A 41,164-nucleotide genomic window follows, 5' to 3' on the forward strand; every position below is an offset into this window, starting at 1 on the left:
GCCAGCCGCAAGGGCTACGCCATGGGCCTGACCGACCTGACCACGGCCTTGCAGGCCGAGCAGTCCTGGCGTGGAGCCCGCACGGCCCTGACCGGGGCCCAGACCCAGGCGCTGCAGCGCGCCGTCCAGACCTACAAGGCGCTCGGCGGCGGCTGGTCGCCCGCGTCCATTCCCAGCAAGCCTTCCGCCCAATGAGACCCGCCCCGATGACGACCCGCTCTCCGATCGCCACCGCCCTGGTCTGCGGCGCCCTCCTTGTCGCGGGAACCGGCCTCACCGCCTGTGGCGGCAAGAAGGACAAGGAAGCCTCCGCCAAGACCGCCGCCGCCGCCCAGGCCCGCACGGTCAGCATCGGCAGCGTCGAGACCCGGCCGCTGGGCGGCGGGGTCGAGGCCTCGGGCCTGCTGGTCTCGCGCGAGGAAGCCGCCGTCGGCTCGGAGCTGACCGGCTACCGCGTCGCGCGGCTCTATGCCGACGAGGGCGACTGGGTCCGGGCCGGCCAGCCTCTGGTCCAGCTGGACGACACCCTGCTGCGGGCCCAGGTCGAGCAGCAGGCGGCCGTCACCGCCCAGGCCCAGGCCGAAGCGGCCCGTGTCTCCGGCCTCGACGGCCAGGGCATCCTGTCCCAGGAGCAGATCGAGACCCGCCGCTACCAGGCCAAGGCCCAGGAGGCGGCGCTGAAAGAGCTGCGCACCCGCGCCGCGCGCATGACCATCACCTCGCCGGTCAGCGGCCGGGTGCTGTCGCGCGGCGTGCAGCCGGGCCAGATCGCCGGCGGCGGGACGACCCCGTGGTTCACCATCGCCCGCGACGGCCTGGTCGAGCTGGACGCCGAGGTCAATGAAGCCGACCTGGCCGGCATCCGCGAGGGCCAGGCGGCTCAAGTGTCCCTGCCCGGCGGCCAGTCGATCTCGGGCGTCGTGCGTCTGATCAGCCCGCGCGTCGATAGCGGGAGCCGCCTGGGCAAGGTTCGCGTGCGCCTGCCCGTGCGTCCGGACCTGCGTCCCGGCGGCTTCGGCCGCGCCACCTTCGGGGCCTCGGGCGCGGCGGTGACCGCCATCCCGGAATCCGCCATCCGCTATGAGGCCGACGGCCTGTTCGTGATGACGGTCGACGGCGACAACCGCGCCCACATGGTCGGCGTGAAGGTCGGCCGGAAGGGCGGCGGCTGGGCTCAGCTGGTCCAGGGGCCGCCCGCCGGCACGCGCATCGTCCTGGGCGGCGCGTCCTTCGTCACCGACGGCGACGTGGTGCGCCCCGCCCCCGCTTCGGCCCAGCAGGCGGCCCGCTGATGGCCGCTGAACAAAAGCCCGGACACAAGACCGGCGAACTGAAGATCTCGGCCTGGGCGATCCGCAACCCGATCCCGGTCGCGGTGCTGTTTATCGCCCTGATGATCGCCGGCATCGGCTGCTATCTGGGCCTGCCGATCAAGCAGTTCCCCAACGTCGAATTCCCGGCCGTGACCGTGACGGTCACCCAGAGCGGCGCCGCGCCCGGCGAGATGGAGACCCAGGTCACCCGCCCCATCGAGGACGCGGTGGCCAGCATCTCCAACGTCAAGACCATCCGCTCGTCGGTGGTCCAGGGCGCCTCGACCACCACGATCGAATTCAATCTCGGCGAGGACCTGCAGAAGGTCACCGACGAGGTGCGCTCCAAGGTCGACCAGACCCGTTCGCTGCTGCCCCGCGAGGTGGACGAGCCGATCGTCCAGCGGCTGGAGATCACCAGCGCCCCGATCATCACCTACGCCGTCTCGGCCCCGAACATGAGTTCGACCGAGCTGTCGTGGTTCATCGATGACACGGTCACCCGCGCCCTGCAGGGCGAAAAGGGCGTGGCCCAGGTGGCCCGCGTCGGCGGCGTCGATCGCGAGATCAATGTCATCCTCGACCCGGACCGCATGGCCTCGTTCGGGGTCACCGCCCCGCAGCTGAACCAGGCCCTGGCCAGCTTCAGCGTCGACGCCCCCGGCGGCCGCGCCAATGTCGGCGGTCGCGAGCAGACCCTGCGCGTGCTGGGCGCGGCGACCACCGTCGAGCAGCTGCGCCAGATCACCATCCCGATCGCCGGCGGCCGCTACGTCAAGCTTACCGACGTGGCCCAGGTGGGCGAAGGCTCGGAAGAACAGCGTGGCTTCGCCCGCCTGGACGGCCGGCCGGTCGTCGCCTTCCAGGTGATGAAGACCCGCGACTCCAGCGACGTCGCCGTCGAGGACAACGTCAAGCAAGCTATCGATAAGTTGGCCCAAAAGCAGGCCGGCGTGTCGTTCGTGAAGATCTTCTCGACCGTCGACGAGACCCGCGCCAGCTTCGCGGCCACCGAGCACACCCTGCTTGAAGGCATGCTGCTGGCCTCGCTGGTGGTGTTCCTGTTCCTGCGCGAGTGGCGCGCCACCCTGATCACCGCCATCGCCATGCCGGTGTCGCTGGTGCCCACCTTCGCCTTCATGGCGATCATGGGCTTCTCGCTGAACGTCGTGACCCTTCTGGCCCTGACCCTGGTCATCGGCATCCTGGTCGACGACGCCGTGGTCGAGATCGAGAACATCGAGAAACGCGTGGCGCGCGGACAACGTCCGTTCCAGGCGGCGATCGACGGCGCCGACGCCATCGGCCTGGCGGTCGTGGCCACCACCTTCACCATCGTGGCGGTGTTCGTGCCGGTATCCTACATGCCCGGCACGCCCGGCCAGTTCTTCAAGGAATTCGGCCTGACGGTGGCCGTGGCCGTGCTGTTCTCGCTGGTCGTGGCCCGCCTGCTGACCCCGCTGCTGGCCGCCTATTTCCTCAAGCCCGCCAAGACCCCGCACCCGCGCAAGGACTTCAAGGGCTTCTATCGCGGCGTGCTGGACTGGTCGCTGGATCACCGAATCCTGGCCTGCGCCATCGGCGGCCTGATCTTCATCGGCTCGATCATGCTGGCGGGCCTGTTGCCCACCGCCTTCCAGCCGGCGGCCAACAACAACTACTACTATCTGAAGGTCCAGGGTCCGCCCGGCGCCACCGTCGCCGACATGGAGCGCACGGTTCAATCGGTGACGACCATGTTCCGCAAGCGCCCGGAAGTGGCCCACGTCTTCGCCCAGGTCGGTTCGAACATCGGCAGCGGCTGGGGCGGCCAGAGCGGCGCCGACATCCGTGACGCCACCATCACCATCGTGCTGAACGGCGATCGCAAGCAGACGGTCACCGAGATCAAGCAGGAGGTCCGCAACGGCCTGCACGACATTCCCGACGCCCGGGTGAACCTGCTGGGCGACTGGGGGACGTCGGAGGTCCAGACCATCCTGATCTCCGAAGACGGCCCACTGCTGGAACGCACGGCCGCCCAGATCGAGCGCGAGATGCAGAAGCTCTCCACCGTCGCCGATCCGCGTCCGTCATCCCCGCCCAGCGGCCCGGAGATCCTGATCCGCCCCAAGGCCGACGAGGCCGCGCGCCTCGGCGTCAACTCGGCCGATATCGCCGCCATCGCCCGCGTGGCCACGGTCGGCGACATCGACGCCAACGTCGCCAAGATGACCCAAGGCGAGCGACGGATCCCGATCCGCGTGCGCCTGCCGGCCGACAGCCGCCGCGACCTGGACGCCCTGGGCGCCCTGCGCGTGCCGACCGCCAGCGGCGGTACAACGCGATTGGATAATGTGGCCGACCTGTCGTTCCAGGCCGGCCCGGCCAAGATCGACCGCTTCGCCCGCAAGCGGCAGGTGACCATCGAGGCCGACCTCAACAACGGCGCCCAGCTGGGCCAGGCGATGACGGACGTCGCCAAGCTGCCGACCATGACGAAGCTGCCCGAGGGTGTCGGCCCGGCCTCGGCCGGCGACCAGGAGGCCTTCGTGGAGCTGTTCACCGGCTTCGCGGTGGCGCTGCTGTCGGCGGTGGGCCTGGTGTTCGGCGTGCTGGTGCTGCTGTTCCGCAGCTTCTTCAAGCCGATCACCATCCTGTCGGCCCTGCCGCTGGCGATCGGCGGCGCGTTCTTCGCCCTGCTGGTCACCGGCCAGTCGCTGTCGATGCCGTCGCTGATCGGCTTCCTGATGCTGATGGGCCTGGCGGCCAAGAACTCGATCCTGCTGGTCGAGTACGCCATCGAGCAGGAGCGCGACGGCATGAGCCAGCGCGAGGCCATTCTCGACGCCTGCCACGAGCGGGCCCGGCCGATCGTCATGACCACCCTGGCCATGATGGCCGGCATGCTGCCGACCGCCATGGGCATCGGCACCGGCTCGGAGTTCCGCCAGCCCATGGCCGTGGCCGTGATCGGCGGCCTGATCACCTCGACCGTGCTGTCGCTGGTGTTGGTGCCGGTGGTCTACGAGATCGTCGACGACATCGAGATGTGGCTGAGGCCAAAGCTGTCCCGCATGATCACGCCGCGGGAGGCTGCGGAGGGCCAGGCGGCTCGGGCGGATCGGCTGTGATTCTCCCTTCCCCCTCGATGGGGGAAGGGTTGGGGATGGGGGTGACCTGCTGAATTGGCGGCCTCGCGCTGCATCTGACGCAGCATCACCCCCACCCTACCCTCCCCCATCAAGGGGGAGGGAACCCTACTCCGCCCTTGGCGCGTAGCTCAGCCGGCACACGGTCCACGCCCCCTCGCGCGCCATCTCGAACTTGCCGTTCAGCTGCTGGGCCATGGCGCGGACGATGCGCAGGCCGAGACTCCTGGAGTTGGCCGGATCGAAGCCGTCGGGCGGGCCGGCCCCGTCGTCGCGGACCGTCAGGACGTGAGTGTCGCCGGACTGGTCGAGATCGACACGCACCTGTCCCGAGCGGGCTTCCCCGAAGCCGTGCTCCAGCGCGTTGTTGAAGCTCTCCAGCATGACCAGGGTGACCGGCGTGGCCTGGTCGGGGTGCAGCGGCCGGTCGCCGCCCTCGATGGTCAGGACGACCTTCGCGCCGGCCGCCTGCGAGGCCTCGTTCAGGACGACCTCGGCGAAGGCGCGGAAGGGCGCGGGCTCGCCGACGGCGTTGTGCAACTCTCGCTGGATGCTGGCGATCAAGGCGATCCGGCCGCCGGCCTCGTTCAGGGCGTGGCGGGCGTCCTCGTCGGCCATGCCGGCGGCCTGCAGCCGCAGCAGCGAGCCCACGACCTGGATGTTGTTGCTGACCCGATGGTGCAGCTCGCGATACAGCAGGTCCCGGCTCTCGGCCAAGGCGGCGTAGCGCGCGCGCTCCTCCTCCAGCTGACGCAGCGCCCGGCGCATGCCGTCGATGAAGAAGATGTCGATCACCACCACGAAGGCGTAGAACGCCAGGGCCACGCTGGTCGAAAAGTTGATGTGGAACGTGCGGTACGGCGGGATGAAATAGTACCAGGCCGCCACGCCGGACAGGACCGCGCACAGGATCGCCGGCCGCAGACCCGCGAAATAGGCGGTGATGACCACGGCCGGAAAGAAGGTCAGATAGGGAAAGCCGGGCGGGAACCAGTCGTTCAGCGCCAGGCGCAGCGCCCAGGCCGCCAGGGCCGCGAGCACCGCGAACCCGTAGCCCGCCGGCTTGCCGCGAATGAACGCTCCCATCGCCAAGCCCCCTGCTGACGGACCCCGATGCGGCAAAGCTCGCGGCGCGTCAAGCAAACGACCCGACACAGGGGCCTCATCGCCCACCGGCCCAAGCAAAAGGCCCCGGAGATCGCTCTCCGGGGCCTTCGCTTAGATCAGTTCAGCGCGTGCTGAAGAAGGTCGATTACTCGACGATTTTCGCGACCACGCCGGCGCCGACCGTGCGGCCGCCTTCGCGGATGGCGAAGCGCAGGCCTTGGTCCATGGCGATCGGGGTGATCAGCTCGACGTCCAGCTCGGCGTTGTCGCCCGGCATGATCATTTCCACGCCTTCCTTCAGCTTGATGATGCCGGTGACATCGGTCGTGCGGAAGTAGAACTGCGGACGGTAGTTGGTGAAGAACGGGGTGTGACGGCCGCCTTCTTCCTTGTTCAGGATGTAGGCCTCGGCCACGAACTTGGTGTGCGGGGTGATCGAGCCCGGCTTGCAGAGAACCTGGCCGCGCTCGACGTCTTCACGCTTGGTGCCGCGCAGCAGCACGCCCACGTTGTCGCCGGCTTGACCTTGGTCCAGCAGCTTGCGGAACATTTCGACGCCCGTGCAGGTCGTCTTCTGGACCGGACGGATGCCGACGATTTCGACTTCCTCGCCGACCTTCACGACGCCCTTTTCGATACGACCCGTGACCACGGTGCCGCGGCCCGAGATCGAGAACACGTCTTCGACCGGCATCAGGAACGGCAGGTCAACGGGGCGTTCCGGCTGCGGGATGTAGGCGTCGACCTGGGTCATCAGTTCGTTGATGCGGTCTTCGCCGATGGCCGGATCACGGCCTTCGACGGCGGCCAGGGCCGAACCCTTGACGATCGGGATATCGTCGCCCGGGAACTGGTACGAGCTCAGCAGCTCGCGCACTTCCATTTCGACGAGCTCCAGCAGCTCTTCGTCGTCGACCATGTCGACCTTGTTCATGAACACCACCAGAGCCGGCACGCCGACCTGACGGGCCAGCAGGATGTGCTCGCGGGTCTGCGGCATCGGGCCGTCGGCGGCCGACACGACCAGGATCGCGCCGTCCATCTGGGCCGCGCCCGTGATCATGTTCTTCACGTAGTCGGCGTGGCCGGGGCAGTCGACGTGCGCGTAGTGACGGTTGGCCGTCTCGTACTCGACGTGCGCGGTGTTGATCGTGATGCCGCGGGCCTTTTCTTCCGGCGCGGCGTCGATGTCGGCGTAGTTCTTGGCGGTCGCGCCGCCCGTCTTCGCCAGCGTGATCGTGATCGCCGCCGTCAGCGTCGTCTTGCCATGGTCAACGTGACCAATCGTGCCGATGTTGCAGTGCGGCTTAGTGCGTTCGAACTTTTCCTTGGCCATCTTCTTAGCTCCAGGACCCCAGAGGGGCCTTCAAAATAGGTGGGACTTCTGGGGTGTTGGCGAGAGGGTTCCAAGGAACCCTCTCGATCTCTAACCCACGCTTTTCGTTGAGAAAAGCTTAGGCGTACTTCTTGATCACTTCGTCGGCGACGTGTTGCGGCACCGGATCGTAGTGGTCGTAGACCATGCTGAACTGGGCGCGGCCTTGCGACATGCCCCGCAGGGTGTTTACGTAGCCGAACATGTTGGCCAGCGGCACGTAGGCGTTCACGACAGTCGCGTTACCGCGCATGTCCTGACCCTGGATCATGCCACGGCGGCTGTTCAGGTCGCCGATGACCGAGCCCAGGTATTCTTCCGGCGTCACGACCTCGACCTTCATGATCGGCTCGAGCAGCTTCGGAGCGCCCTTTTCGCGCAGCTCCTTGAAGGCGGCGCGCGAGGCGATTTCGAAGGCCAGGACCGACGAGTCGACGTCGTGGAACTTGCCGTCCGTCAGGGTCGCCTTGAAGTCGATCAGCGGGAAGCCGGCCAGCAGGCCGTTGTCCTTGACCGATTCCAGGCCCTTTTGGACGCCGGGGATGTATTCCTTCGGCACGGCGCCGCCGACGATCGCGTTTTCGAACACGAAGCCCGAACCCGGCTCGCCCGGTTCGAAGGTGATCATGACGCGGGCGAACTGGCCCGTACCACCGGTCTGCTTCTTGTGCGTGTAGTCGATGTCGACCTTGCGGCCCAGCGATTCACGATAGGCCACCTGCGGCGCGCCGATGTTGGCTTCCACCTTGTAGGTGCGCTTCAGGATGTCGATCTTGATGTCGAGGTGCAGCTCGCCCATGCCCTTCAGGATCGTCTGGCCCGACTCGAAGTCGGTCGAGACGGTGAAGGACGGATCCTCGGCGGCCAGCTTCTGCAGGGCGACGCCCAGCTTCTCCTGGTCGGCCTTCGACTTGGGCTCGACTGCGATCTCGATGACCGGGGCCGGGAATTCCATGCGCTCGAGGATGACCGGCGACTTCAGCGGATCGCACAGGGTGTCACCCGTGCGGGTTTCCTTCAGGCCAGCCAGGGCGACGATGTCGCCGGCGAAGGCTTCCTTGATGTCTTCACGGTTGTTCGAGTGCATGAGCAGCATGCGGCCGACGCGCTCGCGCTTGTCGCGCGTGGCGTTCAGCAGCGACATGCCGGTTTCCAGCTTGCCCGAATAGATGCGGCAGAAGGTCAGCGAACCGACGAAGGGGTCGTCCATGATCTTGAACGCCAGAACCGAAAGCGGCTCTTCGTCCGAGGCGTGACGCACGATCTCTTCTTCGGTCTTGAAGTCGATGCCCTTGGTCGGCGGGATGTCCAGCGGCGACGGCAGGTAGTCGACGACGGCGTCCAGCAGCGTCTGCACGCCCTTGTTCTTGAAGGCCGAGCCGCAGAGGATCGGATAGAAGGCGCCGGTCAGAACGGCCTTGCGCAGGCACTTCTTGATGACTTCTTCCGAGGGCTCTTCGCCGCCGAGATAGGCTTCCATCGCTTCGTCGTCGAGTTCGACGGCGTTCTCGACCAGATAGGCGCGGGCTTCGATCGCCTTGTCCATCAGGTCGGCGGGGATTTCCTCGTCGCGGAAGTTCGCGCCCAGGGCGTCGTTGTCCCAGACCACGGCCTTCATGCGGACCAGGTCCACGAGGCCCTTCAGGTTCGTTTCCGAACCGATCGGGAATTGGATCGGCACGGCCTTGGCGCCCAGACGGTCACGGATCGATTCCACCGACTTGTCGAAGTCGGCGCCGATCTTGTCCATCTTGTTGACGAAGACGATACGCGGAACCTTGTACTTGTCGGCCTGGCGCCAGACGGTTTCCGTCTGCGGCTCGACGCCGGCGTTGCCGTCCAGCACCGTCACGGCGCCGTCGAGCACGCGCAGCGAGCGTTCGACTTCGATGGTGAAGTCGACGTGCCCGGGGGTGTCGATGATGTTCAGACGCTTGCCGTTCCAGAAAGCGGTCGTCGCGGCCGACGTGATCGTGATGCCGCGTTCCTGCTCCTGCTCCATCCAGTCCATGGTGGCCGCGCCATCGTGGACTTCGCCGATCTTGTGCGACTTACCCGTGTAATACAGGATCCGCTCGGTCGTCGTGGTCTTACCGGCGTCGATGTGCGCCATGATGCCGAAGTTACGGTAATCTTCGATTTTATGCTGGCGGGCCATGATGAAGCTCTGCGTAGCGCTGCGGTGAGGCAGGGACATTTAAACGTGCGGCGCGGGCGGTTTATCGCAAACCACCCGCGCCTGAAAGAGTGCTGGTCGCGAAAAGCTTACCAGCGATAGTGCGAGAACGCCCGGTTGGCTTCAGCCATCTTGTGGGTGTCTTCGCGCTTCTTCACGGCGGTGCCGCGGTTGTTCGAAGCGTCGAGCAGCTCACCAGCCAGCTTTTCGGTCATGGTGTTTTCACCGCGCTTGCGAGCGGCGGTCACCAGCCAACGGATGGCCAGGGCGCGGCGACGGTCCGGACGGACTTCAACCGGCACTTGGTAGGTGGCGCCGCCAACGCGGCGCGACCGGACTTCGATCGCCGGGGCGACGTTGTCCAGAGCGGAGTGGAAGGTCTCAAGCGGACCTTGGTCCTTGCGCTTGTTTTCCAGGATGTCGAAAGCACCATAGATGATGTTTTCGGCGACGGCTTTTTTGCCCTCGTACATCACGTAGTTCATGAACTTCGTGACGATCAGGTCCCCAAACTTGGGATCCGGCAGGACTTGGCGTTTCTCGGCGCGACGGCGGCGGGACATCTTCTTCTATTCCTTACTTCGGACGCTTGGCGCCGTAGAGCGAACGACGCTGCTTACGATCCTTGACACCTTGGGTGTCGAGGACGCCGCGCAGGATGTGATAACGGACGCCGGGCAAATCCTTGACGCGGCCGCCGCGGATGAGCACCACCGAGTGCTCCTGCAGGTTGTGACCTTCGCCCGGGATGTAGCACACGGCTTCGATGCCGGTGGTCAGACGGACCTTGGCGACCTTACGCAGAGCCGAGTTCGGCTTCTTCGGGGTCGTGGTGTAGACGCGCGTGCAAACGCCGCGACGTTGGGGGCAGCCCTTCAGGGCGGGCACCTTGTTCCGGACCGGCTTCGGGGAGCGCGGCTTACGGATGAGCTGGTTAATGGTAGGCATTAAGTCTCTGCTCTGATGGAAGCGTGTGCCTTTCGGCCGGGGCGCTTCAGGTCCTTGTCTTTGTTGTTCTTGGTTCAAGGCTCCGCTTGGAGACCCGATAAACACGAAACTCGCCGGGGCGCGGGAAGCACACCGGCGGGTTCTCCGCCCGCGAGGACGGAAGCTCATCGGAACGGACGCGAACGACCGCCTCGAAAAAGAGCGCGGTATTTACTCGCGAAGGGGCTCAACGTCAACCGCCTGTTCCCGCGCCGGTTAACGCCGCCTTAAGCCGCCCGCCAAGGCCAAGATTTCGCCACCGCAAGCTGTGCAGGCTCGCGTCCGGATGGAGCGCCTTGTCTCGCCGGCCTCGCACACCACGTGGGGAGGGCGGAGGCAAGGCTGGGGAGGCCGGGTGAGGGTCAGCGTGAGGCGCAGCAGGGACAATCAACGCCGGGCGACGATTCTCGCCGGATCGTTGCTGCTGCACGTGGCGCTGCTGGCCTGGCTGGCGATTCCCGCGCGGCCTCTGCTGGAAAACATGGTCGCCGACGACCTGTCGGTGATGACGCTGGACCTGCAGCGTCCCGTTCCCGAGACACGTCCGGAGCCCCGCCCCGCGCCAGCCTCGGCGGCGACCGCGGCGCCCTCGCCCGCCCTGCCTTTCCAGGTGCGCGCGCCGGCGCGGACCGCCCCGGCCGGCGTTCCGGTCCTGTCGGTTCCCGCCACGGGAATCGCCCGACCTGGGACCGCGATCCGTCCCGCGCCGCTGCCGGGCGAAGGCGCCGGCGACCTGCGCACGGCCCTGCGGGGCAGCCCCACGGGCTGCGTCAGCGCCGACGCCGTCGGCCTGAACCGCCGCGAGCGCGAGAAGTGCGACGAGCGCTTCGGCGCCGCCCCGCCGCGCGGGACCTATGCCGGCCCGATGAACGCGGCCAAGGCGCGCGAATTCGAGGCCCAATCGATCATGCAGGAGCTGGCCCGCAAGTTCGACGAAGCGCCGATGGGTCCCGGCGTCGACCATCGCAGCAAGGACCAGCCCGGGACGATGAAGGAGATCCCCTTCGTGCTCGGCGCCGAGCAGGACGGCCTGGGCCGCACCCGCAACGCTCAGCAGCAGCGCCTCAAGCAGCTGCGCGACTACGACAAGGCCGACGCCCGCGAGAAGCAGCGCTCGCGCGACAACGACCAGCGCTGAAAGAGGGGGGCGCTGAGAAAGAGGGCGCTAAAAAGGGGTTTCCTCCGTACGCCCCCGGAATACCCTCACCGCCAGGTTGGCGCGCGGGCTCAAGGGGCGCGCCTTGGTTGTGAGGGGACGTCATGCGTTTTTCGGCTTCACTGTGCGCCGCGCTGATCCTGGCCACGTCGACGGCTCCGTCGGCGGTTCTGGCCCAGGACTATTCGCAGTTTTCCGACGCCGCGCTCGACAAGGAGCTGGCCGCCAAGGCCGACGTGCAGCTGTACGTCATGGCGCCGATGCGCGACGGGGTGCGGCTGGCGACCCACGTCTATCGCCCCAAGGGCGCGACCGGGCCGCTGCCGACCATCCTGATCAAGACGCCCTATAACGAGATGCCCTACAAGGCGGGGACCACGCGTAACGCGCTGGACGCCATCAAGCACGGCTACGCCCTGGTGCTGCAGAACGAGCGCGGCCGCTACTACTCCGAAGGCGAGTGGGAGATCCTCGGCCATCCGCAGACCGACGGCTACGACACCCTGACCTGGATCGCCAAGCAGAGCTGGTCGAACGGCAAGGTCGGCACGCGCGGCTGCTCGTCGACGGCCGAATGGCAGCTGGCCCTGGCCGGCCAGAACCACCCGGCCCACGCCGCCATGGTCCCGCAATCCTCGGGCGCCGGCATCGGCAAGGTCGGCGAGTTCCAGGAGCAGGGCAACTGGTACACCGGCGGCGTGCCGCGCAACCTGTTCTTCGTGTGGCTGTACGGCGTCGACAATCCGCTGCGCGCTCAGCCGCCCAAGGGCCTGGACTCCAAGACCATCGCCCGCCTGGCCAAATACAATGACCTGGAGGCCAAGAAGCCCGAGGTGAACTGGCCCAGCCAGATCCGCCACCTGCCGGTCAACGAGATGCTGCAGGACCTGGGCGAGCCCAAGGGCACGTTCGAGGAGCTGATCAACCGCGACGGCCCGGCCGACCCGGCCTGGCGCAAGGGCGGCCTCTATCACGACGACAAGGGCTGGGGCGTGCCGGCCCTGTGGTTCAATTCCTGGTACGACGTGTCGATCGGCCCGAACATGGCCCTGTTCAACCACGCCCGCGCGGTGAACTCGGACAAGGAAGCCAGCGACAACCAGTACGCCATCGTCACGCCCAGCAACCACTGCGGCTTCAACGCCCGCACGCTGCAGGTCCCCTACAAGTCGGGCGACCGCGACATGGGCACGGTGAACTTCGACGCCGACAAGGAGGTCTACGCCTTCTTCGACCGCTGGCTGAAGGGCGACGTCAACGCCTTCCCGAAGTCGACGCCGCCGGTTCGCTACTATTCGATGGGCGCCAACAGCTGGAAGCAGTCGGCCCAGTGGCCGCCGGAGGGCTCGGCCCCGATGCGCCTCTATCTGCGCTCCAGCGGCCGCGCCAACAGCCTCGCCGGCGACGGCAAGCTGACGGCCGCCGCGCCGGGGGCCGGAGAGCAGGCCGACCGCTACGCCTATGATCCGGCCAATCCGGTCCAGACCGTGGGCGGCGGCGACTGCTGCAACGGCGGCCTGGTCATCGCCGGCGCCTTCGACCAGCGCGGGGTGGAGTCCCGCCAGGACGTACTGGTCTACACCAGCGAGCCGCTGACCGAGCCGCTGGAAGTCTCGGGCTTCGTCCGCGCGGTCCTGAAGGTCTCGTCGGACGCCAAGGACACCGACTTCGCCGTCAAGCTGGTCGACGTCGGGCCGGACGGCACGGCCTACATCCTGGGCGACACCATCATGCGGGCCCGCTATCGCGACAGCTACGAGAAGCCGGCGATGATGACGGCCGGCCAGACCTATGCGGTCAAGCCGACGCCGATCACCACCAGCAACACCTTCCTGCCCGGCCACCGCATCCGGGTGGAGGTCACCTCGTCCAACTTCCCGAAGTTCGTCCGCAACCTGAACACCGGCGGCGACAACGAGAAGGAAAGCAAGTTCGTGGTCGCCAACAACGCCATTCACCACGCGGCCGGCGAGGAGTCCTACATCGAGCTGCCGGTGGTGAGCCGGAAGTAGGACAGGCTTTCCCGCTCCCTCCGCCGTTCGGTCGCGCCCGACCCGGAAAAAGCCCAGCTTTCGTCACAACTGGACCGTGATCCGCCGCAAGCCTGGGCTGCGGATCATCCGAGGGGGCGGAACTGCGATGACGGCGGGTCGCCGACGGCTGGGCCGGCTCGGGGTCATCGCGGGCCTGTCGGTCGTCCTGCACGTGATCGTCCTGGCGTGGCTGGCCCGGCCCGCCGCGCCGGCGCTGCTCGATATCGCGCCCGACCTGGCGCTGCTGTCCGTCGAGCTGCTTCGGCCGGCGACGCCCGATGTCGTGCGACAGAAGCTCGCCTCACGATCCGCAACCCCGCGCGCCGCCGCCCCCGCGAAAGAGATCGCGCCCAGCCTATCCGACGGTCTGGCGACAGCCGTCGCGGCCAAGCCCTCGGTCGGCGTGGCGGCTCCGGCGCCGATGTCCGACAATGTTCGCGCCGCGCTGCGCGCCGGTCCTGGCTGCGCGCGCCAGGCGCTGTCGCGGCGGGAGCGCGACCAATGCGAGGAACAGTTCGGCCGGCTGACGGCCTCGACGCCGAGCTATGACGCCCCGATGGATCCCGGCAAGCGCGCCTATTATGATGAGGTCGCCGCCGCCGGACCGTCGGGCCTATCCTCGACCGACCCGACGCCAGGAGCCGTCACGCCCGACCACGTCTACGTCCCGTTCCTCAAGTGCTCGGTCAAGTTCGGGCCGGGCCGGAAGCCCAAGGACACGCAAGGGTCGGTGCGGTTGGGACGCTCGCCCTGCGCCATCCCCCTGCAAGGCAGCATGTTCACGCCCGAGGCGTCGGTCCACAAGCGCTAGGCGCCAGCGTTCGAGAAGGCGCGGAACGCTCCCTGGCCCCCCGGGGTTGTGCAAGCGTCTCGCGGCGCGCCGCGCCGTCTTCTCCCGCCACGAGGTTCGATCATGACCGACTATGCCGACAGCCTGACTTCCCAGACGACCGCCAAGACCGCCCGCGCCAAGGTCGAGCCCAAGCTCAAGGCTGTCTCGGGCGCCGCCCACGACGCCTATGACAGCCTCAAGGAGGTCGCTTCCGAGGCGGTCGACGAGACCCGCGCCCGGGTCAAGGACATCGCCGCCCAGGCCAGCGACGAGATCCAGAATCGCTATGGCGACCTGGAAGCCTGGGTGCAGCTCAAGCCAGCCCAGGCCCTGGGTGTCGCCGCCGGTCTGGGCGTCGTCCTGGGCTTGTTGCTCCGCGGCCGCTCGACCAAGACCATCTACGTGCGCGAACCGCGCTAGCCTACGCGCTCAGCACCTTCCTGAGCGACGCCTCGATCTGGCCGCCGCACCAGGTGTCGCCGTAGTCCTCGCGGGCCTTGTCGGCCAGCTTGCGCAGCGGCGGCAGCTCGGCGACGCGGCGGACCAGGGCGGCGGTCATCGGCGCGGCCTCGTCGAGGATCTCGCCGATGGCGTCGAAGCGCTCGGTCAGGGTCGACCACAGGGTGGCGGTGACGATGTCGGCCATCCCCGGCCCGTCGCCGCCCAGCAGGAAGCCAGCATCGGCCGTCAGGCCGTGGCGACGGCCGGTTTCCTCCCAGAACGACATCCACCTCTTCAGGCGTGGGACGAACTCGGCCCAGCGCTTGCCGGTCCACATCTCGCGACCGCCGTCATTGGTCATCTCATCGATGACGTCATTGGCGTCGCAGACGATCTTCAGCGTCAGGGCGCGCGGCTCCGGCGTCGCCGGGAGCAGGTCCAGGGTCTCGCCCAGATAGAGGAGGATCGCCGGCGTCTGCGCGATGGCGACCTTCGCCCTGTTGTCGACCAGCATCGGCGGCCCCATGAACGGGATCGGCATGGCCTTGACCGGCCCGCCCATCAGGTCCGCGATCGCCGCGTCGCCGCCTTCCGTCCAGGTCTTGCCGGCGTGGGCCAGGACGGCGCGCACGAACTGCCCGCGAAACGGCGCGGACCAGTAGTAGAGCTCGTAGTCGGACATGGCGGTATCTCCAGGCGCTGGACGCCTCTGACAACGAAAAAGGCCCGGGATCGCTCCCGGGCCTTTCCGTATTCGCTCTAAGCCCGAGGGCCTATTCCGCGTCGGCCAGCGCGATCTCGGCCGGCAGCGGCTCCATCGCTTCTTCGCGCTGCTGGGCCAGCTGCTCGTCGCGCTTGGCGGCGACGCGTTGCAGGCTGCGCAGGTAGGAACCCGTACCGGCGGGGATCAGGCGACCCACGATGACGTTTTCCTTCAGGCCTTCCAGGGTGTCGGTCTTGCCGTGCACCGAGGCTTCGGTCAGGACGCGGGTCGTTTCCTGGAACGACGCGGCCGAGATGAAGCTCTTGGTCTGCAGCGAGGCCTTGGTGATGCCCAGCAGCACCGGCTGGGTCACGGCCGGACGACCGCCACGGGCGACAGCCTTGTCCTGTTCCTTGTCGAACTCCGGCTTATCAAGGTGGTCACCCTTGATCAGGCCGGTGTCGCCGGGCTCGAGGATCTCGACCTTCTGCAGCATCTGACGAACGATCGTCTCGATGTGCTTGTCGTTGATCGGCACGCCCTGCAGTCGATAGACCTCCTGGATCTCGTCGACGAGGAAGTTCGCCAGGGCCTCGACGCCCAGGATGCGCAGAATGTCGTGCGGATCCGGGTTGCCGTCGATGATGTACTCGCCCTTGGAGATGAAGTCCCCGTCGTGGACGGCGATGTGCTTGCCCTTCGGGATCAGGAACTCGACCGCCTCGGCCTGGTTGCCATCGGCGTCGACGTCCGGCGTGATCTTGATCCGGCGCTTGTTCTTGTAATCCTTGCCGAATTCGACACGGCCGTCCATTTCCGCGATGACCGCGCAGTCCTTCGGACGGCGGGCTTCGAAGAGTTCGGCGACGCGCGGCAGACCACCGGTGATGTCCCGGGTCTTGGCGCCTTCGGTCGGGATACGCGCGATCACTTCACCCGGCTTCACCTCGTCGCCATCGGCGACCGAGAGAATGGCGCCGGCCGACAGGAGGTAGCGAGCCTCGCCGCCGTTCGACAGGCGCTTGTACGAGCCGTCTTCCGACAGCACGCCCATGGCCGGACGCAGGTCCGAACCGCGGGCCGACGTACGCCAGTCGGCGATGACGCGCTGGGCGATGCCGGTCGCTTCGTCGACTTCCTCGCGGATGGACAGGCCATCCACCAGGTCCTCGGCGCGGATCTTGCCGGCCACTTCGGTGATGATCGGGGTGGTGTAGGGGTCCCAATCGCCGAGGCGCTGGCCGCGCTTGACCGTATCGCCGTCCTTGACCCGCAGGCGGGCGCCGTACGGCGGCTTGTAGGTTTCGCGCTCCTTGCCGTCGACCAGCACGCTGACCGAGGTGTTGCGGCTCATGATGACCAGGGCGCCATCGGAGCCGATGACGGTCGGGCCGATCACGCGGACCGTACCCTCGTTCGAGGCCTCGAAGAACGACTGCTCGGCCACCTGGGCGGTGCCGCCGATGTGGAACGTACGCATGGTCAGCTGCGTGCCGGGCTCACCGATCGACTGGGCGGCGATGACGCCGACCGCTTCGCCGATGTTAACCGGGGTGCCGCGGGCCAGGTCGCGGCCATAGCAGGCGCCGCAGACGCCGATCTTGGCTTCGCAGGTCAGGACCGAGCGGACCTTCACCGACTGGACGACCGCCGCCTCGATGGCGTCGGCGATGTTCTCGTCGACATAGGTGTCGGCCGGAACCACCAGCTCGCCGGTGCTCGGGTTCTTGACGTCCTCGGCCGTGAAGCGGCCCAGGACGCGCAGACCCAGCGAGACCAGCACGTCGCCGCCCTCGACGACGGCGCGAAGGGTGATGCCCCGCGTGGTGCCGCAGTCTTCCTCGACGATGATGCAGTCCTGCGCGACGTCGACCAGACGACGGGTCAGGTAACCCGAGTTGGCGGTCTTCAGCGCGGTGTCCGCCAGGCCCTTACGGGCGCCGTGGGTGGAGTTGAAGTACTCCTGAACGGTCAGGCCTTCCTTGAAGTTCGAGACGATCGGGGTCTCGATGATCTCGCCGGAGGGCTTGGCCATCAGGCCGCGCATGCCGCCCAGCTGCTTCATCTGGGCTTGCGAGCCGCGGGCGCCGGAGTGGGCCATCATGTAGATGGCGTTGATTTCCTTCTCGCGGCCGTTCTCGTCCTTATGCTTCATCTGAAGCTCGGCCATCATCTCGTCGGCGACGCGGTCGGTGGCCTTGGCCCAGGCGTCAACGACCTTGTTGTACTTCTCGCCCTTGGTGATCAGGCCGTCGGCGTACTGTTGCTCGTACTCCTCGGCCAGAGCGCGGGTTTCGGCGACGATCGCCTCCTTCCGCTTCGGGATGATGATGTCGTCCTTGCCGAAGGAGATGCCGGCCTTGGCGGCTTCCTTGAAGCCCAGACCCATGATCTTGTCGGCGAAGATGACCGTCGCCTTCTGACCGCAGTGGCGGTAGACGATGTCGATCAGATTGCCGATTTCCTTCTTGGTCAGCGCCTTTTCGATCAGGCGGTGGCCAATCTGCGGGTGATGCGGCAGCAGGGCGGCGATCTTCATGCGGCCCGGCGTCGTGTCGATCACCTTGCGCAGCATCACGCCGTCCGGAGTCATCTCGGTGTGGCGCGCCTTGATCTTGGCGTGCAGCGAGACGACGCCGGCGTCCATGGCGGCTTCGATTTCACCCAGATCGGCGAAGATCTTGCCTTCGCCCGGCTCACCCTCGCGGGCGACCGACAGGTAGTACAGGCCCAGGACGATGTCCTGCGACGGCACGATGATCGGGCGACCGTTGGCGGGCGACAGGATGTTGTTGGTCGACATCATCAGGACGCGCGCTTCCAGCTGAGCTTCCAGGCTCAGCGGGACGTGCACGGCCATCTGGTCGCCGTCGAAGTCGGCGTTGAACGCGGCGCAGACCAGCGGGTGCAGCTGGATGGCCTTGCCCTCGATCAGCTTCGGTTCGAACGCCTGGATGCCCAGACGGTGAAGCGTCGGGGCGCGGTTCAGCATGACCGGGTGCTCGCGGATGACCTCTTCGAGGATATCCCACACCTGCGGCTGCTCGCGCTCGACCATGCGCTTGGACTGCTTGACGGTGCCCGACAGGCCCTTGGCGTCCAGGCGCGCGTAGATGAACGGCTTGAACAGCTCGAGCGCCATCTTCTTGGGCAGGCCGCACTCGTGCAGCTTCAGCTCGGGACCGACCACGATGACCGAACGGCCCGAATAGTCGACGCGCTTGCCCAGCAGGTTCTGGCGGAAGCGGCCTTGCTTGCCCTTCAGCATGTCGGCCAGCGACTTCAGGGGACGCTTGTTGGCGCCCGTGATGACGCGACCGCGACGGCCGTTGTCGAACAGGGCGTCGACCGACTCCTGCAGCATCCGCTTTTCGTTGCGGATGATGATGTCGGGGGCGCGCAGCTCGATCAGGCGCTTCAAGCGGTTGTTACGGTTGATGACCCGGCGATACAGGTCGTTCAGGTCCGAAGTCGCGAAGCGGCCGCCGTCCAGCGGCACCAGCGGACGCAGTTCCGGCGGGATGACCGGAACGACCGTCAGCACCATCCACTCGGGACGGTTGCCCGACTCCTGGAAGGCTTCCAGGATCTTCAGGCGCTTGCTGAACTTCTTCTGCTTCATGTCCGAGACGGTGCCGGACAGTTCCTCGCGCAGACGCTCGGCCTCTTTCTCGAGGTCGATGGCCTTGAGCAGGTTCTGGACGGCCTCGGCGCCGATCTCGGCGGTGAAGCTGTCGTCGCCGTACTCTTCCTGGGCGCGCATGTAGTCGTCTTCCGACAGCAGCTGGTGCTGCTTCAGCGGGGTCAGGCCCGGCTCGGTGACGATGTAGTATTCAAAGTACAGGACGCGCTCGATGTCCTTCAGCGGCATGTCGAGCATCATGGCGATACGCGACGGCAGCGACTTCAGGAACCAGATGTGGGCGACCGGCGAGGCCAGTTCGATGTGACCCATGCGCTCGCGACGGACGCGGGCCAGGGTGACTTCGACACCGCACTTTTCGCAGATGATGCCCTTGTACTTCATGCGCTTGTACTTGCCGCACAGGCATTCGTAGTCCTTGGTCGGGCCAAAGATACGGGCGCAGAACAGGCCGTCACGCTCGGGCTTGAACGTGCGGTAGTTGATGGTTTCCGGCTTCTTGATCTCGCCGAACGACCACGAGCGGATCTTTTCCGGCGAGGCCAGCGAGATGCGGATCTGGTCGAAGGTCGGAGCGGCCTGGACCGGATTGAAGATGTTCAGGACTTCCTGGTTCATCTTGGTTCCTTCTGCGGGGACTGCCCCGCTGCAAATTCTCTTTGGTGCGCTTCCTCCCCCTTCATGGGGGAGGTGGCGGCGAAGCCGACGGAGGGGGCTTGCGGCCTAAACCGGCGGGGGCGGGCGAAGCCCCCTCCGGCCCTCCGGGCCACCTCCCCCATGAAGGGGGAGGAGAGCCCTTAGTCAGCTCAGCTGTTCTCCAGCTCGACGTTCAGGCCGAGCGAGCGCATTTCCTTGACCAGCACGTTGAAGCTTTCCGGGATACCGGCTTCGAACGTGTCGTCGCCGCGGACGATCGACTCGTAGACCTTGGTCCGGCCAGCCACGTCGTCGGACTTCACCGTCAGCATTTCCTGCAGGGTGTAGGCCGCGCCGTAGGCTTCCAGAGCCCACACTTCCATTTCCCCAAAGCGCTGACCGCCGAACTGGGCCTTACCACCCAGCGGCTGTTGCGTGACGAGCGAGTACGGACCGATCGAACGGGCGTGGATCTTGTCGTCGACCAGGTGGTGCAGCTTCAGCATGTAGATGTAGCCGACCGTGACCGGACGCTTGAACTGGTCGCCGGTCTGACCGTCGAACAGGATCGACTGGCCCGACGGATTGACGCCGGCCATTTCGAGGTGCTCCTCGATATCGCTCATGCGCGCGCCGTCGAACACGGGGGTGGCGATCGGAACGCCCTTGCCCAGGTTCTTGGCCAGCTCGATCAGCTCTTCCTCGGTTTCCGGCAGCTCTTCGTCCGGGCCGTAGATGTCACGCAGGCGATCGATCAGGGCCTGCTTCTGACCGCCGTGCTGCCAGTCTTCCAGCAGGTTGGTGATCTGCTTGCCAAGGTTGGCGCAGGCCCAGCCCAGGTGGGTCTCGAAGATCTGACCGACGTTCATGCGCGAGGGCACGCCCAGCGGGTTCAGAACGACGTCGACGTGCGTCCCGTCGGCGAGGAACGGCATGTCCTCGATCGGCAGGATGCGCGAGATGACGCCCTTGTTGCCGTGACGGCCGGCCATCTTGTCGCCCGGCTGAAGCTTGCGCTTCACGGCCACGAAGACCTTGACCATCTTCATGACGCCCGGGGGCAGTTCGTCGCCACGTTGCAGCTTGTCGACCTTGTCCTCGAAACGACGGTCGAGGCGCTTGCGGTTCTCGTCGAACAGACGGCGCAGGCTTTCCAGTTCGCCCATCGCCTTCTCGTCCTCGAGGGCGATCTGCCACCACAGGCCCGAAGCCACCTGGCTCAGGTTTTCGGCGGTGATCTCGCCGCGCGACAGGCCCTTGGGACCCGACAGCGCGACCTTGCCGATCAGCAGTTCCTTCAGACGGCCCGAGATGTTGCGGTTCAGGATCGCGAACTCGTCGTCGCGGTCCTTGCCCAGGCGGTCGATCTCGGCGCGTTCGATGGCCAGGGCGCGTTCGTCCTTGTCGACGCCGTGACGGTTGAAGACGCGCACGTCGACGATCGTGCCGGCGACGCCCGGGGGCAGGCGCAGGCTGGTGTCGCGGACGTCCGAGGCCTTTTCACCGAAGATGGCGCGCAGGAGCTTTTCTTCCGGCGTCATCGGGCTTTCGCCCTTCGGCGTGACCTTGCCGACCAGGATGTCGCCCGGCTGGACCTCGGCGCCGATCGCCACGATGCCGGCTTCGTCGAGGTTGCGCAGGGCTTCCTCGCCGACGTTCGGGATGTCGCGGGTGATTTCTTCCGGGCCGAGCTTGGTGTCGCGGGCCATGACTTCGAATTCCTCGATGTGGATCGAGGTGAAGACGTCGTCGCGGACGATGCGTTCGGAGATCAGGATCGAGTCTTCGAAGTTGTAGCCGTTCCAGGGCATGAACGCGACGAGCGCGTTGCGGCCCAGGGCCAGTTCGCCCAGCTCGGTCGAGGGACCGTCGGCGATGATGTCGCCCGAGTTGATCCGGTCGCCCACCTTCACCAGCGGGCGCTGGTTGATGCAGGTCGACTGGTTCGAGCGCTGGAACTTCGACATCCGGTAGATGTCGACGCCCGAGCGCGCCGCGTCGGTTTCTTCGGTGGCGCGGATGACGATACGCGTACCGTCGATCTGCTCGACGACGCCGGTGCGCTTGGCGATGACGACGGCGCCCGAGTCACGGGCCACGACCGCTTCCATGCCGGTGCCGACCAGCGGGGCGTCCGACTGCACCAGCGGCACGGCCTGACGTTGCATGTTCGAGCCCATGAGGGCGCGGTTGGCGTCATCGTTTTCGAGGAACGGGATGAGGGCGGCGGCCACCGACACGACTTGGCGCGGCGACACGTCCATCAGGTCGACCGTCTCCTTTTGCAGGAGGGTCGGTTCGCCGTTGATGCGGCCCGGGACCAGGTCTTCCAGGATCTCGCCGTCGACCACCTTGATGTTCGACTGGGCGATGACGTGCTTGGATTCCTCCATCGCCGACATGTAGACGACTTCGTCCTGCGGCTTGCCGTCCTTCACGCGACGGTACGGGCTCTCGATGAAGCCGTACTTGTTGACGCGGGCGTGGGTGGCCAGCGAGTTGATCAGACCGATGTTCGGGCCTTCCGGCGTTTCGATCGGGCAGATCCGGCCGTAGTGGGTCGGGTGAACGTCGCGGACTTCGAAGCCGGCGCGCTCGCGGGTCAGACCGCCCGGGCCGAGGGCCGAGAGACGACGCTTGTGGGTGATTTCCGACAGCGGGTTCGTCTGGTCCATGAACTGCGACAGCTGCGAGGAGCCGAAGAATTCACGCACGGCGGCCGCGGCCGGCTTGGCGTTGATCAGGTCGTGCGGCATCACGGTGTCGATGTCGACGGACGACATGCGTTCCTTGATGGCGCGTTCCATGCGCAGCAGGCCGACGCGGTACTGGTTTTCCAGCAGCTCACCGACCGAGCGGACGCGACGGTTGCCCAGGTTGTCGATGTCGTCGATTTCGCCGCGACCGTCGCGCAGGCCCACCAGGACCTTCAGCACGGCCAGGACGTCGTCCTTGCGCAGGATGCGGACTTCGTCCGACACGTCCTGCTCCAGGCGCATGTTCATCTTCACGCGGCCCACCGACGACAGGTCGTAGCGCTCGGCGTCGAAGAACAGCGACTTGAACATCGCCTCGGCGGCTTCGACGGTCGGCGGCTCGCCCGGACGCATGACGCGGTAGATGTCGAACAGCGCGTCCTCGCGGACGGCGTTCTTGTCCACGCGCAGGGTGTTGCGCATGTAGGCGCCGACCGTGACGTGGTCGATGTCCAGCACGTCGATGGTGTCGAAGCCCTGGTCGGCCAGGGCCTGGATCGAGGTGACGTCCAGCTCGTCGCCGGCTTCGGCGTAGATTTCACCGGTCGAGAAGTTGACCGCGTCGCGCGCCAGGTAGCGGCCCGTCAGGGCTTCCGGGGCCAGCAGCAGGGTCTTCAGGCCGCCGTCGGCGAACTTCTTGGCCTGGCGAGCCGTGATCTTGGTCCCGGCCGGAGCGACTTCCTCGCCCGTGTCGGCGTCGACCAGCGGGAACTCCGGCTTCACGCCGCGCCAGCGCTCGGGCTTGTACGGGGTGGCCCAGCCGCCCGCGCGCTTCTCGAACGGGACGACGTCGTAGAACGTGGTCAGGATCTCTTCGCCGTCCATGCCCAGGGCATAGAGGAAGGTCGTGGCCGGCAGCTTGCGGCGACGGTCGATGCGGACGTAGACGATGTCCTTGGCGTCGAACTCGAAGTCCAGCCACGAGCCGCGGTACGGGATCACGCGGGCGGCGAACAGCAGCTTGCCCGAGGCGTGGGTCTTGCCCTTGTCGTGGTCGAAGAACACGCCCGGCGAGCGGTGCATCTGCGAGACGATGACGCGCTCGGTGCCGTTGACGATAAAGGTGCCCTTGTCCGTCATGAGCGGGATATCGCCCATGTAGACGTCCTGCTCCTTGATGTCCTTGACCGAGCGGGCGCCGGTCTCTTCTTCCGTTTCGAACACGATCAGGCGAAGCTTGACCTTCAGCGGCGCCGCGAAGGTCATGTCGCGCTGGATGCACTCCTCGACGTCGTACTTGGGCTCTTCGAATTCGTACGAGACGTATTCGAGCACCGCGCGCTCATTGAAGTCCTTGATCGGGAAGACCGACTTGAAGACCGCCTCGACGCCCTCGTCGCGGCGCTGACCCGGACGGACCTCGCGCTGCAGGAACTGTTCGTAGGAAGAGCGCTGAACCTCGATCAGGTTCGGCATCTGCACAGCTTCGGGGATGCGGCCGAACGACTTCCGGATCCGCTTCTTGCCGGTGAAGGATTGCGCCATGTTGTTTCCCTGCGGCGCGGACGGAATCCGCGCGTGAATTAGAATGTCCGTAGCGTCCACCCTCGCCGCTCGCCTTCTCAGGGAGCCGCGGACGCTGGAATTCCCCTATCGGGCGACCGGGACCGGAAGCCTGATGGGCGCCCCTTCGCGCGGATCGGAGGGCGGCTGATCGCGCCTCGGGGCGTAATACGGACGCGCCAAAGCGCTCCGCCGATGTAATCGTGAACGCGGAGATATAGGGGAACCGAGCGGGGAAGAAAAGGGGGATTCGTAAATGAGGGTAAATCCCGCGAATCTGTCATCCCGGCCAAGCGCGTAGCGCGCCGAGCCGGGACCGTCGGAAACTCAGAGCCTGCCGCGGTCCCGGCTCTACGCTTCGCTGCGGCCGGGATGACAATCCCTTACGCCTTCTTCAGCGCCTTCATCGCCAGGGAGACGCCGAGGGCGATCAGGCAGACGAAGAACGCGACCTTGGTGATCGCGCCGGCCACGTTGGCGACGAAACCCAGGATCCCGAACAGGATCATCAGGACGAGCAGAACACCGGCGACCTTGAGCATGGCGAAGCTTCCTTGGTGATACCCGCCATTAGCGCACGGCGACGCTTGGCGTTCCCCTTCTAGGCGCTGAAGTCCACGAATTGAGGAACGCCCGTCCCGCCCAGCGGCTGGCCCTTGCGCTTGGCCTCTTCGCGCGCCGCCTCCATCGCCTCGTCGATCTTCCGCCGCACATACTCGTCGATCTGCTGCATCGCCTTGGCCCGGTCCTCCGGCGACATGGCGTCCAGCTTCTCCTGGGTCAGGCCCATCGCCTTCATGGCCTCGTCGCGCCACTTGCGCACCTTCTCGGCCCAGGCCTCGGCCTTGGCTTCCTTGGCGAAGGCCGTGAGGCCCTTCTCGCGAACCTTGTCGACGTCGCTGCTCGGGCCGTTGTCGACGCGGGCGTTCGCGGTCCCTCGCGTGCGCTCGGCGCTCGCGGCGGCGTAGGCCGACCAGTTTCCGTTCCCGATACCCGAGACCGACATCCCGTCCTCCAAGGCGAACACGCCTGGAGGTTGCAAGAATCGCACCAACGCGAGTGGCGTTGAAAAGCTTCAGCTTTCCCGGAAGCGAGGCGGCGCCTTTTGCCGCCTCAGGCCCGCCAGAGACCGATCGAACCCTTGGGTCCGCACAGCACGGCGGATTTTTCCGAGGCCAGCCGCACCGTGTTCATCGGCGCGGCCGAGACTTGCTGGAACGCCCCGCCCTTGCGGCTGACGATCGTGCCGGCCAGACCCGTGGCCATGACGGTCGAACCCTTCACCGAGATCCCCGACAGGTAGCCGGCCGGCGCGGCGACCGGCTCGAAGCTCACCCGGCCCGGATCCAGCCGCGCCAGGTTCACGCCCTCGGCCCGAGGCTTCTGGTAGTCGCCGCCGCAGACCCACAGCGCGCCGTGCTTGTCGTAGGCCACGGCGAAGGCGCCCTTCGACGGAGCGTCGGCCAGGATCGGCGTGTCGGCGGCCACGAACACCCCGCCCCCGCCGCGCGAGACATAGGCCCGCGCCTTGCCCGCACCGCCCGAGCAGAAGGCGACCTGACCGCGCGGGCCGATCGCCACGCAGCCGTTGCTGGCGGCGAAGGCTCCCTCGTTCGGCGCGGCCGGCGGCACGCCCTCGTCCTTCAGCCGCGCCCAGGTCTCGCCGCCATCGGCGGTGTAGAGCACCGTGAACCGGCCCTTGGTCGGGTCGCCCAGGATAAAGCCGCGCCGGCTGTCGACGAAGGCGATCGAGTCCCAGAAGCCTTCCGGGTCCAGGTTGGCGGCGATCCGTTTCCAGGTCTTGCCGCCGTCCTTGGTGCGCCACAGCTGCGAGGCCTCGCCGGGCCCGGCGCTCATGGCCAGGACGTGGTTGTCGTCGAAGGCGTGCAGGCCGCGGAAGTCCAGCGTCTCGGCCCCGATGATCCGGATGGCGTCCTGGCGCTCGTCATGCCCGCGGATCAGCCAGCCCTTCGAGCCCGAGGCCCAATAGCGCTTGCCGCCGGTCGGCGACAGGCCGCGCAACTCGCTGTCGATCACCGAGGCCGGCATGCGGATGCCGCCCAGACCTTCCTGGGCGACACCGTCGGCGGCGAAGGCGGGTCCGGCGGCCAGGGTCAGGCCGCCGGCGATCAGGTGACGACGATGGATCATGTTGAACTCTTCAGGACGCCATAGCGGCGTGGATCGCCGAACGCAGGGCGCGCTCGGACACGGGCTTGAACAGGATCGCCGCCGGACGGCTCAGGCGCATGCGGTCTATGGTTTCCTGCTCGCGCGAGCCGGTCAGAAAGATCACCTTCGACCCGACCGTCGCGTGGATCGCCAGGGCCGCGTCGACCCCATCCCCCTCGCCGCGCAGCCGCATGTCCATCAGAACCACGGCCGGGCGATGCCGCTGGGTCAGGACCACGGCCTCGTTCGCCGTCGCCGCCGAGCCGCAGACGGGAAGACCCATTTCCTCAACCTGCATGCAAAGTCCCTGGGCGATCAGGAACTCGTCGTCCACGACCAGCACGCTGTTGGAGAGGTGGTTCATGCGGGCGCCGCCCCCGGGATCGTGATTTCGGTGCGCACGCCCTTGTCGTGTCGCACCTTCATTGTACCACCCAATTGCGTCACCAAACCCTCTATGATCGTGCCGCCTAGGGAGCCCGTCTTGGTCTCGCCGGGCGCGTAGCCCTTGCCGTTGTCGGACACGGCCAGTTCCAGCCGGCCGTCATCCAAACGCACCAGCGAAACCTCGATGCGGCCCTTGCCGTCGGGAAAGGCGTGCTTGAGCGAGTTGGTCACCAGTTCGGTGACGATCAGGCCCAGGGGGATGGCGAAGTCCAACCCCACCGGCAACGGCGCGGCCTCGACCGACAGCTCCACGTTCTCGGCCGAGCCACCCTGGACGATATTGTCGGCCAGTTCCCGCAGGAACGGCGCGATGTCGAAGGTCTCGAGGTCCGTCGATTCCATCAGTTGATGATGCACCAGGCCCAGGGCATAGACGCGCCCCCGCATGGTCGCCAGAGCCGACCGGGCGCTCTCGTCGTCCAGCCTGCGGCTCTGCATGGCCAGCATGCCGTCGATGATCTGCAGGTTGTTCTTCACCCGGTGATAGACCTCGCGCAGGAGGAGGTCGCGCTGGGCCAGCGCTCGGGTGCGATCGGCCAAGGCCTCGGTCAGCTGGCCGTTGACGGCCTCCAGCTCGGCGGTCCGCTCGGCGACCCGCTGGGCCAGGGTGGCGTTGACCTGCTCCAGCTGCTTGGCCGACGGCAGGGCGACGATCTTGGGAATCAGGGGCCACAGCAGGGCGGCCGTCGCGATCGACAGCATCGCCGTGATCGCCTTGATGACGCCCTCGACGCCATAGGCGGGGAACCACAGGGTCAGGATGGCCCACAGGTGGGTGGTGCCGCAGGCCAGGATGAAGGCCACGAACAGATAGGCCACCCAGCTGTAGCGGATGTCCGGCCGCTGGCGCACGAAGGCGGCGATGGCCAGGGGGATCGAGAAGTAGGACAGGCCGATCAGCGCGTCGGCGATCACGTGCGTCGCCACCAGCCCAGGCGCCCAGCTCAGGCAAAAGCCGTGCGGCGTCAACCCGGACGGGTTGATCAACCAATCCCAGATCGCCCCCATCGTCGCCTCTCCTGGGCCCGCTGACCCGGTTCGGGATCTGACTTGGCCATGGTCGACGACGAAACTGCTACAGAGCCGCTCCGGATACAATCTTGGCCGGCATTTCGCCGCACGCCGTCGGCGGGCGCGAGCGCCGCGAAACAGAACGGGCCCGGAGGTTTCCCTCCGGGCCCGCTCGCCAGTTCCAAAAGAACCCAGTCCCCGCCCGGAGCCCCAAGGGGCTCCGATTTCCTGTAAAAGGCTGGCGGGGGCCAGATTACTTGATTTGGACGGTGGCGCCGGCTTCGGTCAGCTTCTTGGCGACTTCGTCGGCTTGAGCCTTCGAGACGTTTTCGACGACGTTCTGCGGAGCGCCTTCGACCAGGTCCTTGGCTTCCTTCAGGCCGAGGTCCGGACGGACGCCGCGGACTTCCTTGATCACGTTGATCTTCTTGTCGCCACCGTTCGTCAGAACGACGGTGAATTCGGTTTGCTCTTCAGCGGCTTCAACCGGAGCGGCGGCGCCGCCAGCGGCGGCGACGGCGACCGGAGCGGCGGCCGAGACGCCCCACTTTTCTTCCAGCAGCTTCGACAGTTCAGCGGCTTCCAGCACCGACAGGGTGGACAGTTCTTCGACCAGCTTTTCGAGCTTCGACATGTGTCAGTTCCTAAAGAGAGATTGGGATAGATATGCGGGGATGACCGTTACGCGGCGTCTTTGGTCGCGTAGGCGTTGAAAACGCGAGCCAGCTGGGCAGCCGGGGCCTGCAGGACACCAGCGATCTTGGTCGCCGGAGCCTGGATGAGGCCGATAAGCTTGCCACGCAGTTCGTCCAGCGACGGCAGGGTCGCCAGAGCACGCACGCCGGCTTCGTCGAGCACGTTGGTCTGGTCCAGAACGCCACCGACAATCTTAAGCTTGTCGTTTTCCTTGGCGAACTGCACCGCGATCTTCGCGGCCGAGACGGCGTCCGGGCCGTAGGCGATGGCGACCGGGCCGGTGAACAGGGCGGAACCCGTATCACCAAGCTTGCCGTCCAGAGCCTTGAGGGCCAGGGTGTTCTTCACAACCTTGATCGCGGCGCCTTCCTTGCGGAGGCGAAGACGAAGGTCGGTCATTTCCGCAACGGTCAGACCCATGTAGTGGGTCACGACGACAGCGCCGGCGTCGGTGAACACGCTTTTCAGCGATTCAATCGACTCCTGCTTTTGAGCGCGGTCCATTGCGGTCTCCTACTCAGTTAGCAGCGGCCGGACCATTCCGGCAGCCAGATGCGGTCCCATGCGGAATTGCTCCCGCGCGCGAGTCGCATATGCCTGTTCCAAGGAAAGTCGGCCGCGCTCCGATCTCGGACATCCCCTCCTGGGAAGGGGTCACGAGCAGGAGACCTTGGCGTCTCTATCCCTGTCTCCCGACGGCGAGGAAGGGCTCTTCCTCGATTACGGCGTTGGTGACCCCACGCCCCGTAGTTCTCAAACAGGTTCTCCGTCGGACCGGAGTCCGTCGAAGAGGCGCGCCGTATAGACGAAGTGAGGGAGAATATCAACACCCGCGCCCCTTCTTCTCCCGCGACGGGAGAAGGGTGATAGTGCGCTCAAGCTCCGAGGGATCCGCCATGCACCGCACCGTCGCCGCGCTCACCGCGCTTCTGCTCGCCGTCGCCAGCCCCGCCTTCGCCGAGCTGAAGGCCCCGCCGACGCCGCGGGCCGTGGTCGCCGATCCCGCGCGCGACAAGGACCATCCGGCCGACATGGCCGCGTTCCAGGTCGACATCGCTGGATCCAAGGTCAACGCCATCCTCTACCTGGCCTCGGGGACCCAGCCGCACCCGACGATGCTGTTCCTGCACGGCTTCCCGGGCAACGAGACCAATATCGACCTCTTGCAGGCCGTCCGCCGGGCGGGCTGGAACGCGATGCGGATCAACTATCGCGGCTCGTGGGGCAGCCAGGGCCAGTTCAGCTTCGCCAACGCCCGCGCCGACGGCGAGGCGGCCGTGGCCTGGCTGCTGGATCCGGCCAATGTCGCCAAATACCACATCGATCCCAAGCGCATCATCGTGGCCGGCCACAGCATGGGCGGCTTCATGGCCGCCGACGCCGTCGCCGCCGAGCCGCGCGTGGCGGGCGCAGTGCTGATCGACTCGTGGGACATCGGCGAGGAAGCCGCCAGGATCACCAGCGACCAGGCCCGCAGGGGCGCGGCCGAGGCCATGCGCCCCGACACCGCGCCCCTGGCCGCCACGCCCGAGACCCTGGTCGCCGAGATCGAGCGCGACGCGGCCAAGCTGGACCTCGAGAAACTCACCGCCAGGATCTCCGATCGTCCGGTGCTGTTGGTCGGGGCCGAGTTCGCCGGCGCGCCCGGCACGCGCAAGCTGGCCGCCGCCGCCAAGGCCGCCGGGGCCAGGGAACTGACCGAGGCCTATTACCCCACCGACCACAGCTTCTCGGACTCCCGCATCGCCCTGGAGAGCGAGGTGATCCGCTGGCTGGCCCGGTTCGACCCGACCATCGCGCCGGCCGGGTCCCGAATTCCGCTGAAGGCCGCCTACGACCCGAACAACCCGTTCGCGAAGATCATCCGGGGCGAGCTGCCGGCCTGGAAGGTCTATGAGGACGCGGACGTCCTGGCCTTCATGGATCGCGCCCCGCTGGAGGCCGGCCACGTGCTGGTGATTTCCAAGACCTCCAAGGCCCGCAACCTGCTGGAGATGGATCCCAAGGATATCGCCAGGGTCATGGCCGTCGCCCAGAAGGTCGGTCAGGCGGAGGTCGACGCCCTGGGGCTGGAGGGCTTCATGATCCTGCAGAACAACGGCGTCGGCCAGAGCGTGCCGCATCTGCATGTCCACGTGATCCCGCGCATCGCCGGCAAGCCCGTCTACCTGGCCGAAAACGCACCGGCCGATCCGAAGGACCTGGAAGCGATGGCGGCGAAGATCCGGGCGGCGATGAAACCTTAGAGCCGAGCGAGCGCCTGCTTCCCCGCCGCCACGCCCGTCGCGAAGCAGGCTTGCAGCAGATAGCCGCCGGTCGGGGCTTCCCAGTCCAGCATCTCGCCAGCCAGGATCACGTCGGGACGGCCCTTCAGCGCCAGGCCCTCCAGACTCTCGAACGTCACGCCGCCGGCCGCCGAGATGGCCCGGTCCAGCGGCTGGACGGCGGTCAGCACGATCGGCGCGGCCTTGATCGCCGCGGCCAGGACGGCCGGCTCGCTCGGCAGATCCAGGCCGTGCGCCTCACGCAGCAGGTTGACCTCGACCGGCGACAGCTTGACCGCCTTGCGCAGGAAGTTGGCCAGGCTCTGGCCGCCGCGCGGCGCGCCCAGCCGGCGCGCCAGGGTCTCGACGGGGATGTCGGGCCGCAGGTCGATGGTCAGCGCCGCCCGGCCGTCGGTCTCGATCGCATCGCGCAGGCTGGCCGCCAGGGCGTAGACCGCCCCGCCCTCCAGGCCGTAGCCGGCGACCATGGCGTCGCCCCGCGCGCTCATCTCGCCGTGGCGCAGGCCGATGTTCTTGAGCGGCTCGCCGGCGAAGCGCTCGCGGAAGATCGCGCTCCAGGCGACGTCGAAGCCGCAGTTGGCGGCGCGGAACGGCGCGACGGCCGCGCCCTGCCCTTCCAGCGCCGGAACCCAGGCCGCGTCGGAGCCCAGCCTGGGCCAGCTGGCCCCGCCCAGCGCCAGCACCACCGCCTTGGCCCGCACGACCTCGCCATTGATCAGCAGGCCGCCGTCCGCGCTCCAGCCGGTCCATTCGGCCCGCGTGCGCAGCTGAACGCCCAGCCCCTCCAGGCGCGCCAGCCAGGCCCGCAACAACGGCGAGGCCTTCATCGCCTTCGGAAACACCCGGCCGCTGGCCCCGACGAAGGTCGGCTGCCCCAGCTCCTCGGCCCAGACCACGAGGTCCTTGGGAGCGAACGCCTCCAGCAGGGGGGCCAAGGCCGCCGACCGCGCGCCGTAGCGCTGGGCGAACCGCTCGAAGTCCTCGGAGTGGGTGAGATTGAGCCCGCCGCGCCCGGCCATCAGGAACTTGCGTCCGAAGGTCGGCATCTTCTCGAACACGGCCACGGACTTGCCGGCCCCTCCCCCTAAACCTTGGGCGACCGTCTCGGCCGCCATCAGCCCGGCCGGCCCGCCGCCGATCACGACGAGGTCGAAAACACTGTCGATCAATCTAAGCGGCCCGAATGTCGGTATGGGAGAAATCATCGCCCTTGTAGAGCAGGGGCGCGGCGTGAGCCCGGGCGCAGGCATAGGCGAAGCAGTCGCCCATGTTGAGCTTTGCGGGGTGGACGCCTTTTCCGAACCGGGCATGGGCCTCAAGCGCTAGGCCTTGCTCAGCCTGACCGATCTCCACGAGCGTTGCGCGCACGCCCAGTTGGTAGCCGGCGATGATCGCCTGCACCCGCGACTGAGATTGTAGCGTCATCTTCATGACCGCCCGAGCGGTCTCCCAGTTCGCGATCGCCGAGGTCAGCACGCGGTCGGAAGCCATGAGCTTCGCCTCGAAAGCGTCCGCCTCGGGCTCGCTGAGAATGATCGCCGTCCAGGCTGAGGCGTCCACGAACATCAGTCGCCTGATAGTTCGTCGAAGAACGCCTTGTCCGCGACCTCGCCTGTTCGAGGCCACGAGGCGACCTCATCCCGGATCGCCTTCAGCGCCGCGCGTCGCTTGGCCAGATCGTCTTCATCGGCCGCGCGTGCCTTGGTCACGGCCAGCTTGATGGCCTCATCGATACCGACGCGCTGTTCTTCGGCGTAGGACCGCACCATCGCGTCGACCTCGGGATCACGAACGTGGATAGACATCGAAACCTCCACCTTGGGCCGAAGATAACATCGCCCGGCCGCCCCGCCAAACCACCGCCCGAACGCAAAACGGGCGCTGGATCGCTCCAGCGCCCGTCCAGGTAACTCAAGCTTCGAACGGCGATTAGCCGACCGAGGCGGTGTCCACCTTGAAGCCCGGACCCATCGTCGACGACAGGCCGATGCGCTTCACGTAGACGCCCTTGGCGCCCGACGGCTTGGCCTTGTTCAGGGCGTCGATCATGGCCTTGACGTTGATGACCAGGGCTTCGTCGGTGAACGAGGCCTTGCCGATGCCGGCGTGGACGATGCCCGCCTTCTCGACGCGGAACTCGACGGCGCCGCCCTTGGCGTCCTTAACGGCTTGGCCGACGTTCGGGGTCACGGTGCCGACCTTCGGGTTCGGCATCAGGCCGCGCGGGCCCAGCACCTTACCGAGGCGACCGACCAGGGCCATCATGTCCGGCGACGCGATGACGCGGTCGAAGTCCATGAAGCCGCCGGCGATCTTTTCGTACAGGTCTTCGGCGCCGACGTGCTCGGCGCCCGCCGCGGTCGCTTCAGCGGCCTTGGCGTCCTTGGCGAAGACGGCGACGCGGACGTCACGGCCGGTGCCCGACGGCAGGTTCACGACGCCACGGACCTGTTGGTCGGCGTGACGCGGATCGACGCCGAGGTTGACCGAGATCTCGATCGACTCGTCGAACTTGGCCTTGGCGTTGGCCTTGACCAGGGCGATGGCGGCTTCGACCGAGTGAGCGGCTTCACGGTCGCCGGTCCAGGCGGTGATGCGCTTGGGTTGCTTAGCCATGTGATTAGGCCTCCACGATCTTCAGGCCCATGGCCTTGGCGGAGCCTTCGATGATCTTGGCCGCGGCCTCGATGTCGTTGGCGTTCAGGTCCTTCATCTTCTTTTCGGCGATTTCGCGCAGTTGCGTGCGCGTCACTTCGCCGACGGTCTCGCGACCGGTCAGCTTCGCGCCCGACTTCAGACCGGTGATCTGCTTCAGGTAGTGCGTCGCCGGGGGCGTCTTGGTGATGAAGGTGAACGACTTGTCTTGGTAGACAGTGATCACGGTCGGCAGGGGCGTGCCCTTTTCGACGTTCTCGGTGCGCGCGTTGAACTCCTTGCAGAAGCCCATGATGTTGACGCCGCGTTGACCCAGAGCCGGGCCGATGGGGGGCGAAGGCGTGGCCGAGCCAGCCTTCACCTGGAGCTTGATGTAGCCCAGGATCTTCTTAGCCATAGTATCCTCTCGTGAGGGCCGAGGGCCCTCGCTGGTGAGCCGTGGTGCGGGCTTGGCGGCCCTCCCACGGATTTGAGCGTGTCGTCGAAACGACAAGCACGCCCCAGAACCGGGGTTCGGGAGCGAGGCGCGGCGTTTAGCAGGTGGTCAGGGGAGAGTCAAAGCCTCCAGGGCCCTTAGCTCAGGCCGCGTTCGGGCAGCGGAGCATCGAATAGAGCTGCGCCGTCAGGCCCGGCCGGGCCGCGTCGGTGGCGCAGGCCGCCGCCGGCGCCAGCACGGCGACCTGGCTGGTTTCCAGGAACACCTCATCGCTGGCGTCGCCGCAGGCCCAGTCGTAGATCGCGCCCAGATAGTTGGCGTAGATCACCCGGCCCAGCCGGTCGGGGTCGACGTGCGGCGCGATCTCGCCGGCGGCCTGGGCCTGGATCATCGCCAGAATGACAATCTGGGCGACGTCGCGGCCCAGGTGCGTGCCCTCGAACAGCACGCGCGGGATCCGCACCAGCACCTGGCGATAGAGATGGCTGTCGTCGATATAGAGCTGGGCCGAGGCCCGCGCCGCCTCCAGCGCGAAGGCCACGCCTTTCGCCGAGGAGCGCGAAAGCAGCGACTCGACCCGGTTCATGGCCACGTTGATGACCGCCAACCCGACCGCGTCGAGACCGCCGATCAGGTTGTAGATGGTCTGGGGCGAGACCTCGGCGGCCGCGGCGATTTGACTCAACGAGACCTTGTCAAACCCGTGCTCACGCCACAGAACAGCCGCCGCGCCGACGATCTCGGCATATCGGCGCGCCTTGCCCAGCTCCCGCAGAGCCATCCCAGAGTTTGGAATAGAATCCATTTTCATTGATGCGTCTATTTTTAGACTGTATTCCATTTTCCGAACAAGCGGAACCTTACGACCACCCTCCGCGCCGAATTCAGAAAGCACGCACTTGGGACTCTTCGATAGCCACTCCGCCCTGGCCGCCCGCTACGAGACTGCTCGCGCTTCCGGCCAGATGCCGACCGGCGTGGTGATGGACCAGCTCCTCTCGGCCAGCGAGGCGATCATCAACGGCCGCAAGACCGTGACCGTGGGTACGCACAACTATCTGGGCCTGGCCTTCGACGAGGCCAGCATCAAGGCCGCGGTCGAGGCGGTGCGCCGCGAGGGCACCGGCACCTGCGGCTCGCGGATCGCCAACGGCTCGTTCTCGGACCACGTCGCGCTGGAGCGTGAACTGGCCGAGCTGCACGGCATGCGCCACGCCATGGTGTTCTCGACCGGCTACCAGGCCAATCTCGGCATCATCTCGACGCTGGTCGGGGCCGGCGACTTCCTGCTGCTGGACGCCGACAGCCACGCCTCGATCTACGACGCCTGCAAGCAGACGCAAGCCAGCGCCATCCGCTTCAAGCACAACGACGCCGCCGACCTGGACAAGCGCCTGCGCCGCCTGGAGGGCGAGCCGGGCAACAAGCTGATCGTCGTCGAGGGCATCTATTCGATGCTGGGCGACATGGCCCCGCTGAAGGCGATCGTCGAGGTCGCCAAGCGCCACGGCGCCTATATCCTGGTGGACGAGGCCCACTCGATGGGCGTGCTGGGCGACAACGGCTGCGGCCTGGCCGAACAGGAAGGCCTGCTGGACCAGGTCGACTTCGTGGTCGGCACCTTCTCCAAGAGCCTGGGCGCGGTCGGCGGCTACTGCGTCTCCAACCACGAGCAGTTCGACATCCTGCGCATCGCCTGCCGCCCCTACATGTTCACCGCCTCGTTGCCGCCGGCGACCGTCGCCTCCGTGCGCGCCGCGCTGAAAGCCGTGAAGGAACGTCCGCACCTGCGCGCCAAGCTGTGGGCCAATGTCAGCCGCCTGTACGGCGCGCTGGAGGCCGCCGGCTTCCAGCTGGGCTCGACGCCCAGCCCGATCGTCGCCGTCTGCCTGGAGTCGGACGCCACGACCCTGGGCATGTGGCGCGCGCTGCTGGAGGCCGGCTACTACGTCAATATCGGCCTGCCGCCGGCCACGCCGTCGGGCGAGAGCCTGCTGCGCTGCGCCATCTCGGCGGCCCACACCGAGGCGCAGATGGACGGCCTGGCCGAAGCCATGATCCGCCTGGGTCACGCGTTCGGCGTGCTGGCCGAGCCGCGCCTGATGGCCAAGGCTTAGGGGGAGCGAAAACCTCGTCCTTCGACACGCTCAGGATGGGGTTTTCTACTGACATACGGCGCTGAAATTCGTCCTCATCCTGAGCGTGTCGAAGGACGAGGACGGCCCCGCTGATTTGAGCCCCCTACCCCTTCGCCAGTTCGGCCTCGACCTGGCCGAGCCGCTCCTTGCCGAAGAACATCTCGCTGCCAACGAAAAAGGTCGGGATGCCGAAGACGCCGCGCGCGACGGCCGCCTCGGTGTTGGCCATCAGCTGGGCTTTCACCTCGGGGTCGCCGGTCGCCGCCAGCAGGGCCGCGCCGTCCAGGCCGGCCGCGTTCGCCGTGGCGACGAACACCTCCGGATCGTCGAGCTTGAGGCCCTGCTCCCACATGCCCTTCAGCATCGTGTCGAGATAGGCCTCGCCGACGCCCATCCCCATTTCGCTTCTTTGGGCGGCGATCTGGCCGCGCATCAGCAGCAGGGTGTTGACCGGGAAGTGCGGATTGAACCGGAACGCGGTCAGTCCATGCGCTTCGATGAAGCGGCGCATCTCCAGCATCTCGTAGTCCATCTTGCCCTTGACCCCGCCGAAGGCGATGGCTGGGGCCTGGTTGCCGGTGGCCTTGAAGATGCCGCCCAGCAGGCACGGCAGCAGGGTCACGCTCGCGCCGTGGCGGGCGGCGATCTCCGGCAGCACCTTCCAGGCCAGGTAGGCGTTCGGGCTGCCGAAATCGAAGATGAAGTCGATGGTCTTCTTGAGGGATTGGGTCACCAGTTCTCTCCCCAGGGCCGCAGGTCGATCTCGTGGGTCCAGGCCGAGCGCGGCTGGCCGTGCAGCCAGACATAGTTCGCGGCGATCTCGGCGGGCTTCAGGATCTCGTCGCGATCCAGCAGGCCCTGGACATCCTCGCGGACCGAGCGGGTGAAGACCCCGTCGATCGCCCCGTCGACCACGACATGGGCCACGTGGATCCCCTTCGGCCCCAGCTCCCGCGCCGCGCTCTGGGCCACCGCCCGCAGGCCGGCCTTGGCCGAGGCGAAGGCCGAAAAGCCGTCCTTGCCGCGCAGGGAAGCGCTGGCCCCGGTGAACAGGATCGTGCCCCGGCTGCGCGGGACCATCACCCGCGCCGCCTCCCGCGCGGTCAGGAAGCCGGCGAAACAGGCCATCTCCCAGACCTTGCTGAACACCTGGGCCGTGGTCTCGGTGAGACCGAAGCGGACGTTCGCGCCGATGTTGAAGACGACCACCTCCAGCGGCCCGACCTCGGCCTCGATCCGGTCGACCAGGGCGATCATCTCGGCCTCCTGGCGGGCGTCGACGCCGTAGGCGCGGGCCTGGCCGCCGCTCCCCTTCTCGCTTTGGGCGCCGATCTCGGCGGCCAGGGCCTCCAGCTGAACGAGGTGACGCGGGCGGCGGGTCATGCAGACCGTGTAGCCCTCGGCCGCGAAGGCCCTGGCGATCGCGCCGCCGACCCCGTCGCCGACACCCACCACCAGGCAGGCGCCTTTGGGACTGCTCATCGACCAACTCCTCTGTCTCGGCGACAGGTTCGTCTTGAATCGCTACGGAGTCGAGGGGCGCTGGCGCGCGCGCCTTGATCGGATAACGTATCTCCGAAACAGCGCAGGGGCGCGGGGGAGTTTTCATGGATCGTCGTCAGTTTCTGCTGGGCGTCGCGCTGACGCCGTTCGCCGTCTCGCCCGCCCTCGCCGCGCCCGGATCCCCATTGGGCGCGAAAGACGCCGAGCTCAAGGCGCTGCTGGACCGGTTCTGGGAAGCCGACCTCGACGCCTCGCCCGAGACCGCCACCAGCCGGGGCCTGGACGTCGGGGCCCGCGCCGGCCAGCGCGCCCAGCTGAACGACGGCTCGCGCGCTGCCCGCACCGCCTGGGTCGCCCAGCGCAAGGACCGCGTCGCGGCCCTGGCCAGGATCGACCCGGCCCAGCTGTCGCCGGCCGCCCGCGTCGACCACGAAGTCACCACCTACACCTACAAGCGCATCGTCGAGGGCGGCGAGAAGTTCACCTACGGCGAAGGCCCGGCCGGCTTCGGCTACGCCCCCTATTCGCCCTATGTGCTGAGCCAGCTGACCGGCCCCTACCAGGCGGTCCCGGACTTTCTGGATTCCCGCCATCCGGTGAAGACCAGGGAAGACGCCGAGGCCTACCTCTCGCGCCTGGAGGCCTACGCCAAGGTCCTCGACGACAACACCGCCGCGTTCAGGATGGACGCCGCCGCCGGCGTTCTGGCCCCGGACTTCGCCCTCGACGCGGGCCTCGCCCAGCTGAAGCGCCAGCGCGCCCCGGCGCCGGAGCAGAGCAGCATCGTCCAGTCCCTGGTCACGCGCGCGGCCAAGGCGGGCCTTTCCGGCGACTGGTCGGCCCGCGCCAGCGCCATCGTCGGCGGCAAGGTGCAGCCGGCCCTCGACCGCCAGATCGCCGCCCTGGAGGCCCTGCGCCCCAAGGCGACCGGCGACGCCGGGGCCTGGAAGCTGCCGATGGGCGAGGCGTTCTACGCCGGGGCCCTGGCGTTCCAGACCACCACCCGCCGCACGCCCGAGGAGGTCCACAAGCTGGGCCTCGACCAGGTGGCCGACCTGACCGCCCAGATCGACGTGCTGCTGAAGAAGCAGGGCCTGACCACCGGCACGGTCGCCGCGCGGCTGACGGCCCTGTCGGCCCGCCCCGACCAGCTCTACGCCAACACCGACGCCGGCCGCGCCCAGCTGCTGGCCGACCTCAACGCCCAGACGAAGGCGATCCGCGCGCAGCTGCCGACCCAGTTCCGCACCCTGCCCGCCGCCCCGGTCGAGATCGTCCGCGTGCCGCCCGAGATCGAGGACGGCGCCCCGAACGGCTACGCCCAGCCGCCGTCGCTGGACGGCGCGCGGCCGGGCCGCTTCTACATCAACCTCAAGGACACCACCGAGTGGCCGAAGTTCAGCCTGCCGACCCTGACCTATCACGAGGCCCTGCCCGGCCACGTCTGGCAGGGCTCGATCGCCCTGGGCTCGCAGGAGATCCCGATGCTGCGCCGGGCCGGCATGGGCTTCGCCGCCTATAGCGAGGGCTGGGCGCTCTATGCCGAGCAACTGGCCGCCGAGATGGGGGCCTACAAGGACGACCCGCTGGGCGAGATCGGCTTCCTGCAGTCGCTGCAGTTCCGCGCCGTGCGCCTGGTGGTCGACACCGGCATGCACCACAAGCGCTGGAGCCGCGCCCAGGCCACCGACTACATGGTCGACAACACCGGCATGCCGCGCTCGCGGGTGCAGCGCGAGATCGACCGCTACTGCATCTGGCCCGGCCAGGCCTGCAGCTACAAGATCGGCCACACCGAGTGGGAGCGCCTGCGCGACGTGGCCAGGGCCAAGGCCGGCGCCCGGTTCGACCCCAAGGCCTTCCACGACGTGCTGCTGCGCGGGGCCATGCCGCTGGTGGTGCTGGAACAGGTGCTGAGCACGATGACCTTCACCGCCTGACCGCTCAATCTTGACGTTCTCGCCGCCGCACCCACAGCTTGAGCAGACCTCGGGCGGATGCGGCGGCGATTGAAGACCGCCCGCGCGGACCCGGGCACGGGAGAGAGACTTGGCCGATCCGCGCGATTTCCACACGCCCAAGGACCACTACACCAAGGCCGACCTGCTGGAGTCGGGCCGGGGCGGCTATTTCGGGCCGGGCAACGCCCAGCTGCCCGCGCCGCCGATGCTGATGATGGACCGCATCACCGAGATCAGCCTGGACGGCGGCGAGTTCGGCAAGGGCCACGTGGTCGCCGAGCTGGATATCACCCCCGACCTCTGGTTCTTCGCCTGCCACTTCATCGGCGATCCGGTCATGCCCGGATGCCTGGGCCTGGACGCCATGTGGCAGGTGATCGGCTACTGGCTGGGCTGGTCGGGCTCGCCCGGCAAGGGCCGCGCGCTCGGCGTCGGCGAGGTCAAGTTCCGCGGCGACATCACGCCGGCGTCCAAGCTGGTCCGCTACGAGATCAGCCTGCGCCAGGTCCGCCGGGGCAAACTGGCCCTGGGCCTGGCCAACGGCCGCCTGCTCGTGGATGGCGAATGCGTCTACACCGCCAACGACCTGAAGGTCGGGATGATCGCGTCGCGTGGGTGAGGAGTGGCGGCAGGAAGCCGAGCTCCGCTCACGACCGATGCGGACATCCACCACAATTTTCAACTATTCGCGCAGGGTGTCGGCTGCGGCGGAAAATCGTGTGGTCGAGATAAGTTTAGAAAAAAGGGCATCACAGGTCGCGACCAGCACGGGGTGGCGTTCGCTGACAGCGCTCTGCGGGAGGAAACCTCCTGAGGTCTCTCGTATGGTCAATATGAGATCGGTCGCGACGAGCGCCACCCTAGCGCATTGCCAGAGGTCTACCTTCACTTCGTCGTCGTCTTCTAAATCGAAGAACGGAGTGTGCAACGAACTATCCAGCACAATAAAATTATGAAAGCTGGTGGCTAGATTGGCGTGGGCGTTTTGATCGTTAATCTCGTCCTTTATGCCTTTCAAAACGGCCGACGCTTGGGGGTGTTGTGCTTTTAGCCACTTATATGCTCGGCTAGAAACTTTGGACTGATCTTCAGGTGCGCCTCTTTCGCGATTAAAGTATAACGCCTCATCTTTGTGGGTGAGCGCATAGGCCATGTGGGCGATGCTCTCGACGAAGACACGCAGACATTGTTTGGCCTGAACCCGATGTCGCCGAACTGTGGAGAGCAGAGAAAGGGTGTGGTGTTTCTTGGCTTGCGTGTGAAAGCGCAGGAAAACCTCGATGCCAACAGTGTTGATTTGTACAAGGTTGGAGAAGTTGATCGATGCTTCAGCTGCGAGCTCGAAGTACTCGCCGTAGCGGTCGCTCGCCTCTAGCGTCATGGTTAGTTCGTCGCGAGCGAAGTCAAAAAGCGTCGGCATATCGTCAATCTATCAAACCAAAGGCCGCTTCCCACCCCGTGCCGAAGTTGGGAACGTCCGCTGGGTGGCAACGCCGCCGAATGTCCGAATGCCGGAGCGATGCTCCCGGCGATGAACCAACCATATGCGACGTTTGATCTTCAGGCTAAGCCTTGCGCGCGGGAGGCCTGATGGCGGATTTTACAAATCTTGAGAAAGCGGTGCTCGATGCCATTTGCGAAGAGCAACAGAGCATCGCTGACCGACTTCGCGCGCTCTTCTTAACGGGGCGCTTATCCGAGCGCGATAACACCGGGCACGGTTTCTATACGTCGTTTGACGTGGACAAGACGCTAGCGCCAATTGATTGGCCGATGCGATTGATCGATGGGCCAAACGCTGAAGTCGCAGTCGGCGGCGAGATCCTCTTGATGGGATTCATCCTCTGGCTTGAGGACGGCTATCCAAGTTGCCTTGAAGGTTTTCAATATGGCACGCCGACGGGCGGCGACATCGACTTGAAATCCACCAGTCTGGATGATGTTGCGTGGGTTCGGACCATCTTTTGACGTTCCGCCGCTACGTCCGAGAACCACCGAGGCCGTGTGGAAACGCGTCTTCCAAGCCGGTGAACACAAGGCCGGGCAAGCGCTTCGCGTGACGATGAAT

The 41,164-nt window shown here is 66.9% G+C and carries 36 protein-coding genes and 1 pseudogene (1 of these 37 only partly in view); 13 read left to right on the forward strand and 24 right to left on the reverse strand.

All coding sequences use genetic code 11. The annotated features are described in order from the left end of the window. The 3 genes in view from AC1RJ9_RS23075 to AC1RJ9_RS23085 are tightly spaced (each overlapping or abutting the next) and all read left to right on the forward strand, a layout consistent with a single transcriptional unit that may run on beyond the window. On the forward strand, positions 1–195 hold the 3' portion of the coding sequence (locus AC1RJ9_RS23075; protein WP_492835986.1) for an efflux transporter outer membrane subunit. Its footprint begins 1,296 nt before the window's first position; only the last 195 of its 1,491 coding nucleotides appear in the window; its start codon lies beyond the left edge, outside the window; the stop codon is at positions 193–195. Next, positions 192–1,292, forward strand: coding sequence for an efflux RND transporter periplasmic adaptor subunit (locus AC1RJ9_RS23080; RefSeq protein ID WP_492835988.1), 1,101 nt, complete (start codon positions 192–194; stop codon positions 1,290–1,292). The genes AC1RJ9_RS23075 and AC1RJ9_RS23080 overlap by 4 nt, the downstream gene beginning before the upstream one ends. After that, the gene (locus tag AC1RJ9_RS23085) at positions 1,292–4,426 is read left to right on the forward strand and encodes an efflux RND transporter permease subunit (RefSeq protein WP_492835990.1); all 3,135 of its coding nucleotides are present in this window, start codon (positions 1,292–1,294) and stop codon (positions 4,424–4,426) included. The genes AC1RJ9_RS23080 and AC1RJ9_RS23085 overlap by 1 nt, the downstream gene beginning before the upstream one ends. A 126-nt stretch (positions 4,427–4,552) precedes the next feature. Here the strand turns inward: AC1RJ9_RS23085 and AC1RJ9_RS23090 are convergent, their stop codons facing one another. From AC1RJ9_RS23090 to rpsL, 5 genes are all read right to left on the reverse strand, one after another. Continuing rightward, entirely contained in the window at positions 4,553–5,530 is a 978-nt protein-coding gene (locus tag AC1RJ9_RS23090) for a sensor histidine kinase (RefSeq protein WP_492835992.1), read from the reverse strand. A 166-nt stretch (positions 5,531–5,696) separates the two neighbouring features. Beyond that, entirely contained in the window at positions 5,697–6,887 is a 1,191-nt protein-coding gene (tuf, locus tag AC1RJ9_RS23095; RefSeq protein ID WP_492835994.1) for an elongation factor Tu, read from the reverse strand. A gap of 118 nt (positions 6,888–7,005) precedes the next feature. Then, positions 7,006–9,084 (reverse strand): elongation factor G, encoded by a 2,079-nt coding sequence (gene fusA, locus AC1RJ9_RS23100; RefSeq protein ID WP_492835996.1) that lies wholly within the window; start codon positions 9,082–9,084, stop codon positions 7,006–7,008. 107 nt (positions 9,085–9,191) lie between these two features. Further along, positions 9,192–9,665, reverse strand: coding sequence for a 30S ribosomal protein S7 (gene rpsG, locus AC1RJ9_RS23105; protein WP_007661568.1), 474 nt, complete (start codon positions 9,663–9,665; stop codon positions 9,192–9,194). A gap of 13 nt (positions 9,666–9,678) precedes the next feature. Beyond that, complete coding sequence (rpsL, locus tag AC1RJ9_RS23110) at positions 9,679–10,050, reverse strand: 30S ribosomal protein S12 (protein WP_004624021.1); 372 nt, start codon at positions 10,048–10,050, stop codon at positions 9,679–9,681. Between the two features lie 23 nt (positions 10,051–10,073). On the opposite strand from rpsL, the pseudogene AC1RJ9_RS23115 reads away from it, so the two are divergent. From AC1RJ9_RS23115 to AC1RJ9_RS23135, 5 genes and pseudogenes are all read left to right on the forward strand, one after another. Further along, positions 10,074–10,320: pseudogene (locus tag AC1RJ9_RS23115) on the forward strand (hypothetical protein). 136 nt (positions 10,321–10,456) lie between these two features. Continuing rightward, positions 10,457–11,227 carry a hypothetical protein gene (locus AC1RJ9_RS23120; protein WP_492835999.1) on the forward strand — a complete coding sequence of 257 codons (771 nt, stop codon included), beginning with the start codon at positions 10,457–10,459 and terminating at the stop codon, positions 11,225–11,227. 122 nt (positions 11,228–11,349) lie between these two features. After that, positions 11,350–13,257 carry a CocE/NonD family hydrolase gene (locus AC1RJ9_RS23125; RefSeq protein WP_492836001.1) on the forward strand — a complete coding sequence of 636 codons (1,908 nt, stop codon included), beginning with the start codon at positions 11,350–11,352 and terminating at the stop codon, positions 13,255–13,257. A gap of 127 nt (positions 13,258–13,384) precedes the next feature. Then, positions 13,385–14,089, forward strand: coding sequence for a hypothetical protein (locus AC1RJ9_RS23130; RefSeq protein WP_492836003.1), 705 nt, complete (start codon positions 13,385–13,387; stop codon positions 14,087–14,089). Between the two features lie 102 nt (positions 14,090–14,191). Next, positions 14,192–14,530, forward strand: coding sequence for a hypothetical protein (locus AC1RJ9_RS23135; RefSeq protein WP_492836005.1), 339 nt, complete (start codon positions 14,192–14,194; stop codon positions 14,528–14,530). Between the two features lies 1 nt (position 14,531). Here AC1RJ9_RS23135 and gst read toward each other — a convergent pair whose 3' ends face one another. The 10 genes from gst to rplJ all read right to left on the reverse strand — a co-directional run bounded on the left by gst (position 14,532) and on the right by rplJ (position 28,622). Next, entirely contained in the window at positions 14,532–15,233 is a 702-nt protein-coding gene (gene gst, locus AC1RJ9_RS23140; protein WP_492836007.1) for a glutathione transferase, Atu5508 family, read from the reverse strand. 91 nt (positions 15,234–15,324) lie between these two features. Continuing rightward, complete coding sequence (gene rpoC, locus AC1RJ9_RS23145; protein WP_492836009.1) at positions 15,325–19,515, reverse strand: DNA-directed RNA polymerase subunit beta'; 4,191 nt, start codon at positions 19,513–19,515, stop codon at positions 15,325–15,327. 188 nt (positions 19,516–19,703) lie between these two features. Next, positions 19,704–23,774 carry a DNA-directed RNA polymerase subunit beta gene (gene rpoB / locus AC1RJ9_RS23150; protein WP_492836011.1) on the reverse strand — a complete coding sequence of 1,357 codons (4,071 nt, stop codon included), beginning with the start codon at positions 23,772–23,774 and terminating at the stop codon, positions 19,704–19,706. A gap of 401 nt (positions 23,775–24,175) precedes the next feature. Then, positions 24,176–24,334: a hypothetical protein gene (locus AC1RJ9_RS23155; RefSeq protein ID WP_492836013.1), complete on the reverse strand. Its 159-nt coding sequence runs from the start codon at positions 24,332–24,334 to the stop codon at positions 24,176–24,178. Positions 24,335–24,393: 59 nt separating this feature from the next. Continuing rightward, positions 24,394–24,798 (reverse strand): hypothetical protein, encoded by a 405-nt coding sequence (locus AC1RJ9_RS23160; RefSeq protein WP_492836015.1) that lies wholly within the window; start codon positions 24,796–24,798, stop codon positions 24,394–24,396. Between the two features lie 107 nt (positions 24,799–24,905). After that, positions 24,906–25,943 (reverse strand): WD40/YVTN/BNR-like repeat-containing protein, encoded by a 1,038-nt coding sequence (locus AC1RJ9_RS23165; protein WP_492836017.1) that lies wholly within the window; start codon positions 25,941–25,943, stop codon positions 24,906–24,908. Positions 25,944–25,953: 10 nt separating this feature from the next. Continuing rightward, positions 25,954–26,328, reverse strand: coding sequence for a response regulator (locus AC1RJ9_RS23170; protein ID WP_492836019.1), 375 nt, complete (start codon positions 26,326–26,328; stop codon positions 25,954–25,956). Further along, the gene (locus tag AC1RJ9_RS23175; RefSeq protein WP_492836021.1) at positions 26,325–27,419 is read right to left on the reverse strand and encodes a sensor histidine kinase; all 1,095 of its coding nucleotides are present in this window, start codon (positions 27,417–27,419) and stop codon (positions 26,325–26,327) included. Before AC1RJ9_RS23175 ends, AC1RJ9_RS23170 begins: the two co-directional genes overlap by 4 nt. A gap of 256 nt (positions 27,420–27,675) precedes the next feature. Then, complete coding sequence (gene rplL, locus AC1RJ9_RS23180) at positions 27,676–28,056, reverse strand: 50S ribosomal protein L7/L12 (RefSeq protein WP_099581159.1); 381 nt, start codon at positions 28,054–28,056, stop codon at positions 27,676–27,678. Between the two features lie 47 nt (positions 28,057–28,103). Beyond that, entirely contained in the window at positions 28,104–28,622 is a 519-nt protein-coding gene (rplJ, locus tag AC1RJ9_RS23185) for a 50S ribosomal protein L10 (RefSeq protein WP_492836023.1), read from the reverse strand. Positions 28,623–29,014: 392 nt separating this feature from the next. Between rplJ and AC1RJ9_RS23190 the strand changes: the two genes are divergently transcribed. Next, positions 29,015–30,364: an alpha/beta fold hydrolase gene (locus tag AC1RJ9_RS23190; protein WP_492836025.1), complete on the forward strand. Its 1,350-nt coding sequence runs from the start codon at positions 29,015–29,017 to the stop codon at positions 30,362–30,364. Here the strand turns inward: AC1RJ9_RS23190 and AC1RJ9_RS23195 are convergent. From AC1RJ9_RS23195 to AC1RJ9_RS23220, 6 genes are all read right to left on the reverse strand, one after another. Continuing rightward, positions 30,361–31,608, reverse strand: a complete 1,248-nt coding sequence (locus AC1RJ9_RS23195; protein WP_492836027.1) for a TIGR03862 family flavoprotein — start codon at positions 31,606–31,608, stop codon at positions 30,361–30,363. The two genes, AC1RJ9_RS23190 and AC1RJ9_RS23195, sit on opposite strands and share 4 nt — an antisense overlap. Next, a complete protein-coding gene (locus AC1RJ9_RS23200; RefSeq protein WP_492836029.1) occupies positions 31,574–31,969 on the reverse strand; it encodes a type II toxin-antitoxin system VapC family toxin in 396 nt (131 codons plus the stop codon). Before AC1RJ9_RS23200 ends, AC1RJ9_RS23195 begins: the two co-directional genes overlap by 35 nt. Next, positions 31,969–32,208: a type II toxin-antitoxin system VapB family antitoxin gene (locus tag AC1RJ9_RS23205; RefSeq protein WP_492836031.1), complete on the reverse strand. Its 240-nt coding sequence runs from the start codon at positions 32,206–32,208 to the stop codon at positions 31,969–31,971. The genes AC1RJ9_RS23200 and AC1RJ9_RS23205 overlap by 1 nt, the downstream gene beginning before the upstream one ends. Before the next feature lie 124 nt (positions 32,209–32,332). Continuing rightward, on the reverse strand, positions 32,333–33,019 hold the full coding sequence (rplA, locus tag AC1RJ9_RS23210; RefSeq protein ID WP_492836033.1) for a 50S ribosomal protein L1: 687 nt from the start codon (positions 33,017–33,019) through the stop codon (positions 32,333–32,335). A gap of 4 nt (positions 33,020–33,023) precedes the next feature. Then, on the reverse strand, positions 33,024–33,455 hold the full coding sequence (gene rplK, locus AC1RJ9_RS23215) for a 50S ribosomal protein L11 (RefSeq protein WP_058346464.1): 432 nt from the start codon (positions 33,453–33,455) through the stop codon (positions 33,024–33,026). Positions 33,456–33,636: 181 nt separating this feature from the next. Next, positions 33,637–34,275 (reverse strand): TetR/AcrR family transcriptional regulator, encoded by a 639-nt coding sequence (locus AC1RJ9_RS23220; protein ID WP_492836036.1) that lies wholly within the window; start codon positions 34,273–34,275, stop codon positions 33,637–33,639. Between the two features lie 118 nt (positions 34,276–34,393). Between AC1RJ9_RS23220 and spt the strand changes: the two genes are divergently transcribed. Beyond that, the gene (gene spt / locus AC1RJ9_RS23225; protein ID WP_492836038.1) at positions 34,394–35,611 is read left to right on the forward strand and encodes a serine palmitoyltransferase; all 1,218 of its coding nucleotides are present in this window, start codon (positions 34,394–34,396) and stop codon (positions 35,609–35,611) included. 124 nt (positions 35,612–35,735) lie between these two features. On the opposite strand, the gene AC1RJ9_RS23230 is transcribed toward spt, so the two are convergent. Then, the gene (locus AC1RJ9_RS23230) at positions 35,736–36,365 is read right to left on the reverse strand and encodes a 2-hydroxychromene-2-carboxylate isomerase (protein WP_492836040.1); all 630 of its coding nucleotides are present in this window, start codon (positions 36,363–36,365) and stop codon (positions 35,736–35,738) included. After that, entirely contained in the window at positions 36,362–37,114 is a 753-nt protein-coding gene (locus AC1RJ9_RS23235; RefSeq protein WP_492836042.1) for an SDR family NAD(P)-dependent oxidoreductase, read from the reverse strand. The genes AC1RJ9_RS23230 and AC1RJ9_RS23235 overlap by 4 nt, the downstream gene beginning before the upstream one ends. Positions 37,115–37,239: 125 nt before the next feature. Between AC1RJ9_RS23235 and AC1RJ9_RS23240 the strand changes: the two genes are divergently transcribed. Together AC1RJ9_RS23240 and fabA are read left to right on the forward strand one after the other, a co-directional pair. Beyond that, the gene (locus AC1RJ9_RS23240) at positions 37,240–39,075 is read left to right on the forward strand and encodes a DUF885 domain-containing protein (protein ID WP_492836044.1); all 1,836 of its coding nucleotides are present in this window, start codon (positions 37,240–37,242) and stop codon (positions 39,073–39,075) included. 109 nt (positions 39,076–39,184) lie between these two features. Beyond that, entirely contained in the window at positions 39,185–39,715 is a 531-nt protein-coding gene (gene fabA / locus AC1RJ9_RS23245) for a bifunctional 3-hydroxydecanoyl-ACP dehydratase/trans-2-decenoyl-ACP isomerase (RefSeq protein ID WP_492836046.1), read from the forward strand. Between the two features lie 63 nt (positions 39,716–39,778). Here the strand turns inward: fabA and AC1RJ9_RS23250 are convergent, their stop codons facing one another. Further along, entirely contained in the window at positions 39,779–40,516 is a 738-nt protein-coding gene (locus AC1RJ9_RS23250) for a hypothetical protein (protein ID WP_492836048.1), read from the reverse strand. Between the two features lie 170 nt (positions 40,517–40,686). Here AC1RJ9_RS23250 and AC1RJ9_RS23255 point away from each other — a divergent pair, with 170 nt between their 5' ends. Continuing rightward, positions 40,687–41,064 carry a hypothetical protein gene (locus AC1RJ9_RS23255; protein WP_492836050.1) on the forward strand — a complete coding sequence of 126 codons (378 nt, stop codon included), beginning with the start codon at positions 40,687–40,689 and terminating at the stop codon, positions 41,062–41,064. Positions 41,065–41,164 lie beyond the last annotated feature (100 nt).

The organism is Caulobacter sp. GW822-FHT07D08, assembly GCF_058798735.1.

What these genes read in the sequence shown, in the direction of transcription:
- AC1RJ9_RS23080 (WP_492835988.1), top strand. Translation starts at nt 192, where the DNA reads ATGAGACCCGCCCCGATGACGACCCGCTCTCCGATCGCCACCGCCCTG.
- AC1RJ9_RS23085 (WP_492835990.1), top strand. Translation starts at nt 1,292, where the DNA reads ATGGCCGCTGAACAAAAGCCCGGACACAAGACCGGCGAACTGAAGATC.
- AC1RJ9_RS23090 (WP_492835992.1), bottom strand. Translation starts at nt 5,530, where the DNA reads ATGGGAGCGTTCATTCGCGGCAAGCCGGCGGGCTACGGGTTCGCGGTG.
- tuf (WP_492835994.1), bottom strand. Translation starts at nt 6,887, where the DNA reads ATGGCCAAGGAAAAGTTCGAACGCACTAAGCCGCACTGCAACATCGGC.
- fusA (WP_492835996.1), bottom strand. Translation starts at nt 9,084, where the DNA reads ATGGCCCGCCAGCATAAAATCGAAGATTACCGTAACTTCGGCATCATG.
- rpsG (WP_007661568.1), bottom strand. Translation starts at nt 9,665, where the DNA reads ATGTCCCGCCGCCGTCGCGCCGAGAAACGCCAAGTCCTGCCGGATCCC.
- rpsL (WP_004624021.1), bottom strand. Translation starts at nt 10,050, where the DNA reads ATGCCTACCATTAACCAGCTCATCCGTAAGCCGCGCTCCCCGAAGCCG.
- AC1RJ9_RS23125 (WP_492836001.1), top strand. Translation starts at nt 11,350, where the DNA reads ATGCGTTTTTCGGCTTCACTGTGCGCCGCGCTGATCCTGGCCACGTCG.
- AC1RJ9_RS23130 (WP_492836003.1), top strand. Translation starts at nt 13,385, where the DNA reads ATGACGGCGGGTCGCCGACGGCTGGGCCGGCTCGGGGTCATCGCGGGC.
- AC1RJ9_RS23135 (WP_492836005.1), top strand. Translation starts at nt 14,192, where the DNA reads ATGACCGACTATGCCGACAGCCTGACTTCCCAGACGACCGCCAAGACC.
- gst (WP_492836007.1), bottom strand. Translation starts at nt 15,233, where the DNA reads ATGTCCGACTACGAGCTCTACTACTGGTCCGCGCCGTTTCGCGGGCAG.
- rpoC (WP_492836009.1), bottom strand. Translation starts at nt 19,515, where the DNA reads ATGAACCAGGAAGTCCTGAACATCTTCAATCCGGTCCAGGCCGCTCCG.
- rpoB (WP_492836011.1), bottom strand. Translation starts at nt 23,774, where the DNA reads ATGGCGCAATCCTTCACCGGCAAGAAGCGGATCCGGAAGTCGTTCGGC.
- AC1RJ9_RS23155 (WP_492836013.1), bottom strand. Translation starts at nt 24,334, where the DNA reads ATGCTCAAGGTCGCCGGTGTTCTGCTCGTCCTGATGATCCTGTTCGGG.
- AC1RJ9_RS23160 (WP_492836015.1), bottom strand. Translation starts at nt 24,798, where the DNA reads ATGTCGGTCTCGGGTATCGGGAACGGAAACTGGTCGGCCTACGCCGCC.
- AC1RJ9_RS23165 (WP_492836017.1), bottom strand. Translation starts at nt 25,943, where the DNA reads ATGATCCATCGTCGTCACCTGATCGCCGGCGGCCTGACCCTGGCCGCC.
- AC1RJ9_RS23170 (WP_492836019.1), bottom strand. Translation starts at nt 26,328, where the DNA reads ATGAACCACCTCTCCAACAGCGTGCTGGTCGTGGACGACGAGTTCCTG.
- AC1RJ9_RS23175 (WP_492836021.1), bottom strand. Translation starts at nt 27,419, where the DNA reads ATGGGGGCGATCTGGGATTGGTTGATCAACCCGTCCGGGTTGACGCCG.
- rplL (WP_099581159.1), bottom strand. Translation starts at nt 28,056, where the DNA reads ATGTCGAAGCTCGAAAAGCTGGTCGAAGAACTGTCCACCCTGTCGGTG.
- rplJ (WP_492836023.1), bottom strand. Translation starts at nt 28,622, where the DNA reads ATGGACCGCGCTCAAAAGCAGGAGTCGATTGAATCGCTGAAAAGCGTG.
- AC1RJ9_RS23190 (WP_492836025.1), top strand. Translation starts at nt 29,015, where the DNA reads ATGCACCGCACCGTCGCCGCGCTCACCGCGCTTCTGCTCGCCGTCGCC.
- AC1RJ9_RS23195 (WP_492836027.1), bottom strand. Translation starts at nt 31,608, where the DNA reads ATGATTTCTCCCATACCGACATTCGGGCCGCTTAGATTGATCGACAGT.
- AC1RJ9_RS23200 (WP_492836029.1), bottom strand. Translation starts at nt 31,969, where the DNA reads ATGTTCGTGGACGCCTCAGCCTGGACGGCGATCATTCTCAGCGAGCCC.
- AC1RJ9_RS23205 (WP_492836031.1), bottom strand. Translation starts at nt 32,208, where the DNA reads ATGTCTATCCACGTTCGTGATCCCGAGGTCGACGCGATGGTGCGGTCC.
- rplA (WP_492836033.1), bottom strand. Translation starts at nt 33,019, where the DNA reads ATGGCTAAGCAACCCAAGCGCATCACCGCCTGGACCGGCGACCGTGAA.
- rplK (WP_058346464.1), bottom strand. Translation starts at nt 33,455, where the DNA reads ATGGCTAAGAAGATCCTGGGCTACATCAAGCTCCAGGTGAAGGCTGGC.
- AC1RJ9_RS23220 (WP_492836036.1), bottom strand. Translation starts at nt 34,275, where the DNA reads ATGGCTCTGCGGGAGCTGGGCAAGGCGCGCCGATATGCCGAGATCGTC.
- AC1RJ9_RS23235 (WP_492836042.1), bottom strand. Translation starts at nt 37,114, where the DNA reads ATGAGCAGTCCCAAAGGCGCCTGCCTGGTGGTGGGTGTCGGCGACGGG.
- AC1RJ9_RS23240 (WP_492836044.1), top strand. Translation starts at nt 37,240, where the DNA reads ATGGATCGTCGTCAGTTTCTGCTGGGCGTCGCGCTGACGCCGTTCGCC.
- AC1RJ9_RS23250 (WP_492836048.1), bottom strand. Translation starts at nt 40,516, where the DNA reads ATGCCGACGCTTTTTGACTTCGCTCGCGACGAACTAACCATGACGCTA.
- AC1RJ9_RS23255 (WP_492836050.1), top strand. Translation starts at nt 40,687, where the DNA reads ATGGCGGATTTTACAAATCTTGAGAAAGCGGTGCTCGATGCCATTTGC.